The organism is Paenibacillus sanfengchensis (assembly GCF_036864765.1).
GTDB classification, from domain to species: domain Bacteria; phylum Bacillota; class Bacilli; order Paenibacillales; family Paenibacillaceae; genus Fontibacillus; species Fontibacillus sanfengchensis.
In genome coordinates this window covers 173,015-230,685 of the sequence record NZ_JBAGJC010000007.1, presented here as the reverse complement: position 1 = coordinate 230,685, position 57,671 = coordinate 173,015, and the positions used below count along the sequence as shown (strand labels likewise).

The window sequence follows — 57,671 nt, the reverse complement described above, 5'->3', positions numbered from 1 at the left end:
TAGAAAATAATAGGTAAGCTGCCGGAGAAGAAACCGGACAGCAGTTCAATCCCTTGCTGCAATAAGGTTTTAAATAGTGAAAACATCCAATCCCCCCGTAACCTTATAGGTTGAACTATTGATTTGCATATTAGACAGCGGTGTAACTACAGCTGATTGTTTGGTTCGAATTAAAGGGAATTCTTCCCGTTAATTTAGTGCGTATGCGGCGGGAGAGGTGATTTAGCTGGATAACCTCCCGCTAATTCGCCTGAAATTCTGTATATCGGTCATTGGGCCGCGAAATAAATGGAGTTTTTCCAGCTAAATCCGATCTATGAGCCAAAAGAGGTACATTAACGGGAGGTTTTCCCGTTAGCGTATCCGAAACCCTATCACATCCTTGCCTAGCGCCAATTTTTAATTCAATCTATATAATCTGAAAAATTCAGATTTTGAGGTTGGCGGGGGTATTTATCTGCAGTACCCAGTGATTCGGTTACCGGTATATCTTTCCCCACCTCTTCAAAGCTACAAGAACTTAACCAGACCTGTCCATAACCGGATAGAAGAATTCCGATATTAATACGGTTGGCTTCCGGTGGGACATCCAGGACGCAGGCATAATGATTCCATTCCGTTGTACCTTTAATACATCGGGCCTCCATGTTGTCAAAGCCCAGAATATTCTCTGATATATCATCGATACGCATCCACAGACCACTCCAACCGGTGATGTTCTCTGACTTCACAAAACCTGAGAAGCGCATTCTTTTCCCAAGATAATCGGAAGCCTGGAATTGCTGCATGATTGTACTGAAATCATTGTCATGGAAGGTTTCACCTTCATTTGCGCGTATGGTAACGGAGCAGTTACTGTTTATAAAAACTTTCTTGTCCAGTTCGCAAACATATTTCTCTGGTGTGGTACCTGTAAATAACCATCCTTTTACTTTGTTCAATTTCTCATCTCCTTTTTGTTTAACAAATACCCTCATCTGCTCTCTGTATTTTGATGGGGTCAAGCCATATATTTTACTGAATGCTCTGGTAAAAGCTTCATGGCTTTCAAAACCTGTTAATAAAGCAATATCGAGAACTCTTTCGTCGGTGTATAGCAGCAGGTCTACCGCACGGGCCATCTTTCGATAACGGATGTATTCCGAGATATTCTTACCTACATACTTCTTAAATATCCTGTGAAAATGGTATTTGGAAAAACCCGTTTCGTTTGCCAAGTCATCAAGGCTAGGATTCTCATATAAATGCTGCTCAACATAGGAAAGACTACTGTGAATAATTTTCTCGTATATAGAAACCACCTCCTGACAACGATTATCTTACAACATCATAAAATATTCGGCTTGATATATTTTGCTCTGATTGGAAGCAAGGGAGGATTGATTGCAAGGGAAAAGGTGCTGCTCACCTGGGGAGAACCTGCGGGTAAAAGCACGACTGAAGCCAATGGCCAAACCGTAGAAACCTGGGTATACTCCAACTTCGATACCATCGCATTCGTGAACGGCAAAGTTAAGATCATTATTAACTGATAGTTGGAGCGTCTTCGTTATATATAAAAAAAGAAGCGCGGCAGCCAGTTCCCGGTGGCTGCGCTTCTTTGAAGATTATTATTCGCTGTTAGCCAAAGACAAGGGTGTCGGCTGTGGGGAATCAGCGCTTTACCCACGCATGTTTGAGATCCATTTCCTTTATGCATTCATCGGTGTCGTGTCCGTGAATGTCAATCAGTGGCGTCACCGCATACGCAACCATCTCTTCCGCCGAATGAGGGCGCAGAATCGGATCCAAGGCATCCGGATCGTTCGTCTCCTCGTCGAGCCAACGGCTTATGTTCTCCTTCGACAGAATCGCCGGCATCCGGCTCTCAAATTCCCCAATCAGCGGGTTGGCTTCCGTCATGACCAAGGTGCACGTACGTAAAGGCTCTCCGCGCGTATCCCGCCAAATTTCGTAAAGACCGGCCACCCCGAACATCCCGCGGTTTTTCATAACTACCCGAACCGGGTAGGACTTCTTGCCTTCCTGTTTCCAATAGTAAAATCCGTTGCAAGGGATGATGCACCGCTGCTTGTCCACCATTTTACGGTAGGTCGGGTTCTGGTGCACATTCCTGAGATCCGCGTTGATCGCGTCTTTTCCCCAGTAGGGAATGAATCCCCAGCGAAATTCATCCAAAATCCGCTCTCCGTTTTGCTGCAGCACGACCGGCATCGGCTGTGTTGGCCTAATGTTATAGCGATTTCTATAGTAATACATCACACGTTCGATCTGAAAATGCTCTTGAACCTCCGGCAGCCCGGCCGCCATGGAAAAACGTTGACACATGAAGCATCAGCCTCCTCTTGATGACTTATTGTTTGCCAAAGTAAGGAAATTTATCCGTGTTATATTCGTTATGGGTGATTTGGCTAATGAGTACGACACGACTGAACCAGCTACCGACTTCACAATTGAGCGGAATAAAAAAAGAACATTTATAAAAATATATAATTGTTTGAAAAAAAGAATTTTAACAGGGTGAACAGGATGCTCTTACTTAATCAGAAATTAATTTTAATGGTATGGGTCTTTTTAGGCGTGTTTGATTTAACAACTTCTGAACCACCAATTAAAAATGACAAGAGCACGCTTGAAATTGAAATATACCCCATGCGTCATGAGCTGCTTGTTCGAGATCATGGTCGGGTCATAAAGAGCTATTCAATAGCGGTAGGGAATCCAACCACCCCGACTCCTGTTGGAGATTTTAAAGTAGTGTATAAAGGTACGGATTGGGGCCCCTCCTTCGGCCCACGCTGGATAGGTCTAAATGTGCCATGGGGTCATTTTGGAATTCACGGTACGAATAAGCCGTATTCCATCGGACAACACCTGAGCCATGGTTGTATCCGGATGCACAATAAGGATGTAATTGAATTATTCGAATTGATTCCGGTTGGAACCAAAGTAAGAATTTACGGACATGTGCTGGGCGACTTGCACCGCAATCCGAGGGATTTGGCTGAAGGGGACGTTGGCGGAGATGTGCAGCTAATACAATCACGTTTAAAAAGTGCGGGGTATTACCACGGAAATTGTGACGGGAAGTTCAGAGCCAGTACTACCGAGGCGCTTAAGAAATATCAGCGGGACCATCGCCTTGCTCCAAATGGGGTTGTTTCGCGGAAAGTATATGAAGAGTTTGGCCTGTTTGAATGAACGAGAGGGAGCTGTTGCGTTTGCGGCCGCTCTTTTATTTTGATTGGAAACAGAACATATGTTTTGTATAATTATAAATTATAGTATAGATTACTGCACAGCCTGAAATCTAGGCGGGATGGGGGGCCACCAAATGCCTATTGAAATTAAAGAAATGTTATCGAAGAAAATACTGAACGAGGCGAAAGGGTACTTGAATATTGGATTCACTCATTCCTTGAATCCGTATAGCGGATGCGCCTTCTCCTGTAAATACTGTTACGTTCGAGAAATGCCGATTCAACAGTTTAAGGAAATTCCTTGGGGGGCATGGGTGGAAATCAAGACGAACGCGGCTGAAAATTACCGGCGCGAAGTCAGCGGACTTCGACGAAAAAATAAGCCGATCCATCTTTTCATGTCATCCGCAACGGACCCTTACCAACCGATTGAACGAACAGCGGAGATCACAAGGCAGGTCCTTCAGGAAATGATCGAGCATCCGCCCGATTTCCTGCAAATCCAGACAAGAAGCCCGCTCATTACCAGGGACCTTGATTTATTGGTCGCCCTGAAGGATCAATGCGAAATCCTCGTATCCATGACGATCGAAACAGACCGTGAGGATATGAAACGAATCTTTGCTCCAAATGCCCCCGGTATTCAACTACGGCTAAACGCCTTGAAAACAGTCCATGACGCGGGCGTGTCTACCCAAGCTTCCGTTTCTCCGGTACTGCCCTTTACTCCTGATTTTCCGAAATGTCTGGATGGTCTGGTGGACCGCATCTGGATCGACACCCTGAATATCGGCGACGGAATGAAAGGAAAGCGCTCCGAACGGCTGGGAATGCCCGGATTATTTGAAGCGCATGATCTATCGAAGTGGTACCAACAGGATATCCATGTCAACGTGGAAAAGTACTTCAGAAAATTTTACCCCGCTGAAATGATAAACGTATCAAAGAGTGGAGCATTTCCGGTAAGCACGAGGGAGTAAAAACAAATGTAGAGTATCTCATCCTTCGGATTACCTGAACAGATCTTCCTTTAAACTATCAGCAAATCCTCAGTGGCCTTCCACAGCCGACGCTGCATTTTGGGATCTCCTCCGGGCGGCACGGGTTCAATGGATTTGCCGGTTCCGTCATTAAAATATCCGCCGGTTATTTTTTGATATTCCGGCTCTACAATCAATCGGGTAATAATCTCTGCTCCTCTTCGCGGATCTCCGAGACGAAGAACCTTCAACAATCGCTCTAATATGGGGGCGAACCATAATTCTCGTCCGAGTCCGGTCACATTAAATCCCGGATTTAACGCATTTACGCTGATTCCCGTATTCGCCCACCGTCTCGCCAGTTCGGCGGTAAACATAATATTTAACAATTTCGTCTTTCCATAGAAGAGGGAGGAGCCGCGAGCGGTAAAGGAGCTTGTATCGGTTAAATCCTCGGGCAGCTTTAAAGTGCCGTGACGGCGTGAAGCTTCGGAGGCAACATTGACAACTCTGGCTTCACCTGCATTCAGAAGGCTGGATTTTAGCAGATGTGTCAGCAGCCATGGGGCAAAATAGTTGACCGCCATCATTTCGTGAAACCCCTCTGACGTAATGCGGGGCTCAAAAGCATGGATTCCCGCATTGTTCAACAGCACATCAATTTTAGGGTAAGCGGCGGCAATTTCACCCCCAACCCGTCTAACATCATTCAATAGTGATAAATCCCCATGAAAAAAATCAACTTTCGCTTGTGGCGCATTCGCCGCAATCCGCTTTTCCGTAACTCCGGCCCGTTCTTTACTCCTGGCAGTCAACACAAGGTTATAACCGCGTCTCCCCAATTCGATGGCGACAAGCTGTCCAAGACCGCTGGTGGCACCCGTTATAACAACCGTTTTTTTAGGCATCGTCATTTCCCCTTCATGTGATACAATTTTTAAAGTAGTCATTCAAAACAACAGACGAGATATAATTGATATATGTCTACTATATTTATTTTGTTGATATATGTCAATTAAATTCGGGCTGTTTATTGTGTGCAGAAAGGTGACCGGCGATGGAAAAGAATGAATTGGATAAAAAGCCGAGGGGGAAATTGGAACTTGAGCTAGGCGAGCAGATTAACGCGCTCATCAGTGCCTCGCATGCCCTGAATGTCAGAGCTGCAGCGAGATTTGATTCCTCATTACAGCCCGCAGCCTTCCACATTGTTCGTTGGCTTTACTCGTTTGGCCCGACTAACGCCGCCAGTTTAGCGGAGTCGACTGCGATGGATCGAAGCTCGGTAAGTCGCCTTGTCAAACAGCTCCAATCTTTGGGGTATGTGAACAAAGAGGCGTCCCCAAGCGATGGACGGGGAGTTGTATTATCTCTTACCGAACTTGGACAACAGAAAGTGGTTGAAGCGCTTAAGGAGAAAGAGGACGTTTTTTATAAACGAATCTCGGACTGGGAAGATGACGAGCTGCGTGATTTTATCCAAATGCTCAAGCACATTAATGGATTCCAGCAGAATAAAAATGAGAAGAGTGAAAATCATGAGGATAGGATTTTTTGATTCCGGTATAGGCGGATTAACGGTACTCCATCAAGCAATGCGGCTCTTACCCCAAGAGGATTACATCTTTTATGCGGACACTTTACACGTTCCCTATGGCGAAAAATCGAAGGAAGAAGTGCGGGAGTATATACTTCAAGCTGTTGAATTTATCGCTAATCAAAAGGTAAAAGCTTTGGTAATTGCCTGCAATACCGCCACAAGTATTGTGATTGAAGAACTGCGCCAGCGGTATAGCTTTCCTATTTTAGGTATTGAGCCGGCTGTAAAGCCGGCCGTTGAAAAATGGGAGGGGAGACACAAGAAGGTTTTAGTGTTAGCCACCAAACTAACCCTGAGAGAGAAGAAGTACCATGACCTGGTTAGTAAAGTTGATCACGGAGACATCGTTGACAGCTTGCCTTTGCCGGAACTTGTACAATTTGCAGAGCATTTTGAATTCAACGAGGACAAAGTTATCACCTATTTGAAAAATGAATTGTCCGCGTTCGATATAGAACAGTACGGAACGGTTGTATTGGGATGTACGCACTTTCCCTATTTCAAAAGATCCCTTCGAACTCTATTTCCTGGAGATGTTGATTTTATATCCGGAAGTGTGGGGACCGCCAAAAACCTAAAACGCATCCTTGAAGCTAAAAATCAGATTCACGATGGCACGGGTGACATCCAATTTTTTAAATCGGGCATTAAAGTGGAGGACGAAGAAATCTTGTCACAATACAAAGAGCTTTTTGTAATTCTCGATGAATTGGAGAAAGAGCTCACTTGAGCACAACAGTGGGATTAAGCGTAATTTCGAACGCACGCCCCCAGATATACTTCGGATTATTGCATTCCAGGGTAGCGCTGCTGTATTCCGCCAACGACCAGGCAGAACCGCGGATTTGCCGCACGTTATAGGAAGCATCCGTATCACCAATCATAAATGCCGGCTTGGCACGAAGCATAGCCGTATGGGTTTGCATTTGATCCCGAAGCAAAGCGGTTAAATATTGATAATCCGATCGCGAATTGAAAAGAAGCATATTTTGATCGGCTACACTTTGTGGCAGGTTAGCATACTTCATGTGATCTCTTGAATATTTCCGGACTTCGGCTATAGCTGCCGCTTTATAGTAGTAGTCTTTCAGGAAGCGCTTGAAGAGCAGTGATCCATGCGTATTGACAGCAGCACTAAGGGCGGCAGGCCGCGTCTCCGTAACCAGGAAAGCATAGCGTGCCTGTCCCATGCCCAGCGAAATTCCGATTTTATTCCCCGCTGTGTTCCAAGCGCTGTATCCCAAGATCCGCCCGGTGAATGGACTTGCCAGTAACGCCTCCGTCACAGTAGGGTCGGAAGCGCCTCCTCCCACAAAATCAAGAACAACGGTTGCCTTATGATCCGCCCCATTACTATTCACCCGGCAAGCGGCAATAGAAGCCTGGTCGGCGGCGGTGACGGCAATCACTTCCACATCGGGAGAACTTGAAACGAGTTGGCCGCCGATGATGTCCACATGCCGCAGAATATTATCATGTACATTCATATATTCATAAGGATTTATGATCGTGGAGCCGTGAGGACCGTAATATTGAATGCTATACCTGGTTTTGGCGCCGCCCCGGCGCAACTGGTTAGCCATGCGCGCCAAGAGGGAGTGCCCCAAGCCGTCCGCATCCGGCAGTATAATCGCCCGATTTGGATTTTGGCCGCCGCAGCCGCCTAATGAATGATTAATATAACGTTCCACGAAGCGGATTTCATTGATCTGTACGCCCTCGGTTTTCGCGTCGTCTACGCCAACAGCCAGGAAATCAATGAAACCGGGCTTGGCCAGCTGGTCCAATACGTATAAGTTTGTTTTAAACTTGTGTTGCCGAGCGAAGTAGTACTGATTCTTATCGAAGTAGGCGGTGTCTCCATAAGGAACTCCGTCACTCGATAGATTATAACCATGTAAAATATCGTTAAATTCGCTGAAAGTTTGCCGGGGCTGCCCCATAAAACTGCGGGATTCCGTATAGGCGTCAAAATCAAGATCTTCGACAAACGTATTTGTAGCCAACCGCATAATCGTATCTAGCACATAAACCGGCTTGCATGGATATAGCTGTTTAACCTCGCGAATGACATCAAGCAAATTAATCGCAGCGGCATCAAAATCGGGATATGTTCCTCCTCCGTTTGCCCGAAGACGTCTGCTGCCGATCAGCCCGCCATAAACCAGCATATCGATGGAAACAATAAAACCATCAGCCGTTGCGGCATTAGTAAAAATGAACTCACGAATCTTGGCGGTATGGCCGAAGGCAGGTGAAGACGTGCCGATCAGATGATCGCCGCAAGCGTCAGCCACGGAATCAAGCCGATTTCGAATATCGGTCAAGCTAGGCGTAATAAGCTCCAGCCCTGCGGAGTGTCCTTGGCGAATGACATCATCCAAATTAATGGGCCGATCGTCTAAAGGTACATACAAAATTTTCTTCATCATCGTACTCCTTTCAAAATGAAGATGAGCCAAGCTCTCATTTAAATAGGTAATTTTGCAGGCCATTTTACAACTGCTAGAAAGCTAATTTTTTGCTTGAGGCAGAAATTCCGAAAAAATACTGGACTATTCATTCCAGTTGGATTATACTGGTGTTGGAAAGGAGGAGATATCGATGGGACGGACCAAAGAATTTGACCGGGAGCAAGTGCTTCGCAAAGCGATGATCGTATTTTGGGAAAAGGGATACGAAGCAACAAGCATTCCGGATTTGTTGGAATCCATGGAGTTAAGTAGATCCAGTTTGTACGAAACGTTTCAGGATAAACAGACGCTCTATTACGAGGCGGTGCAGGCTTACAAAAAAATGTCGCAAAAAAAACGCGACCTGCTGATCAACGCCCCTTCCGCCATCGACGGGATCCGGCAGTATTTTGAGGTACATATCACTAACGCATTTGCTACGCACGGCGAAGCTTTTCCAAACGGATGTCTGATTACGAACGCATCGATTGGCCTGGATGCCATGGATGAGCCATTGCAGAAAGAGATTCGCCAAAGCTTTACGGAATTGGAGCGGCTCTTTTATGAGAAGTTAAAGAAGGGGCAAGAGACGGGTGAAATAGCCCCCGAGAAAGATATTAAAATGTTCTCGTACCTGCTGCTGAATCTGAACCACAGTATAAACGTGATGGCCAGAATCCAAAGCAGTAACGATAAAGTACGCGCAATGATGTACGCGGTCTTCGAGATGCTATAATTTTTTTTAATCAAATCGGAACGATTGTTCCAAAAAAAGAACCCTCTTTCCAAAGCGTAGAGGGGGAGAAAACCCATTCTTATTTCGGAACAATCGTTCTGATATTGTGAAGTTACATTCTATAATGAGGAGTGTTTTTTGATGAAAGCAATCGCTAAGGAGAAATTGGAGAATTCCGTTTCGTCATGGATCACGCTGATACTTGCTGTAGCGTGCGGTCTAATTGTTGCCAATCTGTACTATACTCAACCTTTAGTGGAATCGATCAGTTCGGCTGTCGGGTTATCTTCGGAAGCTGCCGGTTTGATCGTCACGCTGACCCAAATCGGTTACGGAATCGGCTTGTTATTTATCGTTCCCTTGGGAGATTTGCTGGAGAACCGCAAGCTGGTGATCACGCTGCTGATTTTGACGGCCGTCGTTTTAATCATCGCCGCTGAAGTCCATAGCGCTGCTCTGTTTCTTGCCGCCTCCTTCTTGATAGGGGTTGGGTCCGTCGCGGCCCAGATCCTGGTTCCCTATGCGGCCCATTTATCCCCTGAAGAGACGCGGGGACGCAATGTAGGCAATGTAATGAGCGGTCTGTTATTGGGCATTATGCTGGCTCGTCCGGTTTCGAGTTTAGTGGAAAATTATTTCGGCTGGCACGCCATTTTTATTATTTCCTCCGCCGTGCTGTTGGTGCTCGCCCTTGTTTTGGCCAAAGTGCTTCCGGCAAGACGGCCGCAAACCGCCGTCAGCTATCCGGCGATCATCTCATCCATGCTGCAGTTGTTGAAGACGACGCCGATTTTGCGGCGCCGGGCGCTGTATCACGCTTTTCTGTTCGCGATGTTCAGTCTGTTTTGGACAACGGTCCCGCTCGTTTTAACGAGTCCGCTGTTTCACTTTTCTTCAACAGGAGTTGCGTTGTTCGCTTTGGCCGGGGTATCCGGTGCGGCAGCTGCGCCAGTAGCCGGCCGCTTTGCGGATAAAGGCCTGATACGTCCGGCAACCGCATTATCCATCGCGCTGGTGATTCTTTCGGGACTTTTGCCGATTCTGTTTGCCGGAGGTTCGATTTTCTCCCTGGTGATCCTGGTGCTGGCCGCCATCTTGCTGGATATGGGCGTGTCCGCCAATTTAGTATTGGGACAGCGGGCGATCTTCTCTTTGGGCGCCGAGGTCCGGAGCCGGCTGAACGGCTTGTATATGGCGATCTTTTTTACCGGTGGAGCCATAGGCTCCGCAGCAGGGGGATGGGCTTACGCAATGGGCGGTTGGAAAGCGGCGATGGGTCTTGGCGTTCTTTTTCCGGTCTTGGCGTTGCTGTACTTTTTTACGGAAACAAAGAGAGCAGGGGGCGACAAAAATTGAACTATTGTCGAGTTGGCCTTATTGAGTAGAACAGGAAAGCATCCAATCCGTCTGCGGATTTGGATGCTTTTTTTAGTAACAGATTTAACGATGTAAAGAGCGGTATGCCAGCGGGGTAAGTCCAACTTCCTTTTTAAATAAATGGTAGTAATGGCTTAAATTATTGAAACCGGCTGAAAGAGCGATGTCCGTAATGCTGAGATCGGTGGTTGCCAGCATATATTTGGCATAGTCCAACCTCAGGAGGTTGATGTACTTAACCGGCGTAGTCTGAAGGAATTGCTTGAATACCCGGTTAAGGTGTCCGGGACTGCGCCCGGATAGCTCATACATCCGTTGAACTCCATCGGTAAAGTTATCCTTCCGCTGCATTTGCAGCAGCAGCTCTTCCAGCCAAAGCGGAAAGGCGTCTTCTCTTGTACGCTGATGTCTCCAAAAATACATCATAAGCAGTTCGACCAGGACAGCCCTCAGCAAGCCCGAAACTTGATGCTTGTCCGAGACAAGACGAATCCGGTCAAGACGATCCTTCACGCGCTCCAGTTCGCTTGCCTGCAATACCGTTACCGGGGGCAGAAAAGAGGACAACAAACGGTCGGCATCCACGGCTTTGTCCAGGAACGAAAAAACCTGATGCAAGGACCTGTTTGACCAGGCAAATATTCCCTATCCGTTCCCGGGTTATGCCGATGTGCGGAAGGAAGCCCTTGACCGAAATGTAGGGAAAATTTTCTTGTCACTTTTTTAAAGAAATCTTGGTAAGGTAGGAGCATAGCATTCAAAAAAAGGTGATGAGTTACTATGATGAAGAAACGCTGTTTGTTCTGTGATGAGATTGTTCCCGCTATTTCGGAAAGCGATTATGATAAGTATATGGGCTGTTCCTGTTCACCAGGCGGGTTCTATAACCTGCGGAAAGGCAGCTATGAAGCTATACAATCGTTCCCGCACCAAAAGAAACGCGAATTGTTTCATTTGGTATCCGCTTATATCCGGGAGCAAACGGATGGTAATAAAAAGGTCACTCTATCCGTCAACGATTTGGATTCCATTGCGAAATCTCCCGAAATTCCCGTGACCATTGAAGACAAAGGAAATCGTCTACTCCGGTATTTGTACAGACATTCTAAGGGTCCGGGGGAGACGGTTGTCATTCAACCGCTTTCCAGCAACTATAACCTGACGTATTCCCCCAATCTGCAAGAGTTGGTATATATCATTGATAAGCTGAGAAGCGAGCACTTGCTCATCAGGGAAGGGATCACCTTTCAGCTTACTGAAAAAGGATGGAACGAAGCAGCCGCCAGCGCCGGAGGAAAAAACTTGAAGCCATGCTCTGTTCTTATCCCGGATGAGGGGGATTTGCGTACGGAGTGGCTGGCCGGGCTGTTCCCTATAATCGAGCAGTACGGTTATCTGCCGCGCTTGCTTACACATAAGGAAACGGAGAACCGTGAAGCGCGCTTCATGGAAATGATATCGGACAGTAAACTCGTTATTGCCGATTTAACGGGTCAATCTCCCGAAGTGTATTTTGCGGGGGGATATGCGCTGGGTTTGGACATTCCGGTCATTTGGACCGTGAACAGCAGGGATGCCGATACGCTTCATGTAAAAGTTAATGAGATCCGTCCAATAGCTTGGGATAACGTTGAAGAACTGTCGGTCATTCTCCAGCATAAGTTGTGTCTATAGAGTCGAGCGGGATGGAACCGCTGTCCCTGCTCAGGAATGTCGTGACATAAACTTCGGATACAACATGATGCTTAGGGTCAACCAGCAGCCGCTAATGAAATAGCCTCCGATTACATCAGTCGGGTAATGAACTCCTAAATAGATCCGGCTGATTCCGATGGCGAATATAAACAGAGTACTCAAAAGGATGACTACCGAGCGGCCTAACGAAGTAGACACATGACTCCATATCAGGAATGCTAGGGCACCGTAAAAACTGAACGCAGCCATGGAATGACCGCTCGGAAAGCTGTAGCCTTCAGCTTCGATAATTCGGTGAATGACGGGTCGCGCCCGATGAAACAGCAGCTTTAGTCCCCAATTGATCAGGGTTGAGCCAAACATCACACCGGCCAGAAAAATCAGTTCCTTCCGGTGCCCCAGGACTGTATATAAAACGAACATTACCGTGATTATCAGGAGAAGAACCGGAAGTCCCCCTCCGATAGTTGTAAAAAACTTCATAAGAATCGTCAAAGCTGGTGACTCCCATTGGCGAATCCATGAAATGATAACTGTATCAAAATTGCGTAATGTGTTGTCTTGAACAAACGAGGCTGTCAGTCCAAACCCTAGAGTACATAATATAAGTATAACGAGTGTGATGAAGAGCTTCATTTTGAACATGTCGTACCTGTTTCCTCCGAGACTAGTTGTTATTGATTATTTTAGCATCAAACAAATTGTTTTCATAACAATGGATTTATACTGGACCGAATTTGAAAGAGTGTAATAACATTATGACATGTACTTTTATCACAGTGACATTCCAATCCGCATGAATTATAAGATATACTTGAGTTGCCTGATGTTAGATCCTAAACCTTGTGACATATACATCATTCCTCCGGGCACGTCGAATGTTGGCGTTCGAGGTGGACATTTCGGCAAAAATATAAGAAAGGATGAAACCAGGTGACTTATAACGCGCAAGAGAATCGATACGAGAAAATGGAGTACCGGCGGATCGGACGAAGCGGCGTCAGGCTGCCGGCCATTTCGCTCGGCTTGTGGCAAAACTTCGGCGGGGACAAACCGTTTGAGGATAGTCGGGCAATGATATTACGGGCGTTCGATCTTGGTATCACGCACTTTGATTTAGCGAACAATTACGGTCCGCCTCCCGGATCGGCCGAGGAGAACTTTGGAAGCGTTTTAAAAAAGGACCTTGCACCTTATCGGGATGAACTGTTTATCTCAACCAAAGCCGGCTTTTACATGTGGCCTGGTCCGTACGGTGAGTGGGGATCGAGAAAAAACCTGCTTGCAAGCCTGGACCGCAGCCTTCAGCGAATGGGACTCGACTATGTAGATGTCTTTTACCATCACCGTCCCGATGGTGATACCCCGTTAGAGGAGTCGATAGGAGCGCTTGCCCACGCCGTAAAGTCAGGAAAAGCGCTTTATGTCGGCTTGTCCAATTACGGACCGGAGGAGACGAAACAAGCAGCTGCGATCCTTAAGGATCTTGGTACACCGCTGCTCGTTCACCAGCCTATGTATTCCATGCTGAACCGGTGGATCGAGAACGGACTGCAGGACGTACTGGCTGATGCGGGAGCCGGCACAGTGGCTTTCTGCCCGCTGGGTCGCGGACAGTTGACGGGAAAATATATCGATAAGCTGGAACTGGAGTTTAAAACGGGCCTACGCACGCTGAAACCGGAGGCCGTTTCTCAGGAGCGGATCAACAAATTTCGCGCACTGGAGGCGATCGCGAAGCGCCGCGGCCAAACGCTGCCGCAAATGGCGCTGACATGGGCACTGCGCGAAGGCGGCGTCGATTCAGTGCTGATCGGTGCAAGCCGTGTGAGCCAAATCGAAGAAAACGTCCAGGCGGTACATGCGGATCCGCTATCAACAGCCGATCTTCAGGAGATCGACAAGATTATGCATAATATCGGGGATGTCCCTTGGTAAAAGCAAAAGCAACGGAATAGGATACACCCTCGCTTCGTACGCTGACTAACCCTCTGTATTTAACCTGATAACGCAACCATAATAAAAGAGAATGCTTTATCCAAACGCAGAGGGGAGCAGATGAAGTGAAAAATAAATGGTTGCTGGCGTCGCTGTTAACGTTGGCGCTTGTTATTGGCCAGACGTCGGCAGTAGTATCCGTGCAAGCGAAGGCTGGCGAAAAGAAGGATTCGACTTGTTTAAGTCCCAAAATGGTGCAGTTGAAAGGCGAAATGCAGAAGGCTTGGATCGACCATACAATATGGACGAGAAGCTATATCGTCAGCGCCATATCTAATCGTCCGGACCAGAAGGACGTATTGAACCGGCTTTTGCGGAACCAGCAGGATATAGGCAATGTGATCAAACCTTATTACGGGGAAGCCGCCGGCAACAAGTTGGCTGATCTTCTGAGGGAACATATTCTGATCGCAGGGAAAATTGTCGAGGCGGCCAAAGCGGGCAATCAGGCGGATGTAGCAAAATTAGAGACGGATTGGCATAGAAACGCTGACGATATCGCCGAATTTTTAAGCGCAGCGAATCCAAACTGGCCGTTTAAAACCATGCAAGATATGCTATATACGCACCTTCAGTTGATTACGGAAATAGTCCTGAACTGTATCAAAGGAGATTGGAAAGCGGATATTGCAGCAACCGACAAAAACGAGATCCATATGATTCATTTTGCGGACATCCTGACAGAAGGCATTGTCAAACAGTTTCCTGAAAAGTTCTAAGCGATAGCGATAGACGCTGCAGCGCAGTTTGCTTTGATAATCACTGTCTTAAAAACCAAGAACCAGAATCCATCGGGGATTCTGGTTCTTTTGCTAGTACGCCCAGCATGGGCGTCATCTCTAGGGTGAGAGTCCCGAACGGGGGCTGGCGAGCGCCTACCGTTAGCCAAAAGCAAGGGTGTCCATCGCGAGGTGGAATCTGAAGGAAGCCGGAGGCAAAAGCACGGGCCAAGGTACACGAATTGGATTTGAGGCAGGATTAGTCGGATGAGTTGCCTAGACACAACAAAATCCAAAGCCGCCAAGGGCTAATCTTGTAGACTCCCGTGGTCGCGGGCGGAAAGATGACGCTCTTATCTGGGGAGGCCTGTGGGAAAAGAAAAATGCGAAGTCACTTCGTAACCGCAACCGAGAGGTTGCGCTGAATCCACAGGAGTCAGCAGAGGCCATAGTGCGTAAGTACGGGACGCCGGAAAGCGGAAGGTCGTAAGCCGAAAGGAGAGAGGAAACCGATGCGTTCGAGTGAAGAGCAAAGACAGCCGAATATCCCGGAAGGGAGCTGCCAGCAAAGAGAAACGGTGAAGCCGTCAGGGTATGCTGGAGCGCCGAGCTATCCACCGGCACAAATCGCCCCTTCCTCCCGCCAAGCACAGAACGACTTGCTAGAGCGAATGCTCGAATGCTTACCGAGTATTATTAATTTTTAGTCTCACCAAGCAATAAATCAGCATGACAACCAGCCCTAGTATAAGTCCGATCAGACCTTCTCCGTTAATAAGCAGAAGATTGCCCTGCATGATTCCTTGCGTGTTTTTATAGATGTCTCCAAGAACTGTAGTATTTACAACATTCCATACGGAATGGATGAATAAGACGGGAATCAAATTTTCGGACAGGTAGTAACAATAACAGAAAGGCATGTTAAGCAAAAAGACGACTCCAAACTGAACGACTGTAACCAGTAAAGGATGCTCCATCCCCGTCGCTTTGGCTAAAAGATAAACTACCGGGGCATGATAAAGTGCCCATATGATGCCAATTGTCAAGACAGCCTTAACCTTGCCGTAAACCGTGGTGAGCTTAGGCAGCAAATAACCGCGCCAGCCGTATTCTTCGCCGAGTACGGTAAACAGGTTGAAAAAGATTGTCACCAGCGTCGTAATCACGTGGTCCCAAGAAAACCACTGAGCCGTGCTAGATTGAGCCAAGCCGGTCATCCCGGCAATTCCGGCCGATAAGATGATAAATAGAAGCGGGTATAAAATCCCGAAGGCAAGAGCTTTGATGTTCATGCGTTTGTGAAAGCAGGTCGTCCGGGTGTTGTTGATTTTGTCAAAATAAATGGCGGTAATCGCCGGTACTGCCATTATCACCGCAAAATAGCGTACGCCATTTTCGGGTTGGACAAATAGAATACAGGCAATCGACCAGGTAATGGCAAGGACGGTAAGGGCATAGAGAAACGGGACTTTAGCATTTGTTCGTGCTTGTGTTGAAAAGATCAATGAAATTCCACTCCTGTCTTCATTATTTTGCTTGAATCCCATTCTAACCTCAGTGTCCCTTCACGCATATAGACTTTAGTCATTCCACACTCATTACTTTCGTAATCTATTCCTCCGGAACCCAAGCTTGTATACTACTAAGATAAGAAACCGAAAAAGGATGACGTATCATGAACCTGGTCAAAACCAATTTAACCATCTGGATTCTTCGAATCGTAGTAGTGCTGACCATTGCCATCGATATGCTTTCCAATAAGCATTTTACTTTATCAAAATTTATTTGGCTGCTATTCGGCCTCATGCTGATTCAGTTGAACGATTTGCTGCGGGTATACGTCCTAAAGAATCGAAGAAACAATGGACTCTATCAGCTGTCTTTGGCATTCAGCATTTTATCTATCGCTTTGTATGTGTACTTGTTAGATAGTTTTGCCACGAATATTTATTACATATTTCCCATCTTTGAAATGTTTATGGGCGCCGCTATGGTTAGGCTATGGCTCCTCGCCCTTCATGCCGCCGTTTATCTCGGACTTGTATATTCACTTAATAGCAGCCTTCAGGATACCTTACTTTCCTATCTCGCCACTTTGCTTGTCGTCTTCCTTTTCCGGCAGAACCAATTGGAGAAGAACAAAGTCAAGTCGCTAAATGAAGAACTGCTTACCGCCAATATCAAGCTGCTGGAGAATGCCAGACAACTAAGAGAAATCACGATTGTCAAGGAACGGACAGACATTGCCCAGGAACTTCATGACAATCTTGGTCATTCCCTTGTAGCCCTAAAGATGCACTTGGAGTTCGCTGGGCAAGTACTGGACAATCGACCTTACCGCTCGGCCGAAGCGATAAATAAAGCGCTCGATATTTCGCAGGCTGCTATTTCTTCACTGCGCAAGGCGGTTTCAGTACTGAAAGAGGATGCGCTTAACCGGGGGGTTCAACTGCAAGAATCCATAAATGAATTGATCCGCAGTATGAAAATGGTCAGTAATCTGAAGTTTGATCTGCATTTTGATCCCGCATGTGAAGAAGCACTTCCCGCCCTTAAGGACGTAATATACAGAACCGTACAGGAAGCCGTGACAAATGGGCTGAAACATGGGCAGGCCGAGCGGTTCTGGATTAGTATCGCAGTTGACAAAACCGGTTCAATGATTAAGGTCCTTGTGGAGAATAACGGCGCAAATTGCACGAGTATCGTAAAATCACACGGTCTGCGCGGGATCGAGGAACGAATCCGGCTGCTTCGAGGAACGGTACGATTCAGCTCCGGGCCAAGATCTGGCTTTACCATCGCGGCTGATCTTCCGTATGCTTCGGGAAAAGAGGAGGGTATGAAATGATAGATATTATTATCGCGGATGATCAGGAAATGGTCCGGGACGGTCTGAAAATGATCATGAGTTTATACGAAGACGTCCGTATTATAGGCGAGGCCGCACACGGGGTGGAATTACTGGAACTACTTAAGTCGGTTAGTGCGGATGTGATCCTGATGGATATACGAATGCCGGTCATGGACGGCATCGAGGCGACAATAGCCGTTAAGGAGCGATATCCGGACATTAAGATCATTATCCTGACAACCTTTGATGAAGATGAGTATATTGTTAACGGTCTGAAAGGCGGGGCTTCCGGCTACATTTTGAAAGATTCCAGTTCAAAGGAAATTATGAAGTCTATTCTTGCGGCCCGGGACGGGAATCTGCTGCTTCATCCTCAAGTCTCTTCCAAGATTGTCCATGCGCTCCACAAGGTGACAATAGAAAGTACGCCTCCTCCGCGTATAGATCTCTCCGCTTTGTTAACGCCAAGGGAGCTTGAGGTAGCCAAAGAGATTCAGCAGGGCAAGAGCAATAAAGCAATCGGCGAAGCCTTGTTCTTAACCGAGGGTACCGTGAAGAATTACGTCTCGCATATTTTGGACAAGTTGGAGCTCAGCAGCCGCAGCGAGTTGATCGTATATCTGCAGCATCAGGGGAGTGCCGGATTAGAATAGTCGCGGAAAAGGGGTTCTAAGTTCCCTATTGACTGGGTTCAGGGAAATTTTTCTTGTCTATTTTTTGAAAAAATCTTGGTAAGGTAGGGGGCGGAGCAAACCGTGAAGAGGTGATAAGCTAACATGATGAAAAAACAATGTCTATTTTGCGATGAGATTGTCCCTACTAAATCGGAAAGCAATTATGACAGATATATAGGCTGCTCCTGTTCTCCCGGCGGATACTACAGCCTGCGGTCAGACAGCTACGAAGCTATCCAGTCGTTCACGCACCAAAAGAAGAGAGAGATGTTTCATTTGATATCCGCTTATATTCGGGAGCGGACGGACTCCGATGATAAGGTCACGCTAACCGTCAGCGATTTGGAAACCATCGCAAACTCGCCCGAGATTCCCCTGACTCTTGAGGACAAAGGACGTCGGCTACTTCAGTACTTATACAGACATGCCAGCAATCCGGGGGAATCGGTCGTCATTCATCCGCTCTCCAGCAACTATAACCTGACGTATTCTCCCAATCTGCAAGAACTGGTGTACATTATCGATAAGTTGAGGAACGAGCATCTGCTCATCCGAGAGGGGATCAGTTTTCAGCTTACCGAAAAGGGATGGAGCGAAGCGGCCGCTATCGCCGGAGGAAAAAAACGGACCCCGTGCTCCGTTCTCCTTCCTGTTCAGGAAGAGCTGCGGTCGGAATGGCTCGACGGATTGCTGCCAAATTCGAGCAGTACGGCTATCTGCCTCGCGTTGTTACGCTTTCGGGTGCGAAAAACCGTGAAGAGGAATTCTCTTTGGAAAGGATGTCGGAGAGTAAACGGCTTATCGTTGATTTAACGGGGTATTCTCCCGAAGTTTATTTTGCGGCCGGTTATGCGTTCGGTTTGAATATCCCGATCATTTGGACTGTGCACCACAGCAGTGAGGCCCATGTACAACTTCCCGGAATTGAAGAGATTCGTCCCATTGTTTGGGAGAGCGTAGAAGAACTGGCGTTTATACTCCAACATAAGTTGGGTTAGGTTCTGCCTGAAAATGAAACTTTCATAGCGCCATTGGCGCTTTTTTTTATTTTCTACATCGGAAAATCGCTGTTGGAGAAACCAGGTCAGAGTGGTAAAAAATATGTCGACTTTTGTCGAATGTTTCTATACAATGATTCTCACATACCGTCACGAAAAAACAGAACACTGTGCGGTCTTTGCTCAACATTTTGGGTTTTTGGGGGAGTTTTTTAGATGAAAAAAAAGATCGCCATCCTCGCGGTTTCATCGCTTATCGCTTTGACTCCGCAACATGCTTTCTATGGGCAGGCCCAGGCAAGCCCGATGCAGCCGACATTGCTGCAGGACGGAACTTGGGGAAAGCCGCCCAACGTTATCATGGATATAGAGCAGAACCTTGTGGGAAAATCGGCGGATGCCGTAATGGCGTATTATCGGTCGGCACTCCAATTCCAGCTGCCCGATCTCACCGGGCAGTCGGTTACCTCGGCTAAATTGCGCATTAAAGTCGACGCTATTGAAAAAAGTGATGCTGAACTGATTCCTTTTTTGACGCTCTATGGATCCACGGTCGATAGCTGGGGCGATTCCTTTCCCCTGAATGATACGGACCAAGCGTTGGGAACGAAAACGGGGAGCGATCTTCAGCCAGGCTGGCTTGAATACGATGTCACCGATTTTGTTTCGCGGCAAACGGACGGGATCGTTTCTTTTGCCTTGCTTGCGAATGAGACATTTGGCGGAAACGTGGACTATCTGGAAATATTCTATAATTCCAATGATGCCCCCTTCGATCAACCGGAACTTGTGTTGGTAACGGAAGATGCGGCTCCGCCCGTTACGCCGTCCCAACCGCCAGGCGCGATCTCCGAGACCGTTCAGGAAGATGCTGTGGCTGAAGGGCTCGTCGTTGCCAAGGTTCCGGGAGATACCTCGGATGTGACGCACTTCAAGATCACAAACATTACGGGAGGTAAATTGTACCGCTTTAATGATACGGTCGCCATCCAGGATGGAGAATTCATCACTTCGGCGGAAGGTTCGGCCGGTTTGAAATTCGTCCCGAATCCAAACGCCAACAGCGGCGACGGAGCCTTCTCTTTCCTGATGCAAGCGGCACAGGACGCTACCGGTAAAGGTTTGAGCGGCACGGCTGAGGCGCGCATTACTGTCACCGCGGTGAACGACAGCCCGATCGCGCATGACGACGCGCTTCCGTCGATCGAACAAAATTCGGGGGATTATACGATCCCCGCCTCGCAATTGCTCGGGAATGACGATTCGGGCGCGGTGAACGAGAACGATACGCTGCGGATCGCTTCGGTCTCAACTGACCCGAGTGTCGGCACGGTAAAGATCTCCCAAGACGGAAATAGCGTTATTTTCACGCCCGCGCACAATTACGCAGGACCGGCCTCTTTTACTTATGAGGTACAAGATAACGGATTGACCGGGGGAAATCCCGACCCGAAGACCAGTGAAAATGAAGCTACGGTCACCTTCCAGATCGAAGCTGTCTCCGACATCCCAAGCGTGACCGACGCCACGACGGCTGAAGACCAGCAGACCCAAAACGGTCTGGTCATTACGGCAAACTCGTCGGTCGGGGCGCCAACCAACTACTATAAAATTACCGGAATCACCGGGGGAATCCTGTTTAAAACCAATGGGACCGCTCCTATTGCCGAAGGTTCCTTCATTACGGTTTCCGAAGGACTGGAAGGGTTGAAATTCACGCCGAGTCCTAATGCGTATGGTACTTCCGGATTCGGGTTTTCCGTGCAGGCCGCTCCGGAGACCGATGGCAAAAAATTAAGCGGAAAGGCGCACGCTCAAATTACGGTGACCGAAGTTAACGATCCTCCCGTCGCCCTCAACGATACGTGGGACGATATTGACGAAGACGCCGCTCCCGTGCGTATCCCGATTTCTCATTTGCTGCAAAACGACTCTGCCGGCGCCTTCAACGAGAACGACCAAACCTTGACGGTTAAGCCGGTTAACGATTCGGAGAGCGGAACCGTCAGGTTGGATGGCGGCGATCTGGTCTTTACGCCAAAACCGAACTATAACGGCGCGGCGAGCTTCAAATATAAGTTGACGGATAATGGGACGACCCATGGTGAGCCGTCGCCGGAAGAGACGGAAGCAACCGTTTCGTTCACGATCCGCTCGGTGGCGGACATCCCCGTCGTAACCGATGCCGTCACGGAGGAAGACACACAAACCTCCGAAGGCTTGCAGATCGGACGAAACGCTTTTGACGGAGTGGATGTCCAGTATTTGAAGATCACCGATATTCAGGGAGGCACGTTGTACAAAAACGACGGCACTACCCCGATTCCGGCAAACAGTTATGTAACCATGAGCGAAGGTTCGCTCGGACTGAAGTTCTCACCAAACCTTAACGCCAACAGCCAGGCCGGAGACGCTTTCTCGTTTAAGGTACAGGCTGCGACCGGTCAAGACGGCAGGGGGCTGAGCGACCCCGCGAAAGTGACGATTTCAGTTAATACCGTTAACGACGCTCCGGTGGCGGTCGATGACGATCATCTGGAAGCGGTGCCGGAGAATTCGGGCGAACATACGATTCTTGCGTCCGAGTTGCTCAAAAACGACAGCAAAGGAGCGGATAATGAGTTTGGACAAACGCTGCGGATTACTTCGGTGGAAAAGGTTCGCGGCGGAGATGTGCGTCTTGATGACTTCGGTAATGTGGTGTTCACGCCTGAACCGGGTTTTCGGGATATCGCTTCGTTCCGTTATCGGGTAGAGGATGACGGCGGGGTGGAAAGCCAAGCCCTTGCGTTCATCACCGTAGCTCCGCTCACCGATCGTCCGCAAGTTACCGGGGCGGAGACGGAAGAAGATACCATGAATTCAACGGGTCTCGTGATAATCCCGACGGATGGCGGAGGATCCCCGGCGACGCATTTTAAAATCAGCGGGATCACCGGGGGAAGGCTGTTCCAGCATAACGGTTCAACACCGATCCAGGACGGGGAGTTCATCACCGTTTTGGAAGGTGCCGACGGCTTGAAGTTTATGCCTAATGAGAACGCCCATGGAAGCTCGGGATTCGGCTTCATGGTTCAGGCGGCGGCCGATGGGAATGGAGCATTGCTGAGCGATGCAGCGGAAGCGGTCGTCCATGTGACCGAAGTCAATGACGCGCCAGTGGCGAAAGATGACCGATTAGGCAAGGTCAAGAAAGGGACCGAGCAAGTCAATTTCTCCTTTAACGAACTTACGGCTAACGATGAGGTCGGCCCTCCCGATGAAGCGCTGTGGCAGTCCTTGACGATTACCGACGTTCAAGCGGTGGAAGGAGGGACGGTCGAACTGGCCAACGGCCGCGTCGAGTTCAGGCCGTCGGAGCAGTTCACCGGCCTGGCCAAATTCAATTATACGGTAACCGATAACGGTCGAACCGGTGACAATGACGACCCGAGAACGCATACGGCGGAAGCCAGTTTTTATATATTGGATGAAGATCAGCCGTTTATTACATTGGCCGGCGAACCGTTAATGTATCTGTTGAAGGGTGAGCCATATGTAGAACCCGGCTATTCCGCCGAAGACGAAGTCGACGGTGATTTGACGGAGCGGGTTACCGTAACGGGGGATGTTTACTCCGGCGAAATCGGACCTTATATTCTCCGATACAATGTAGAGGATAATAGTGGAAATGCCGCCCCGGAAACCACCCGGACGGTCCAGGTCGTATCCGGCGAGTTGGTGGATTTGTCGATCGGTTCCGCAACCTTGACCCCTTTGTTCGAACCCGGCGTTACGTCTTATTTCGCCGAAGTTCCCGGTGGCACAAGCTCCGTCACTGTTTCGGCTCAAACGGAAGATCCGGCGGCAACCGTGACGATTAACGGAATGACAGGAACTTCAAGAAGCTTGTCCCTGGCCATCGGGAGCAATCCGGTGACCCTCATTGTCACGGCCCCAGGCGGAGCTATTAAAATATATGACTTGGATATTACGCGAGCGGCCATGCCAAACAACCCGGAGCCGATTCCTGATACGAAACCGGATCCGGTTCCGACGCCGGGACCAAGGCCAGATTCAGGTTCCGGTTCGAATCCGTCCTCGGATTCAGATTCGAACTCAAATTCCAATCCCCCGGGCGCACTTACTCCGACAAGTCCCTCCCCGGCAATCCGTCAGGCCAAGGTAATGGCAGGGGAGAGAGAAGAGAATGTTGCGCGGGTCGAAATTACCCGTACCCTGAAGAACGGGGTTGCCGTAGACTCGGTGACATTCGGAAAATCAAAGGCTGACGAAATCGTGGCGAAAGCCGCAGCCACCGGCGCCGGCATGGCAAGAATCGTCGTCGACGACATCCCCGGCCAGCCTGCCGATGAAGTCAATGTCAGTATTTCCAAGGAAGCTCTTTTGAAGCTTAAAGAGGGGAATTTGGGGCTCGCCATCGAGGCGGGCGGTGCCAAGATCAGTTTGCCTATAGATTCGTTAGGCCAACTGAACGATGATGGAAAAGACCTTTATTTCCGGGTCGTCCCGATTCGTAAACCGTCCGAAACCGAGACGGTTCAAGATCGGGTAGAGTCGGCACAGGAGTTTCGGGAGTACGCCATGGGCCGGAACGCGCGTGCCGTCGGTCAACCGATGACGATCGAAACGAATTACACAAATCGGGCTACGAAAGTCATGTTTCCGTTGACGGGCATTGATCTTCCTGAGGATGCCCAGGATCGCAAGAACTTCTTAAACGGTTTGGCGGTGTTCATCGAACACAGCGACGGAGAGAAAGAGCTCGAGTTCGGACAGCCGGTTTACGATGAAACAGGGCATCCGATCGGCATTGAAATCGACGTCCGGAAATTCAGCACATTCACGATTATTTCTACGGAAGCGGACTACAAAACCTATTTACGGTATATCTCCGGTTATCCGGACGGGAAATTCCACCCTGCCGAATCCGTTACGCGCGCCGAGATGGCCAGGTTGATCGCCATTCAAACAGAATTCAGCGAAGGCGCCGGTGTAAATCCGTACTCCGATCTGGCGGCGTCGCATTGGGCCGCGAAAGCGGTTCTCCAACTGACCGGTGCGGGCATTCTTTCCGGCGATCTGAGCGGGCGGTTCCGCCCGGAGGCTGGAGTGACCCGCGCGGAAATGGCGGTCATTGCGTCCAGACTGCAAGGACTTGAGCTTACCAATACAAGTGAAGCGTTTACCGATACCCAAGGCCATTGGGCGGCCGGCGCCATTAACGCGGTACGTGAGGCGGGATACATGCTCGGATACGAGGATGGTTCATTCCGTCCGAACCAGACGATGTCACGCGCGGAAGCCATCGTTGTACTGAACCGGCTGTTCGATCGCCCGCTGCTGGATCGCCGGGCGATCGGCGAGTCCAGTTGGTCCGATGTCCATCCAGCGAGCTGGGCGGCGCCCGATATCGAATCGGCCTCCCGGAACCTGCGAGTGCATAAGAACGGCAGCGTGGAGATCGCTGCCGGAGATGAGCAGTAAATAGCCAGTTAAGAAGCTAAACAAAAGCCAACCGGTATACCAAATACCGGTTGGCTTTCTTTTGTAAGATAGACGAATACCCAGGGAAGGGATACTATAGAAAAAACGCACCGCCCGCCAATCTGAATCAAGACCATAATGACGATTTGCCCAAAAAGCGAATAGACACTACCGGTATCCACCACGATTAGGCCGTTCACACATATCGCCGAGGTGGCTGTAAATAAAGCATTCAGGAGTCCGACGGATTTCCCAGTGGAGGAAGAATGGGGAAGCGTCAGCAAGGCCGTGCCCATCCAAATTAAAATGAAAAAAACGATCATAATGAGTTGGGGAGGCGTCGTGTTCTTTTTTAGCCTGTTTATAAGGGACTCTGCTTTTAAAAAAGCGGAATGCTGTGGATTATCACTCACATTCTCCAGTTGCTTGTTCACCGGATCCACTCCGTTCTGTTGGGATAAATAAAAAATTTTTATCAAGCATTAGAAAAGCCCGGAGGCAGAGACATTCTGCCACCAGGCTCGGTTTTTCGAAGCATGGACTAGACTAAGTTACAAACATGTTCTCTCCCAAGACGCTGACGAGGTTAGCTGTCGGATTCGGGATTGAGAGTTCCCGTTCTTCCTTTCCCAGAAAGAATTCACCCCTTGAAACGGCCAATGGCCGTGGTTCCCCCGCTCCCCTAAGGGGATTAAGCGATAAGTTTATGAAATTATCGTAATTAATCTTATGTTAAATAGCTCTAAAAGTAGATATGAAGGTTCGATTTAAAGTCGCTCTTAATTCTTATCCATGCCTGTTTCTATCGGTCCTTTAGCTAACCCCAGTCTTTTTACCAAAGGCTTAATACTCAGCCCTTGCGCAAGTAGTGAGAACATCACAACACTGAAGGTCAGCACCAGGATTTCGTCGCGTCCTTCGAAGCTCGGGGGCAGGCTCAGTGCGAGGGCAATCGACAAGCTGCCTTTTAATCCACCCCAATTTAGAATTAACTTCCAGGAAGAGGGGAAGGTTTTCAGAGAGTAGAGACTTGTATAAACGGCCAACGTTCTGCCCACTAGAACAATAAGAATGGCCGCGCCGATTAAGGCCCACTTGTCCGTAAAATCAATATGCTTGATTTCAAGTCCGATCATGAGGAAAATCAGTGAATTGGCCACTAACGTAATCACGTCCCAAAACGAGTTGATATTCGTCTTTGTTGTTTCGGACATGCCAATGCGCGCCCCGTAACTGCCGAAGATCAGCCCGCCTACGACAACGGCGATCACGCCGGACACATGAAAATGCTCGGCAATAAAGAAACTTCCAAAAAAGAGGAGCATGGAAAAGGCGATCTCCAACGGATAATCATCGTAAAAGCGAATGAGCTGGGAAAAAAGATATCCCAAAATGCCGCCAACCGCGATACCGCCTAGGCTGAACTTCAGAAAAAGCAAGACACCGCTGCCAACCCCTCCCCAGCCCATTTCCATATAGGTGAGCAAATATATGGAGGAAATCTGGAATAATACGACGGCAATTCCGTCATTAAAAAGTGATTCTCCTTCAATAATGGTGACAACTTTCTTGGGTACTCCCAAAGACTTGAAGATGGAGATGACGCTGATCGGATCCGTAGCGCTCATGAGCGCCGCGAATGTGAAGGCGACAACGATCGGCAGCCCCGTCAAACCATACATGGCAAAGGCGATTAGGAGAAAGGAAAGCAGAGTGCCTCCGAACGCAAGGGCAATGACCGGTTTGCTCTGTTCCCGCAGATGCGAGAAAGGGAGTTTTAATGTGGCGTCGCCCAGCAGGATAGGAAGGAACAGGGAGATGATAATCGCCTGAAACACATTAGATTGGGTAATGAACGATTCGGCTTGATCCAGGACTGGTATATGTATCAAACCGAGAAGTAAGCCTACTATAACTAACGCTATGGAGTAAGGTTGATTCATTTTTTTGGCGAATGCGATTACCCCCATCGAAATGGCCAGTAAAATCAAGAGTTGAACGAAAACCTCGTTAAAGTGATGCATAGCGGCACCCCTCTTCAAAAATAGAATCTCCATAATATTGTACCCAAAAGATGCAGGAGGTCCAATCCATTGACATTTTGGACTAGAAGCGTTATTTTATGAATATAAAATAAAAATATTCACAGATACACAATGACGAATGTAATGTAGAGGATGTGCGATTTTAGATGCCCAAAAAATTTACCGATCAGGAACGCGAATGGATCCGGCAAAAGCTGTTGACGGAGGCACGCCATCTATTTGAGAAAGCAGGGCTCCGAAAAACGAGCGTTGAAGAATTAACGAGGGCCGCGGGTATCGCTCAAGGTTCGTTCTACATGTTTTTCGGATCGAAAGAGGAACTATATTATGAACTGCTTCAGGAGGAGGAGCAGCGTATCCGCAAGGCCGTTCTGGAATTGTTCCCTCCTAATGATGTATGCACCAGGGCAAGTATTCAGCGCTTTCTGTTATATTCCTTAAGATTGATGGATGAAAGCCCGTTGCTCAGACAAATGATGGATCGGGGAGAAATGGACCTATTACTCAGGAAACTGCCCCAGCACATGCTCGAACGAAACTTTACCCAGGATCAGGATGCACTTCTACCTGTGATCCAGGCATGGAAGAAAGCCGGCATTTTACCTGAGACTGCACCGGAGTCCATCGTAGGCATGGTCCGAGCCTTGGCGCTTCTGGCACTGCACAAGAATGAGATTGGAGAGGCGCAATTTACGGCAACGATCGAACTGTTGGTCGATTTATTGTCGGCCGGCATGCTCGCCGTGTCTAAGCAGCCGAAAGGAGACGGAAAGTCATGATCGAAGTAAGCGGACTTCAGTTTACGTATCCAAACGGGAAGGAGCGAACGCTACGCGGTCTTGACTTTGTCATTCCAAGCGGGGAGATTTTTGGTTTCTTGGGCCCGTCGGGCGCCGGTAAAAGTACGACACAAAAGCTGCTTATTGGCTTGCTGAAGGGATATCAGGGAAGTGCAAAAGTAATGGGCCATGAAATTCGCGATATCGGCCCCGAGTACTACGAGCGAATAGGGGTTGCCTTTGAATTCCCGAACTTTTACAACAAATTTTCGGTGCTTGAAAATTTAAATTTGTTTCGGTCACTTTATAAGGGAAAGACCGAGGAACCCATGAAATTGCTGGAACAGGTCGATCTTGCGGCTGCCGCAAACATGAAGGTTTCCCAGCTTTCAAAGGGCATGAAGATGAGATTAAACTTCTGCCGAGCGATACTGCACGATCCGGACATTCTCTTTCTGGATGAACCGACCTCCGGGTTGGACCCTGTAAACGCCAAACGGATGAAGGATTTGATCATGGCTAAAAGGGCGGCCGGCAAGACCGTCCTTATCACCACGCACCACATGCAGGCGGCAGAGGAACTCTGCGATCGGGTGGCCTTTATCGTCGACGGGGAAATCAAATTGATCGATTCGCCCAGAGAATTGAAACTACGCAAGGGAAAAAAGGCGGTTCGTGTGGAGTACCGAGAGGAGGGGAAAATCGTGGAAGCGGTTTTCCCTATAGATCGACTCGGGGATAATGATCAGTTTCTTCGGCTCATCCGGAAATCTCCGCCCGAAACCATTCATTCGCAAGAGGCAACCCTCGAACAAATATTCATCGAGGTTACAGGGAGGCAGCTTGTATGAAAGGCGTATCCTTATTCTTGTTTGATCTGCGTTTCCAATGGCGTCACGGTTTTTACGGGGTTTATTTGTTCGTTTGTTTCTGCTATTGGATTCTGCTTCGTTTCGTTCCCGAAAATTATCGGGAAATTACGGCCACGGTACTTACCTTCAGTGATCCCGCAGCCTTGGGACTTATTCTTGCAGGCGGTATAGTTTTGCTGGAAAAAGACCAGGGCATCCACGATCCACTGTTCGTAACTCCGGTTTACGTGCGGGACTATTTGCTGTCGAAGGCGACGTCGTTGACGGTATTGTCTCTTACCGCGGGATGGATCATCCATTTGTCGAGCGGCAGCCTCCCGAGTTCTTCATTCGCTTTTTCTGCGGGGGTTGTTCTAACCTCAACTTTTATGACCTTACTATCGATTGGCGTAGCCGCACGCTATAGAACCGTGAATAGCTTCATTTTAATGACACAGGTCTATGCGATGCCGGTTGTCCTTCCGTTGCTCGGCTTTTTTGATCTCTGGCATTCAAACCTGTTTTTGGGGCTTCCCACTGAAGGAACGCTGCGGTTGCTTCAATTTGACCATAACGGATCACCTGGAAATATGTTGTATTCCCTAACAATTTTAACGGTTTGGAATGTTGCGGTTTATTTCTGGGCTCACCGCTCATTTTCCTGTTTTATACTGAGGGAAGCGGGCAAAGGAGGTGGCGTCCGTGGGAATATATAAAACTCTTCTAATTAAGGATTTTCGACACGCGTGGCAAGATCCCGTGTTGATGGCAGCCCTGTTCGGACCGTTGGTGCTCCTGATTTTATCAAGATACGGTTCTCCTCCAGCCATCCATTGGGTCGAAGTGAATTATGCATTCCAAGTCGAACATTACCGTGGCTTTGCCGCATTATTCCTGGCTAGTACTATCCCTATGTTGACAGGTATGCTTACGGGCCTGCTTATGCTTGACGAACGCGACGAAAACATGATTGTTTATTATGCAGTTACTCCTTTGATGCGAAAAGGTTATTTGCTGTATAGAATGTTACTTCCATTTGTGCTATGCGTTGCTTTATCCGCGCTTTATTTGTCTTTTTCCGCTTTGCAGGCGATTGATTGGAACACGCTCACCTTGATTACATTGCTGTTGTTGGCCCTGGAATCGCCGCTGCTCGCGTTATTCCTTGCCACTTTTTCCGCGAATAAGGTGGAGGGGTTGGCCCTATCCAAACTGGGAGGGATATTAGTAGCAGGGCCGGTGGTGGCGTACTTCGTTCCGGGTTACTGGCAGGTATTAGGAGCCTGGCTGCCTAGCTACTGGCCGGCCAAGGTTCTGCAACTGACCAAAGAAAACGCCCCATCCCTAGCTTATGTTTTCTTATTAAGCGGGTTGTTGCTACATGTTATATGTCTATACTTTATGTTTTCTGTATTTAAAAACAAAGCCTCATAAGTTCTCATAAGTAGATGATTTTCATGCAGACTTTTAAACGATCCAACGTAAGGCACGGAATGAATAGCCGATCCTTCCGGTCCCTGGAGTCCCAGGGACCTTTTCAATTTTGTGTGATAAAGCGGACAGCAATATCAAATAATAAATGACGATTAAGACGTATCCGACGCCGGGAGAGAGCAAACGAAAGGAGCACTGCTGATTGGACACATTTTGGCTGCAATATGTATGGGCTTTGCTTATTCTGATTGGGCTGGAAGGTTTGTTGTCGGCGGATAACGCGCTCGTATTGGCCGTTATCGCAAAACACTTATCGGCTGAACAGAGAAAAAGAGCGATAAATTACGGAATCCTTATGGCTTTTGTTTTTAGGTTCGCCGCTCTTTTTGCCATTTCCTTTATAGCCAATGTTTGGCAAGTACAAGCGATTGGCGCAATTTATCTTTTGTATCTCGGATTAAAACACATCATTAAAGCGCGTAAAAGTAAAGATCCGGAGCCGCTGCATGGTGAAACGGCAGAACCACCCGCAGGCAAAGGCTTTTGGCCTACCGTCGGGAAGATCGCCTTTGCGGATCTGGCCTTTGCCATCGATTCCATACTTGCGGCGGTAGCTCTTGCTTTGGGTCTGCCGGATTCCCCGCTGGGGGAGTTTGGAGGGATGGATGGAGGACAGTTTATCGTCATCGTACTTGGTGGCATTGCCGGATTGATTCTGATCAAGTTTGCGGCTACATGGTTTGTGAAATTGCTGGAGCAGCGCCCCTCTCTGGAGACGACGGCCTATGCCATCGTTGCTTGGGTGGGGGTCAAGCTTACAGTAATTACTCTTGCTCATGAAGATATTGGAATATTGGATCCGCATTTCCCGCATAGTACAACGTGGACACTTATTTTTTATGGGGTTTTGATTGTGATTGCACTCCTGGGGTGGTTTGCTCCATATAGTAAAAAGCCGAAAAATGAATAACAGTCGTGGATCACTTTCCATTCAGTACTTTGTTCTTCGTTTTCTTGGGCCGGAGCAACGCGAATAGAAGTAACGGAACGAGAAGTGCGAAGGCTCCGAACAGGATGGGACGGGTCTCCGTTAACTCGCCCAGTTGCACGGCCGAATCGAAGAACCACATGGAACAAACGAGAGCCAATATGCCGACGGGAGCTGCGGCCAGCTTGGCGTTCAAATTCGGTATCATTAAGCATGTGACTTGGCACAAAAAATAAAGGGTGATCCCGATTTTCAGCAGCGCCGTGGGCATCCACGCCGCCGCGATCACCATATCGAGCCGATCCAGGAAATCGGTAACCCGGAGTTGCCGGATCAGTTCATACGGTGGATCCCAAAACATCGTCGTGAGGTCGGGGCCGAACAGCACCAACTCACCTAAAATCATAATGGTCGTGACGGTGATCCCGACGGCGATGCCAGGCAATATTTCAGCAAGGCGGAAGGTCCGTTGTCCGAATAACAAAGGCATCAGCATCAGCTCGGCAAAATGGCCGAAAGCATAAACGGACGCTTCCGCGACGCCGAGCGGACGCTCCAGCACGGGGCTTAAAAAAGCCAAACGGGCTTGTCCTGTCAAAAGTGCCGGAAGGAAAAACACCATAATCACGAATGGCGGCCCCAGAATGACACTCGCTCTAGCCGTTACGACGATGCCGCTTTTGGCGAAAAGCACGGCCGTAAAGACCGCGGTACTGGCAAGGATGAACAAAGGGGTCATCGGAAGCAGGTAAACATTCAGCAAACTGACCAGAAAACGGATGTCGTGTGAAATAGTAAAGATAAAGACGAATCCGTAAAGGAGAAGAACGCCTTTACCGACCCAAGGCCGCCGTGAAATCATGGCGTCAACCAGCGAAACATTCGGGAACCGCCGCTGCACAGCGTCCATTATCCCCAGGGGAAGAAGAACTGCGATTCCCGCTATTATGTATCCCATCCAGGCATCCTGCCGTGCCGCAAGAATCATCGGAACAGGCGGATGTTTGATCCCTATAGACACCATAAACAGCACGGCGATCATATTCGTTTGCAGTTTGGAAACGTTTTGTTGCATCCGGAAACCTCCTAACGAAAGATACCGTCCATCCAATTCCCCGGTCGCGGGAAATCGGGGCGGCTCGTCATCCAAACCCAGATTAGAATGCTTGCTGTATATAGAACCCCGGCAAACCACCGATTCGCCGCGGAGGCGGATTTATATTCTTTCCACTCCGAAATGAGGGAAAAAACAATCAAGACGACGACCGGGGCTAAATCTTTCATGAGGAAGGTTTCAACTCCTTTGATTTTCGGTCGAGCGATCGAATTAACGCTCCGTCATTTTCCATGTTAACGTTTGACTTAACTTTAATCTTGACTTGGGGAAATTCGGACTCCTCCCAGCGATCGCGCAGGCGGGTCCAGTGGTTTCGGTAACGCCGGTGCACCGCGTCTCCGAAGCCTAGAGCATCCGATTTATGCTTTTGCAAGGCGGCGACGGCGTCTTCGACCAACCGGGTGACCTGTTGCTCCGCCGCAGTCTCCAACAGGGCGCGCCGACGGTAGTCCGTTGTATCAGAATCGGACGTATTTTCGGCAAGGTTCGCCGTCATGGTCAACGAAATGTCCATCTCGATCCGGCCGTTCTTGAGCACCGGCCGAATATGCGACTCGGGCTTAGTCATCTGTAGAACAGCTTTTTTCCGTTCCTCTCCTGGAACCAGTACTTCGATCGCCGGATTCCGCGCTTGACCCATCGCCAACAATAAACCGGTAGCTAAGCGGTCCTCCAGTATGATCGCTAATTTATCATGTTTGAATACAGCAATCCCCGCCAACTCAACGGTAGTCTTTTGGTCCTTTTTCAAATTCGCCGCCGCCGGAATTTTACGGATCGCCGGAGCGATCGGGTCAATCCCTTCGGTCAACAGGGAATACACAAAGATTCGCATGTTAATCGGTTCAAGCGTGGCCATTTGAGCAAGTTCACGAATCATTTCCGCAGGGGTTCTCTCGAGCGGAGCTTCCGCGGTGAGCACTTCCTTGGCTTCGCCCATCGCAACGAGCGGGAACGAACTCAACCGGTTTTGGGGAAACCGGAAAATCGAATCGAATAGAGGAATGACGCCTTGCCGAGCAAGCGAATCACTGACGATCAGCACCCGGCGGTGGGAGAAGTGGAGAATCCGCGAAAGATGCTTCTGTTCCGCCTCCCTTGTGGCGGGGATCGTCCGACCAAAGGCGGATTCTACGTGCCATGCTTTCGAACCCGAACTTCCGCCGCCGCCCTGCGGACCTCCCATTTGTCCGACCGCTGCAATCTGCATCGTACTGCGATAGCCTCCATCTTCCATATCGATGGCGGAGCCAACGATAAAGGCAACGTCGTTGATTTCTTTCCGATCCCAACAACCGGCCAGCAGCACCAGACAAACGATCGAGATACCCATTTTTTTCATGGAGACTTTCCACCATCCTTTGAATCACCGCCTTGCGAGAGCCTTCCGTTCTTCATCCGATTACGGTTACGCGACGAAAAGGACGGACGCCGGCTCATTGCCCACCAAGGGGCGCGAATCAGAATATCTTTCTGATCTCCCTTGCGGAATGGCGCGACCCCGGTGAGGTACGGTACACCAAGAGAGGTCAGTCCGCATAGATGGATCACCGTCCAAACCGTCCCCATGACGACGCCATAAACTCCAAACATGCTGGCAAGCAGCATCAACGGAAATCGAAGCATCCGTACAGTAATCGCCAAATTGAACCTAGGAATCGTAAACGAAGCGATACCCGTTAAAGAAACGACGATCACCACCGGGGCGGACACGATTCCCGCTTCCACGGCGGATTGTCCGATCACCAATGCTCCTAATATGCTGACTGCTTGTCCGATGACTTTCGGTAACCGAATGCCCGCTTCCCGCAGCGCTTCGAACGAAATTTCCATAATCAGCGCCTCGATCAGGGCGGGGAAAGGAATCGCTTCCCGTGCCGCTGCGATGCTGAACACTAAGCTGGTAGGCAACATGTCTTGATGGAACGTCGTCACGGCAATATACAGAGCGGGCAAATACAGCGCAACGAATAAGAAACTGTAACGAAGCCATCGCAACAAATTCCCGATAAAATAACGTTCATAGTAATCTTCGCTAGAATGCATCAACTGCCAAAAGGTGATTGGCCCCGACAGGACAAACGGTGTACCGTCGACCAGAACGATCACGCGTCCTTCCAGCAGCATCGCCGCGGCGGTATCCGGCCGTTCCGTGTACTGAAGCTGCGGAAAGGGGGAAAAGGGATGATCTTCGATAAACTCTTCGATATACCCGCTTTCAAGGATGCCGTCGATTTGAATGGCCCGAATGCGCTCCAACACTTTTTGAACGATTTGCTCATCGGCCACACCTTTTAAATAAGCGACATACACCGTCGTTTTGGTTTGCTCCCCAACGAGGGCCGATACCATCTTTAGCTGAGGTGTTTTCATTTTGAAGCGGAGGAGGGCGGTATTTTTTTGAATATCCTCCGTAAACGCTTCTTTCGGACCGCGGATGCTTACTTCCGTCGTCGACTGCTCGACAGATCGTCTTGAGCCACCCTTGACGTGAACGATAACCGCTTCGGCGCATTGATCCATCAACAGAACGGCGCTGCCTTCCGTTAGCTCGCTGACGATATCGGCCAACCGCGTGAAGGTGGTGGAGGACGGAACAGAGAGAAGACTTTCACTCAGAAGCTTCGCCGGAGACGACTCGTCCCCGAGAGCGGTGGAGGCTTCAATGAACGGGCGAAGGGCATTGTCACTCAATTCCTTCGTTTCCACTAATCCGCCGATATAGATAAGGCACGCTTTCGTTCCGTTTACCACGGTTAGTTGCCGAAAGATCACATCGGCACAATCGGTGAATACGTCCTGCAGCGTTTGAACGTTGCGATCCAATTCGAGGACGAGTTTCCCCGTCGGTATGGCGGCTTCTTTATTGGACATCCTGGATCTTCCCCCGTTAACCCGGCTCATAAGCGCTGTTTGAATTCCGCATCATCGACAACCAAAGTTTGCCACAGCAGGAATTTATTTATGCGCTGTTTCTTGGGGGAAAAAGGTAAAATGAAAAAAACAATAACAAAGGCAATCTTCACGGTGACGCACCACCTGAAGATTGCCTTTGTTTTTTCTACAATTTAAGAATTCCGGTGGTGTGCAGCAGCATCAGGAACACGAGTACCGGAGCGATATACCGACCATGAACAGCCACACCCGGAACCAGCCCGCTTTAAGCCCTGCGGCTTCAACAGCGTTCTTCCAGAAATATCCCACAAAGACGGTAGTAATGAGTCCGCCTATCGGCAACAGAATATTCGATGTGATGAAATCAAGCCAGTCAAAGAAACTTTTCCCGCCCATATCCGTTAGAGCCAACGTGATTCCAAAGGAGAAGGCCGAAGGGAGTCCGACCAGCGGCACCAAGACGCTGATCAGTACTACCGACTTCACCCGTCCCTAGCCCCAACGATCCATGGCGAAGGACACCGGTACTTCAAGCAGTGATACCGCGGAAGTTAACGCCGCTATCGCCAACAGTACGAAGAACAGTCCGCCGAAGAAGGCTCCCAGCGGCATCGCCGAGAATGCGGCGGGGAGCGCCATGAAGACGAGGGACGGACCCGCGATGAACGCATATATCAAGACCCCGGCTCCGATCGCAAGCGTAGCCGCTCCAAGGGACTGACGCTTGTCCACATAAGCTCCATAGGTAAGCGTCCAGCCGGCAACGATGGAAAAGGAGGCGGTGAAGAGTTCGCAAGGGGAGGGGAAGGGACTAGTGCCCCTTAAGATATCGTAGTAGAAAAAAAATCGTATTGAACTCACGGAGATCAAGGGGCCGGCCAGGGGCACTTTCCAACCCTTATAACTCCGAAAAGATGCAAATCTGCAGGCATTTTAGGCAGATCACCAGATGGATTCGAAAAAAGATGCAAATCTGCAGGCGTTTCTGGCGATTTTAGAGAACCGAGCCGATTTTGTCGAAAATTCCTGCAGAATTGCAGGAATTTTGAAAATTTTGGCCCCCAACAAGAAAAAACATGCGCATATGCAGGAATTTTATGTTTTCAAGGATGACTGGCGGGGCACTAGAGCTTGCGTTCCTGGCGGCCGTCTTATCGAGACAGTCGAATCGCAGGCATAGTGTCGTCGTCGGTCAAAATCGGCTTCACTTAGAAAAGCTAGGGGAGATCAAATAAAGAGATGGAGGAGTGAAAAATAAAAACCTGATAGTTTATCAGGTTTGTGGATTGCATAAATGTAAGCTCAATGTTATAATCAGAGCGCAAGTCTTTTATTTATTGTTACATGTACCGCATTTTACATCTTAATAGTATCATGGCGGCAAACTCGTGTCAACTGTTTTTTTCTCAAATCGATGGTTAGGAGAGATGTTCAATGAGTTCTATTGTTCTAGGCTTTCAGGAAATGGATAAAACACAGCATTCGCTCGTCGGAGGAAAAGGGTTGAATTTGGGGGAACTATCCAAAATCCAAGGAATACGCGTGCCGGAAGGATTTTGTGTTACAACCGCGGGATATCGACAAGCCATTGAACATAATGAAACGTATCATGCATTATTGAATCGACTAGCCACGCTAAAAGAAGAAGATCGAGAGCAAATTGGTGAAATCAGCAGGAAGATCAGGGAAACGCTGATGGAAGTAGAAATTCCTTCCGATGTTGTGAAAACAGTTACTCACTATCTCTCCCGGTTTGGCGAGGAACATGCTTATGCCGTGCGTTCTAGCGCGACTGCCGAAGATTTGCCGCATGCCTCTTTTGCCGGTCAACAAGACACCTATTTAAATATCGTCGGCGTCGATGCCATCATGCAGCATATCCGCAAATGTTGGGCCTCCCTGTTTACGGAGCGCGCGGTTATCTACCGGATGCAAAACGCATTCGACCACCGTCAAGTTTATTTATCCGTTATCGTTCAAAGGATGGTTTTCCCGCAGGCTTCAGGGATTTTATTTACCGCTGATCCGATGACCGGAAACCGAAAGCTGCTATCGATCGATGCCAGTTTTGGACTTGGCGAAGCGTTGGTCTCCGGCTTGGTATCTGCCGATGGTTATAAAGTACGGGAAGGGGAAATCATCGAGAAGAGGATAGCTACCAAAACATTGGCGATCTATGGACGGAAAGAAGGCGGGACGGAGACCCGGCAGATCGATTCCGATCAGCAGAAGACTCAAACGCTTACTGAAGAACAAATTTTACAACTGGCACGCATCGGAAGACAGATCGAAGCTTATTTCGGCCAGCCGCAAGATATTGAATGGTGTTTGGCTGACGGCACTTTTTATATTGTCCAGAGCCGTCCAATCACGACTTTATACCCGATCCCTGAAGCGAATGATCAAGAAAATCACGTTTATCTATCCGTTGCTCATCAACAAATGATGACAGATCCCATTAAACCATTGGGATTGTCTTTTTATCTGTTAATTACTCCCGCGCCTATGCGTAAAGCCGGTGGAAGGTTATTTGTCGACGTTGCACCTATGCTGGCTTCACCTGCCGGTAGAGAAACTTTAGTAAATACCCTCGGACAATCCGATCCGCTCACAAAAGACGCACTCATGACCATAGTAGAGCGAAATTTTATAAAATTGTTACCAAATAATCAAACAGCACCGGTTCCGGGCAAAAGCAACACAGATATGCTGACCCAACTCGAAAACAATCCGACCATCGTTTCCGAGTTGATTAAGCGTACTCAAACATCTATTGAAGAGTTAAAGCAAAACATCCAAACGAAATCTGGATCTGATTTGTTTGATTTTATCCTGGATGATATCCAGCAGCAATTAAAGAAGATTTTATTTGATCCGCAAAGTACGGCTGTGTTTATGTCTGCTATGGAGGCTTCCTCATGGATCAATGAAAACATGTACAAATGGTTGGGCGAAAAAAACGCGGCAGATACGGTTTCTCAATCCGTGCCAAACAATATTACTTCGGAAATGGGGTTGGCATTATTGGATGTCGCGGATGTGATTCGCCCTTATCCGGAAGTCATAAATTATTTAGAACAAGCAAAAGAGGATGACTTTTGGGGAGAACTGGTTAAGTTTAAGGGCGGACAGGAAACCCGTGATGCGATCTATGATTATCTCGGCAAATACGGAATGCGGTGTACCGGAGAGATCGATATTACGAGAACTCGATGGAGCGAAAAACCAATCACTCTCGTCCCGATGATTCTTGGCAACATCAAAAACTTTGAGCCAAATGCCAGCAGTCGGAAATTTGAACAAGGGCGGAAGGAAGCTTTGGCAAAAGAACAAGAGTTATTGGAACGATTGAAGGCATTGCCTGATGGCGAACAAAAGGCTAAAGAAACCAAACGAATGATCGATCTGATTCGAAATTTCATTGGGTATAGGGAGTATCCCAAATACGGTTATGTTAGCCGCTACTTCGTTTATAAGCAGGCTTTACTGAAAGAAGCCGAGCGACTCGTGCAATTCGGCGTTATTCGTGAACAAGAAGATATCTACTATCTGACTTTTGAGGAACTTCATGAAGTCGTGCGCACCAATCAATTGGATTACCGGATCATCAGCAAACGAAAAGACGAGTACAAATTATATGAAAAACTAACTCCGCCGCGCGTTATTACTTCTGATGGCGAAATCATTACAGGCAGGTACAAACGGGAACATCTCCCCGCCGGAGCCATTGCGGGTCTAGCTGTTTCTTCCGGAGTGATAGAGGGGCGGGCACGTGTCATCTTAAACATGGAAGATGCTGATCTGGAAGATGGAGATATATTGGTCACCGCCTTTACCGATCCCAGCTGGACACCGCTGTTTGTATCCATCAAAGGCCTGGTCACCGAGGTTGGGGGACTGATGACTCATGGCGCGGTTATTGCACGTGAATATGGCTTACCCGCCGTTGTTGGAGTGGAGAATGCCACAAAACTGATCAAGGACGGGCAACGGATTCGCGTGCATGGAACGGAAGGGTATATCGAAATATTGTAATGGGTTGATTGTGCGATGAACCCGACGGCGCATAGGATAGATAAGAAGGATATTTTCAACTTAAGTGCTCAGAATAGTTGCACTAGGCAGGGAGGACCTAAGGATTCGATATACCAACTTTCACTGTTTGTGTTTCTAATTCCTCACATGGGTAATAACTCATAATGAGCACTAACCGATTGCAGATATCTGAAATCATTAAAAATAGAAAGGCGTGATCACGTGTATCAAAAGTATTCTACTTTCATGAAAATCTCGATTTTCGTCATGGTTCTATCGCTTACAGCTTGCTCAGGAGCAACTGAACCTTCCGCCAGCCCTGAAACTTCAACACCGGCTAATGAATCGGCCACGGCTCCTGCGGCTGAGAACGAGAAAGCTCCCCTTCCCGAAGTGACGCGTCCCCAGACCGAAACATTTGATTTGATGACTGGTGAGGGCAACCAATCACACACGGCCACTTTGCATCAAGGTGAGGGCTTTTCTTTATATGTATTCGAAAAGTTTGCATTCGACGCTGCCGAAGGACGTCTGTTTCTTAGCAGCAATCCGGAATACGATGTCAAAATCGGATCGCTACCTGCAAATTATGATCTAAAGCAGCTCGAAACTGCAGGAAAGGCGGAATTGGAAAAGTTCGGCGAAGTATCCGATTTTAGTGGTGAGCTTGTCGAGCATCCCCTGGGTTCCGCCGAGATCTATCTTCAAGCCTCGAGTGGTGAAGGGATTCGCGATTATATCGTGTGGAAGTCGGAAACAGGTGACGCGTTCCTGTTCCGTCTTCGCAATCCAAAAGGTGAGGAAGCTTCGGATTTTGCCGGTCCGGTCCTCGTTTCGTTATCTACGGTTCAAAGGGATTCAAAATGAATGAGGTTCTCGTGCCGATTCAATTTCTCCATCCAGACAACGAGAACTTTGCTAAAGGGACATCCGAGGGTACCCAAAAGCATCCTACTTTATCAAACATAACCGGGCGGGGGACGCCTTAAAGTTGTCAAATGAGAAGAACATATAGATATTGAAAGCCGGAGAAGTTGCGGCTTTTTTGTTTTAGGTCGTTAAGTATACGGAATCCCATGAATAGGATGGGCTCATTAACAAATAATAAGTCAATACATAACAGCCAATCCATTTCCTTTCATAATACTAGCGGTGCTATGTAAAGAACATTAGCGCACAAGGGGGAATTTCATTGTTTCGTTGGATAATTCGCAAAATGACGAATGGTGTAATGGACACCATGGTGGACCATTATATGAAGCGTATGATGCAAGATCCATATACGGAAAATGTGTTTTCCATGTTTACAATTATGCAAAAGCTGACGCCGCAGGTGATCATTGAAGCCGGGATACGGGCGGAAAGCGGAAAAGCAATCAAACGTACTTTGGGAAGTCCGATTGTGTTGTCGGACTGGCAGAAAATTTTGCTTAACCCCGTTCATATGTTCCGCTTGCCCACGCAAGACGACGTACAAATCCAAACAGGCGTCACTATTGGTCCTCAAGCGAAAAAGCCACTACATCTGGAAATTCCTATTCTCATCAGCGGCATGTCTTATGGTGGAGCCCTAAGTTTGAAGGTGAAGGTCGCTTTGGCTCGCGGTGCCAGTAAAGCCGGTACGGCAACCAACTCAGGAGAAGCCCCTTTAATCGAAGAGGAGCGAAGGGAAGCCAAGTTTTTCATCGGCCAGTATCATCGCGGCGGATGGATGAACAACGATGAATCTCTCCGGCAATTGGACGCTATAGAAATCCAGCTCGGTCAAGGAGCTCTTGCGGCCGCCCCGAAATCGATGGGATCGCACCAGATTGAGCAGGATTTGCGGATCGCCAAAAAACTGGAACCCGGCGAAAATGCCGTCATTCATTCCCGTATCTTGGGAGTAAACAAAACGGAGGACATTATTTCACTGGTACAGAACTTGAAAAGCAAATACGGAGTGCCGGTAGGCATTAAAATCTGTGCGACTCATTTTATGGAACGGGAGTTGGAGGTGGCCGTTCAAGCGAAAGTCGATTATTTTGTCGTGGATGGTGCGGAAGCAGGAACGCAGGGAGGTCCGACAACACTTCTGGATGACGTCGGGCTGCCAACGTTATTTGCGTTGGCAAGAACGGTTCAATATTTGGAAGAACGCGGAGTCAAACAAAGCATTTCCGTCATCGCTAGTGGGGGGTTAACGACTCCGGGGCACTTTCTCAAAGCAATGGCATTAGGGGCGGACGCGGTCTACATCGGTTCAATCGCCCTGATAGCCCTACTTCAGACGCAAATGGCGGAGGCGCTGTCGACCGCCCCCCCGCCGCAAATCCCTTTATATTTGGGAAAGTTCAAAGAAGATTTGGACGTTGAAAAGGGTGCTGAACATTTGGCCAATTTCCTCAAGTCGTCCGTCGAAGAAATGAAATTAGTCGCTTACGTCCTTGGCAAAACGGATTTGGCACAAATCAACAAAATGGATCTGGTTACAGTGGACCGGGAATTAGCCCAAGTATTGCAGATCGATTATGCCGGTTTCCCTCCGGGTAAGCAAAAACCCGCCCCAGGAACTAACTTATAATCTGATTATTATATGTTTGTTTTAGATAAAGCAAGCTGATCTTCAGGCAGCGCTTTCGTTGTACCGTCGTGATTAAGAACACTTCGCCATGAATAATGCGGTTCATATCCAAGAATATTCCTGGCCTTATCTATTGCCATCAGCGTCTCATGTCCCTGCACCTCTCTCTTTAAGGACACATTGGGAAAAAATCGTTTGACCAAATCCTGGCTAAGATCCGGCATGATGGTGTCCGGAGCTGTGATATGGAATACCTGATTACCTAAATTGTCCTTCTCTATTGCAAGAAGACAGGCCTTAGCTGCATCTCTAACATCACAATAGGCCCAGGCGTTTTTCTTTTGAATATCCTTTTGTTCATCATTCCAATGCATGATCGGGATTTTTTCATATTCATCAGGTTCATACATATTCGCAAAGCGCAGGGTGACGAGCTGTTGATTCGTAAGTTTGTGATACATGCCAGTTAGGTATTCGGTCAGAAGCTTCGCCATGGCATACGATGACTTTGCTGTAGTTGGATGCTCCTCATCAACAGGAAGGTAATCAAGTTGTTCCGGAACAAAAGGATAGCCCAAAACCGTTTCGCTTGATGCCCATACCAGCTTGGGGATTTTAAAATCTTTACATGCTTCAAGGATATTAAAGTTAACCAGCATATTATTCTCGAATATCGCCTGGGGGGTATTCCTTACATCGGTTGGGATGTTCCCAAGATGGACAACGGCATCTTTTCCCATCAAAAGCTGACAGACTTGACCATAATCACGTAACTCCGCTTGAATAAAATTTTTTGATGCAGATTCCTCCCTTAATAATCGATCTGTGGCTATAACATCATGACCGGCTTCCATTATGGTTCTTACCGCCCATCGGCCGATTTTTCCGGCTGCTCCTGTCACCACTACTTTCATCGTGCTCCACCCCTTATTCATATTTCCGGTCCAGAGTTGACCTGAGATCCTTGTTAGATTTCCCGTTACTTTCCGGTTTTATTACTCTGCAGATCCGCAGCATTTTCTATTCACTTTTGGCGTAAAGCCTGGCACGGTTTTCCGGAATACGATGCCAAAGTTAAACAATGTTGACAATCTCAAAATTCGTGCTATATTTAAACCGTCGGTCGGTTTATTTAATGGAGGTAAAACATGTCAAGATCAAACGATAAATATGAGAATAAAAGAAATGAACTTTCAAAAGAAATATTTGATATTTTTATCAAGTATGGATACGAAAACACAACGCTTTCTTTAATTGTAAAGGAACTTAATATCTCAAAAGGAGCGTTTTATCATTATTTTGCTACCAAGGAAGCATGCGCTGACGCGGCTGTATCATTGTATGCAAAAGATTGTTATCAGAAGGTTACTGGACAGATTAATGGAAAATTACCGGCAGAGGTCAACCTTAAAAATCTAATTATTTCTTGTATTGAATTATTCAAAGAAAATGAGATGAAGTTGGAAAGTATAAATACTACATCTAACGCAATTTTCCATCAAAAATTAATGGTAGCATTGGTTAAAACATTAGCTCCTTTATATGCAAAAATTATCGAACAGGGTATTCAGGAAAAAATATTTGAAACAGAGCATCCACTTGAGACAGCAGAGATGATCCTCACGTTAACGAACTTCTATTTTGATGCGGATTTGTTTGGCTGGGAGCCGAAAGAGATGCCCACCAAATTAAAAGCTTTCGATAACTTCCTTACAAACGCTCTGAAAGCAAAGCCAGGGTTGCTTTCTTTTCTTCACCATTTTGAATAGAGGAGTATTACTATGAACGTATTAATCGTCGGCACCGGCGTGATCGGATCGCTTTATGGATGTGCCTTGTCCCAAAAACACCATGTGTTTCACTATGTCCGTCAGGAGAAGCTGGCACTTTTGAACAAAAATAAAATCACCTTTGATTTTATTGACGAGCGTCAGGATAAAAAACATCAGAATACAACCGGCAGTTATACATATCACTGTGTTGATGATGCGAAGGGCAACTATGATTTAATTATAGTTCCTGTAAAAACCATTCAGCTACCAGAAGTTCTGCGTACACTGGCAGCACAGGTTCCGAATGCAAATTACCTTCTTATGACATTGGATTGGAACATGAGCAGCGAATATGACAAAATACTCGGCAAGAACCATTATGTTGTGGGATACGCAGGCGGAGGCGGGACTTTCCGTGGAAATCAGCTCTGGGCCAATTTAGGAGACGATATGATGCTTGGGGCAGTCTATCCGGAACAGCAGTCGCTTCTAAACAATGTGTCCGAACTGTTTAAAAGCTGTGGTATTATACCTCAAATAGAAGAAAATCCGTTGCATTGGTTATGGGTGCATAATGTTGGATCGGCTCCATTAGGTGCGGCTCTTGCAAAGTATCGCGATATCAATACATTGCTGAGTGATAAGCGGCTTATTAAAACGTCGTTTAAAGCTATGCGGGAATGCTACAAAATTTGTGAAAAACGGGGGGTCAACTTAAAAAAGTATGGGGAGGTAAAAATGATCTCACTTCCACTATTCTTATTGTACCCGATGTTTCGATTAAATTTTACTAAAAATCCTGTAATGCAAAGATATACTGCCCATGCGGTAGATAGCATTGATGAAATGGTGCAGAATTTTAAAGAGATTTTTGAAACCGGCTTAGGATTAGGCATTAATATGCCAAACATGCAATTTCTAATGAATATTGTTTCATCTATGGACAATTCAAAGAATTAAGTTAAGTGCGGCCGCCCCTGATATTTCGAGGGGCCGATCATATGCTTGTCTTAACTCATGCGGAACAACTAGCAAATTGCATCCAACATTTTAACACCGCTGCCTATTTGAGAGTCATTGAAAAGGCGCAGTATACCAACATGGCCGCCATGATTATTTTAAATGGATGTCATAACGTACCAAGAGTTTTTGGAAGAGCGAGCCAAGCAGGTTCCAGCTGAAGGTGCTTATAAACCCTACCGTTCCCAAAAGTAAAGAGAACGAAAGATAATGTAAGTAAGAGGTTGAATAGGGAACAATGAAGGTTGCTGTTACCGTTACTCCCATAAGAACGCCTTTTGGATTTATAAACTGTAAGATGAGGCCTGTAAGGAAAACGTTTCCCATTCCGGTATCGTTTTCCTTATCCCGGGTGGAAATCATATTGTGTTTCAACTCAGTGCGGTTGTGAGTATGGGTGCAAGTTTTGCGCCACCGGTACGATCGGACTGAAAAGAAATTTGACGCCCGACGAAATTACCGATCAATTGCTATATTTTCACTTGAACAGTCACAGCTTGGACAGCGTCTCCTTTATGGGGATGGGGGAGGCGCTCGCTAACCCGCATATTTATGATGCTTTGAACATCTTGACCGACTATAATCTTTTGTGCAATTACCTTATTTCCTTCTGCAACAACATACTTCATTTCGGGGTCCCGCCAACATTTTAACGAAAATATACGCTGAGCCTTCGGAGGTGACCGACTTAGCGTTTTTTCTTACTCTAGGCTAAAGCAATCCTGACCTGACGATCTCAGATGACCACAGTAGTTGGTGGTTAGTACAAACTCCTAAAGATACCGTCGGTACAATTCTTTTCGCCGTTCTCCACGAAGCTGAGCATCAATCTGTGTGGTGGATGCTTTTTCGTGCCCAAGCATTCCCTGGATAAACTCCAGCGGTGCACCGTATAACTGACAGGCGAGGAACACAATGATTCAGCTTTTATCGTATGATACGGTTCAGCTTAACGGTCATATCGGCGAAAGGCGATAGGACCAGCCGCGGCCAGCTCCTTCGTTGATTATAAGAAACATTTTTGATTTTATAAGTAGCTTAATTCATATAATGCTCTGGCTTAGAAGGCTGTCGCTTTGATTAAATCATCGATTTCTATAAATTCATCATTTTGGTGAGAGCTATTTTCCTTACCTGGGAACAGCGCACCATAAGCCACAGCATTTTTTAATAACGATGCATACGTTGCCCCGCCTGATGTTAAAAGCGCGGGTTCATCCCCTGTAATTGATTGATAAGCCGATTGTAGTGCTTTAATCATGGGATGATTGGCGGGGATATAATGCGTACTCATTGTCCGGATATCCTCGTTAGTTCGACTATTTATTTTTCCTTCGTCTTTCAGTACGTTTTTATACTTAAAAAATGGTAATAATAATTTTATGTTACAACATTCCCCTTATTGAAAAGAGTCTTGTTATGAGCCACTTCTGGTCTAATACCATCTGGTATTTGTTATTAGGTGTCACAACCATAATTCAAGTCGTCTATACTTTGTACCTTTCGGAAAACCGCTGCAGAACCTTTGCGTTCTATTTGACTCTTGTCGGCCTTCCTCTATATTTCGAAACATTTATCCTTATTTTCCTAGATGCATATGTATATTACCCAAAGATTATCCGCAGTCCAAACCTTGATCCCTTTAATGATGTGTTAGTGGGCAACCTGTTCTCGCAGACCGCTGTGGCAGCATCTGCGTTGTTATTGGCGGTTCGCCAAAAGCTGTTTTCTTGGTATGTGGTTGTTGCCTTCCTTTACTGTGTAGTGGAAGAATTCTTTAAGGCGTTGGGTATATACAGTCAACATTGGTGGAAAACCTGGATGACATTCATTGGACTGCTCCTGATGTTTGTCATTACGAAATGGATGTACTCCCGCTTAGTCCAGGGGCTTCGAACGATATACTACTATGGCTATATCATATTTGGAATGTTCCCAGTCTGTACTGTACTCTTTTTATGGGGTGTACTCGACTTGTCCGGCCTTATGCGATTTAAGGCAACTTTGCTTTCTAACCCCAAAATAAGCCGGTACGGTCTATATCTAGTCTTTTTTACCATCTCATATCCAATTATGGTATGGGGGTACTTCCGGCAACATTGGATATGGAAAGCAGCAGTCTTTGCCGTTGTAGGTGCTACTATATATTTAGGGTATCTATGTCATTTGTTAATCTTTCGAGAAGGTTGGTTCATACCAATAAGTATCCTCATGATCCTTTGGATATACGTTTCGGTATGGATATTAGATAGCTTATACAGAGGACAATTCTAAAGGGTAAATCAAAGCCAAAGCCTGTCTCAACCGTTCAGATCGGTCATTTGTCTGCGTCGGCCAAAACGGACGAGTTAGCATCTTCCATAAAATGGATGATGCAGAGATAATGAGAAAGTGCAAGTGGCTTTTTCAACCTGTTACAAAGAAATCCCGAAAAGAATTCATCTAACTTACTACTACCCATTTAATAATCCTCTGAATGAAGTATTTGATTCAAAGTTCTTGACTATGACGTTGGGTCATAGTGCATAATTCTCCCTATAAACTACTTGGGGTGGGAGAAATGAATATAAAATCACTGCGTTCAGATCAAATTTATCAAAAAATAGCCCAGGCTTCGCCCGAGGAAAAGCTTGAATTGTTCAGAAACGAAATGATGGCTCCCTTTATGAAACAATGGCAAATTCAACAGATCCGTTTTAGAGCTGAAAAGGCGAATGGTTTTGACGTTATTACGTTTAATAGTATGATGCATCGATCCCCAGATCAGATCAACCAGCAGATTCTACGCGAGGTGGAGTTGATTTCGTCAGATTCTTTTTGGCTAGAATGTGAGGAAACTGTTAAGAAAAGCCTACAACTATTTATTGAACATGAAATAAACCTCCCCGTATCCGACTATTTGTTTACCATTCAACTTGGGAATCCGGAAAACCGTTCCTTAACCATAAACGAGGGATATAGCGGCTTTGGGGGCATTCCCGGGTTTATCTGGGGCACAATCTTGCCAAATGAGTACACGATTCCTCGAATGAAGGCTGCGCTGGCGCACGAATGCAACCATAATGTGAGGTATCAATTTATTCAGTGGGATCACACCGTTAATTTGGGCGAACTAATTGTAAGTGAAGGATTGGCCGAAAACTATGCTACGTTCCTGTTTGGAGAAGAATTGCTCGGCCCTTGGGTAACGAAAACAAACGCAGAAACACTTAACAGGCGCATAAAGCCTGTGCTTAAAGAGCAATTGCAATTAACCGGGTTTGATAAATTTGCTCCGTATCTTTACGGTGACGAGATCGCAAAACTTCGAAACTTTAAACCAGTCAATATGCCTTATAGCGCTGGCTACGCTTGCGGATATTATTTAATCCGATATTATTTAAGAAAAACAGGAAGAACGATCTTTGAGGCCACAGTAACCCCTGCCGCTCAAATACTAGACGAGGTAAAAGGATTTTGGGATGAAGAAACCATTATTAGCTGTTAAAGATATTGTTCAGATTACGGGCATTACAGCTCGGACCCTGCATTATTACGATAGAATTCATTTATTTAAACCGACACATCTGACGGAAAAAGGGTATCGCCTATATGATCGAAGCAGTCTGGGAACGCTTCAGACGATTTTGCTATTCAAGGAATTGGATTTTTCCTTGAAAGAGATTGCGGACATTTTAAAGCTGACCAAACAAGAACAGAAACTAATATTAAAGAAGAAGAGACAAACCCTATTATCGAAAAAACAAAGACTAGAAACCATCATGATAGCCCTCGACGAATACGTTTCGGGGAAGGACATTAGTCAGTTGCAAATCTTTAACAATTCTTCCGTTTTGCCATTGAAAGAACAATACGCAAATGAGGCAAAATTCATTTATGGTGAAACAGAAACGTATAAAGAGTTTAATGAAACGTTGGAAAAATTATCTTCAGAGGATCAAGAGGAACGCTTTCAATCTATGGAGGAAATATTCAAACAAATGGCGGCTTGTATCGATCAGGATCCTGCCTCCGATGAAGTGCAGCGACTCATCGAGGAGTGGAAAGAAAATCTAAGTCAATTCATGACTTGTGATGCAGAGTTACTGGCTTGCATTGCCCATACCTACAAATTCGATGCACGATTTAAAAACTATTTTAATCAGTATGGCAGTGAGGATTTAGCGGATTTTCTTTACAGTGCGATTTTGTATCATATCAATCGGTAAAATTATAACCTCCCGTCTAGGAGCTAATTAAAATATAGCTTCTAGACGGGAGGTTTTGTTATGAAAATGAGCTCTGGATGAGGGAATAGATGAGTATATTTATAGTCGACCTTTCGTCGTTGTCATCTTTTCAAATATGATGTTTATGTATAATTGCGGGTTTAACCTTATTAACAGTGGAATGGAGGGCTTCATAATGAGCGAATTAAAAGCCGCAACACTGACACAGATTTTAAGCAATATGCTCGGTACAAAAATAGTCAGCGCCGATTTTCAAACCAAATCATTGCATGGCGGTACAGTGGGGGATGTACAGGTTGTAACGGGCTATGCCAAAACCACGGATGGCGGGGATTTTCCCTATAAAATCGTTTTAAAGACGCAAAAGAAATGGAAGCGCTACGGTGATCCCGATTCCTGGCGTAGGGAATATGACTTCTATAAATCCAATTTAGGCGTTCTGTTTTCAGAATCATTCCGTTGGCCTGAATGTTATCACGCTGAAATGAACGAAGAACAAAACGAAACGCAGATTTGGATGGAATATATCGATGGCATATCCGGTTTAGACTTGACCGGCGATATGTATGAACGCGCAGCCGAGGAACTAGGGCGGTTCCAAGGCAAGTTATATGCCGAGCAGCCAGTGGTTTTACAGAGCTTGACCAACCTGAGCAACGTGAATTATATGAAGAACTTCTATCTTCATTATGGGTCATGGAATCGAGTGTACGATTATATACGCTCCGACGATTGCGAAATCCCGAAACACTTGTGTAACATGCTCATCGACATTGATGAACAAGCAGATGAAATATTCAACCGTATTGAAAAGCTGCCGATCGTGCTGTGTCACAGGGATTTTTGGGTGGCAAACCTATTCTATTCAGACGGTAAAACCATACTCCTGGACTGGGATACCGCGGGATGGGGTTATTTGGGTGAAGATGTCGCAAGTTTGATCGCGGATGAAGCCGATATTGAACACATGGTTGAATATTACCATAGATGTATCCCGGCGTATTACAAGGGCTTTTCGGAATACGCGGACGTTTCACACCTAACGGATAACTGCGTTTATGAGATGATTCTACTCTTGTTCGGATACAGGCTTGTAGAGTGGTTTATGGACGCAGGATCGGGAAACCACCCCCAAGAACAAAACGATGAAAGAACGCTGCACATCAACACTCTGCAAAAAATCTATGAGATGAGGAATTAGCAGGAAATTCCCTGCTTATCCTCCTAATCAGGAATGGGGGGCCCAATGATGAATTCGAAATTAATCCTGATTGAGGGGTTACCGGGATTCGGGAAAACAACAACCGCTCAATTGGTTCATGAAATACTTACAGAGATGAACATGAAATCGCAGCTATTCTTGGAAGGAAATCCAGAACATCCCGCTGATTACGAGGGAGTCGCCTTTTTTCAGAAATGTGAATTCGATGAGCTATTAAGTACCCATATAAATTTCAAGGACTTGTTAAGTCATCATGTGATAAAACAAAATAACCATTACTTCCTGCAATATCGAAAAATAAAGAATGAGTATGGGGCAGATTTTCCAGATGAATTGCTGCACGCCGTTGCCAAAAACGATGTATATGAATTGCCGTTGGATCAAAACAGGAAGCGGATTGTAGAAAGATGGAAGAAGTTTACGGAAAATGCTTTGAATGGTTCGGAAACGTTTGTTTTTGATTGCTGTTTTATACAAAACCCTGTAACCATGGGGATGATTAAATATGGAGCAAAAAAGGAAGACGTTATAAGTTACGTTACAGAACTCGCAACCATCGTTGAGCGGCTAAATCCATTGTTGATTTACATAGAACAAAACGATCTTGATCTTTCTTTCAGAAGGGCTGTAAAGGAAAGGCCTAAAGAATGGTCAGAGGGATTTATTGAATATTATACAAACCAAGGGTACGGAAAAAAGCATAATTACAAAGGGTTAGGAGGAACTTTGCGGGTTCTTGAAGCTAGGAGGGAATGGGAAGAAGAAATTTTTAACGGCTTAACCATAGCCAAGAAAAAAGTGAATAACTCTTTATATGATTTAAGCGAGTATAAGTATGGTTTGGTGGGGATTTTATCGGAATATATCAACTCATAAAACAGTGAATTTCGAAAAAACCGCATTTCCCCAGTACCTGCACCACTCGGTTGCCATATTATATCTATAGCTCCTCACTGACCAGGAAGGGAGATGAATAGATGACATTTCCTCTTTATATTGTTGCAGGAACTAGCGGTTCAGGGAAATCGACAGCTGTAAAGGTAGTACGTAAAATAATGGGTTCTGGCTTCAATGTTTATGATATGGACACGATCATTGTCGATGGAAATTTCCAGACGGCTTGCCAACTGTGGCTCAGGATTGCATATGCAAACTCATTAAGCGGGAATACGACCATTTTATTTGGAGCCGTTCCTTATCCGTACGATGTAAATATATGTGATCATTTTCATTTCTTTCATCCAGTCCACTATTTACTGCTCCATTGCAATAGCTCCTGCCGAACTGAACGATTGCAGAAACGCGGCAAATGGACGAAACAGGGGATAGAGGGTACGAATATTTACGCGGATCAACTGTATAAAAATTATTTTTACGCAAACTTACCGATCATAGACACTACGAATATACCACCTGCACAAGTGGCGAACCAAATCAAGGAATGGATATTAACGAAGAAGCATAGCTGAGAATACTTTATTGGGCCACGCTGGATGATTACCGCAAATGGACAGGCCGCGTCCCGAACAATCACGCAACGGAAAGTCGCATCCGTTATGCTTGCAAAACCGGCGGGATCGAAAACTCCACTTGGGTGAAACATTCGAAACAAGGTAAGTTATAAGGTTCAATGAGCTATAGAAACGGACTAGCGTTCGACCATACGCTAGTCCGTTTCTGCTTGCATCGAGCCGCAAAATAAACCCAACCGCATGATTATTGTATATTGACAAAAAGGAACAAGACCGATTAGAATCGGAACGGTATGTTCAGTACGGGGCAACTGCGTTAGTGGAAAACGACAGGAACCTATAGAAACCATGGAAAGCCGCATACGTTGCGGTCTTTTTGTTTTAGGTCGGAGATTTTGCCAAAACAAAAACATTGGAAAAAATGTAAAGTAATCATTCAGACATCAGAGAGAGAAGAGGGGATTCATTATGAAAAGTGGTCTGGTCAACGCGATTATCGCGTATATCATGTGGGGGGTTCTCCCGCTTTATTGGAAGTTGTTCGACAATGTGCCGGCAGGCGAAATACTGTCACATCGGGTTGTCTGGTCGTTCGTCTTCATGGGTATTCTCGTCGCAGTCCAGCGTCGCTGGGGTGACATGAAGCGGATTGCCGCCAGCCGCTCGCTCCTGCTGTCGCTCGCCGCCAGCGGCCTGTTGATCGCCGCTAACTGGCTCATCTTCATCTGGGCGGTCAACAGCGGCCATGTTGTCGAGACAAGTCTCGGCTATTACTTGAACCCGCTGCTGAACGTACTGCTGGCGGTCGTCTTCCTTCGTGAGAAGCCAAGCCGCGGCCAATGGCTCGCGATTGCCATCGCTGGCGTTGCGGTGCTCATCATCGCCATCGACTACGGACGGTTCCCGTGGGTCGCGATCTCACTGGCCGTTTCGTTTGGCTTGTACGGCCTCGCGAAAAAGAAGATCGTACAAGACGCTTCTGTAGGCTTATTGTCGGAGACGGCTGTAATCCTGCCCGTCGCGCTCGCCTATTGGATTTATTTGGCCGCCGCGGGAAAGACGACGGCATGGTCGCTACCTGCGTCCACGTTCATCGAACTGCTTCTCTCCGGCGTGGTCACGGCGCTGCCTCTGCTCTTCTTTGCGCGGGCGGCCGCCCGGATGTCGCTGTCCGCGTTAGGCTTCGTACAATACATCGGGCCAACGATAATGCTTGTACTGAGCGTATTCGTGTTCAAGGAATCGGTCTCGCCGGTTCTGCTTATCGGGTTTGCGCTCATCTGGACCGCGCTCTTCGTATACGCTGCGGCATCGGTTCGCAGCTTAAAACTCGCAAAGGCGAGCTGACGGCAAAGGCGCCGTCATAACGGCCATTTCCGTCCAATGGGGCGGAGATGGCCGTTTTCCGTTCGTGGATGTCATCGTCGAACCGATAGCTTGTTATGTTAATAAGGGAAGCATTCAGAGACTTGTTGCGGAGTAAAGGATTTGATTCGATGACCATCAAGGATATCGCACAGAGAGCAACGATGAATTGCACCACCTTTTATGCCCATTATGAATCGAACGCGAGGTTTGCCTAATCCTCCAGGAAAAGGTAATGTTAAGTTGATTCCAATAAAGGTGTGAGGGGCAAAAATGATGCAAAGGGCGGTTTGGTGTTATGTTAAATCGGTTTAGCTGGAAAGAAAACGAGGTATATTTTATACCTGTTACTGAATCTGTTTCAACAGTCATTCAATTGCTGAAGAAGCCATATATTATTCTGTTTAACGCCTTTTCGCAAAATTCTATCACCGCTTGGGACAAGGTCAAATTACAGGATATTCAAGAATTTCGAGTTATCCGAGTGCTGCATTCGGCGGTGAAGCAGACCGCAACGCAAAAATTGAAAGATACCGCGATTGTCCCCACAACAGATGTGGATTTACCGAAACATTTTATCAGTCAAGATTTTGGAAATCACCCGGATTCATTTTCTCCTCGATTCAATTTGGTGTCTATCGATCCCGACACCGGCGATCTGGGAATGGGCAATCCGATTGTGGAAGCGGATATCTATCCCGCGAAATCGCTTGAACGATTAGAGCCTTATGAATTAACGGCATTGCATACGGCCAAAGATTTGATGAATAGGCTTTACTGGTCATACTCCATAAAATTTGGTCTGGATAAATATAAGGAGTGCTACCTGAATCGCATCATCCCCATTCCTGTCGACGAATGGGAGCAAGAGTACCTAAATGCTGGAGGGTATTCAATATGAAAGTAAGCATTCAAGGTTTGGTTTCGTCGGGAACCCCGGAAGCAATCCATCCGTGATCCCGCGCCCAAAGTTCCGGCAGGTTCCCATTCCGTGCATTGAGGGACAAGGTTTGGCTTCAAATTCAGGTCTGCGCGGCACACGTCTTGATCGTAGTAGAAGCCGAAAAACAGCCGATAGACAACCGAGGAACGATTGCTCCCGGTTTGGTTCTCCAATGGTTACGCTTTCTATGATTATTTTGACCAAATCCTGTACAACGTTGACGACGATGTAGTGGTTCCTGTTCAGAACGGGAAACTGTTGTCGCAAGGAAAAATGGCAACGGCGCAAACCGCATCCGAAACCAAGCCGGCAAGTTATGCGAATGATGGCAGCTACCAAACCGAGTGGACCGCCACAAGCAGCTCCTGGCCCCACTGGAGGACAGTAGGGGACAGCCCATTCATACATTTCGACTGATTAAAGCCCTCCTCATTTGGAGGGCTTTAACTTGACGTATTCACTATTGGTTGAGGTCAGTCATCCTTATATAAATTGAATTGCATTTTTTTGAACGATCGGTCGTTAAATTATTGACAATACATTAGGAAAATCCTTATAATGGCCTTAACTCAATGAAGGGGGCCTGAGGGCTATCAAGAAAAGAGATATTACATCTAGTCATATCATCCAAGCAGCATATGAACTTTTTGCAGAGTATGGGATAGAGAGAACGAGTTTGGGCATGATTTCCAAAAGAGTGGGAATTACTAAATCCTCCATATACTACCACTTTGACTCGAAAGAAGAGTTGATTAGCCGAACATTTGAGTATATTTTCAGAGATCATTATTTTGCTGCTTACTTTGATACTGGATCCGTTAATAAAGACAATTTTGTAGAGACGATAATTAGAGGCGGTTTAAAAATGCTGCCAAGCGATGACGAAGAGTACCGATCAACATTAAGAGTACTTAGTGAGTTTTCGATGCTGGCCGAGCGCGATGAGCAATTTAGAGCTCCCTTATTGAAAGTTCAACAAGATTTTGTAAACGGTTTTTTTAATTTATTGTCAAAGGGTTCTGAATTGGGTCTTGTCGAACCATCAAAAATCGAAGTTAGCTCTAAAATTCTTACCCTGCTTATTGATAATTTATCTAGATGTAAAATGATGAAGATGGATATGGAATATCAGATGATTTGGGAAGAGACTATTAATAGAATTATTATGCGAGAAAATACATAGTAGCTTATGAGGAGCGATACGTTTGAAACATATTATTATTACAGGTACATCAAGAGGAATCGGTGAACGTTTGGCTAATCAATTAATCGATAAGAACCACCACCTTATATGCATCTCTAGAACTACTAACCAACGGATTATCGATCAAGCCAAGGAAAAGGGCTGCAGAATTGATTATTTTAATTATGATTTAACAAATATTGGTGATATTGATCAACTTTTCGAAGACATCTTCAATCATATTGAGCTTTATTCCAACGATGAATCGATTTATCTTATCAATAATGCCGCCATGTTGACTCCTGTGAGCCCAATTGAACGGATAGGAACTGCAAAAATAATAAGTAAGGACCTTTTCCCATATGTTAATGAATTCATTCAACTTTCTGAGGAAGGGAAATTACAAACGCCTGAATACACTGCGCACAAATTAATTGAGATTCTATTAAGTGAAGATTTTGGAAAGGCTGTCGTTATAGAAACTATTGATCAATAAGGAATACCTTAAATTCAAAATAACCCTTGAAATATTCTTATCGTGGTATACTCAGAGCATGAGCTAAGCACTATCAAATGGGAGGGGAAATCAGAATGAATCAGGAAGTTAAAGCCTACATCGAAAATCTGCCGAAATGGCAAGGGGAGATTAGTTCAACTCTGCGAGAGATGGTTCATGAGACAATTTCGGAAGTAGAAGAACGGATTCAGTACAAGAAACCTCACTTTTTGAAAAATGGACATTATGCAGCGGTGATCTCACCTTCAAAGGATGCCATTGCGTTCATGATCATGAACGCAGACAGTATCGATTTTCCAAAAGAATTCGAAGGGCCTGCTGAACGAAAGTGGATCAAATTGCGGGAAGGCGACACTCCGGATCTCGCCCTGTTGTCAAGTCTTTTAAAGCAAGCCTCCAGCACGTTGTAACGTACATTATTTCCCCATGCCGCTTCTGAATTTCCATGGTATCTGTCTTTTTAAAACTTCGCGCACATTCGGAGATGCTCAGATGCGTGGCATCGGCAATTTCCTGCAGCGTGATGGTTTCCGTTTCTTTGATCATCATCAAATCTTCGGATACGCCAACCGCAATAGCAGGTATGTATAGGCTTTATATTTCGGCTGTCATCACGCTTCCGTTCATTCCTTGGAAAACGTTCCGCTCCTTAAGCATGAACGCAAATCGGATAATAAAGACGAAACCCACCGTTCAAGGCTGACCGCCTTCGGTGGGTTTTATTTTCTTAAATAACCTGATTCTGTGGCAGAGCAAACCCTATTGACAAACCAGCTACTACGTGTTACTTTATAGCAGTAGTAAGTAATACTTCATACCAGTCATACAGAATAGCAAAGGGTGATTGTATTGGAAAACCTAACGGAAATGCTCAAAGGGGTGCTTGAGGGCTGCGTCCTTGAAATTATAAGCCGCAATGAAACCTACGGTTACGAAATCACGCGGCAACTGAACGCCCTCGGCTTCACGGATGTTGTGGAGGGAACGGTGTACACCATCCTGATCCGGCTTGAAAAAAACAAGCTGGTAGAGGTTACCAAAAAACCCTCCGACATGGGGCCGCCGCGAAAGTTCTTCGCGCTCAATGAAGCGGGGGGCGAGGAGCTGCGGAGGTTCTGGGAAAAATGGGAGTTCGTATCATCAAAACTTAACGAGTTAAAGGAGAAAAAACAATGAATTTTTGGGAGAAAATCACTGGCAGTGACATGAATAAAGAATTCAAAACTTTTGAATTGCGAGCCAAAAAGCTGCCGGTTGATTATCAAGCGGCATGGGAAAAAATTAATGCCTATCTTTGGCCACACTCCGATTTCACCGGTCGCAACCTCATGCCAATTCTTGACGGTGTGCTTGGCCTGCTCGAAGAATCGGCGGCGGACGGTCAGAGTGTCCGAGAGGTTTTGGGTGACGATATCAAAGGCTTCTGTTCAGCGCTGGCCGGCGAAGAAGGGGCAAAGACTTTTCGCGACAAGTGGCGCGAGCAACTCAACCAAAATATTGCAAAAAAATTAGGCAAATAGGAGGTGGATATGATGAGAATACGAGATATCATCGAAGGCAAAAAAGAGTGGCGAGCCCACGTGGCGCGTGTTAAAGCGCTCCCGCAGGACTACCAGATTGTTTATAAAGAGATCCAAAAATATCTCTTTAAGATCGGCCCAGTTGAGCTAACCGACGGGACGGGATTGCTCTCGGGGATTGTCGATCTTTTTGAAGAGGGCGCGGCCTCGGGGAAAGGCGTGCTTGAAGTGACGGGCAGGGACGTAGCGGCTTTCTGTGACGATCTAATCAAAGATTCAAAAACTTACACTGACATTTATCAAGAATCTGTTGGGGGGGATCGGGATGGAAAAAGCAATTAAAGTGAAAGGTCTGCTAAAGTCTTTCAAGGACACAGAAGTCCTAAAGGGCGTCGATTTTGAAGTGAAGCGAGGTGAGATTTTCGCCCTGCTTGGCTCCAACGGCGCGGGCAAGACAACGACTGTCAGAATCCTCGCCACGCTGCTCAAGCAAGACGGCGGAACGGCGACCATTAATGGATTCGATGTTCCAACGCAGCCCGACCATGTGCGGCAGGCGATTAGTCTGACCGGACAATTCGCCGCTGTGGATGAAATGTTGACCGGACGGGAAAATCTGATCATGCTTGCCAAGCTGCGTCACCTCAAAAATCCGCGTTGCCGGTATCCTGCTGATGGCTATTGCAAGCGGTATATCCTATACGGCTTACCGCTTGTTTTTGGATAAACAACGGGGCATCATCGAGCGGTTCCACTCTATGCCGATAGCGCGTTCCGCCGTACTGTGGGGGCATGTGCTGACCTCGCTGGTATCCAATGCGATTTCGGTTGTCGTCATCATTCTGGTTGCTTTGCTTATGGGCTTCCGCTCGTCGGCGGGGTTACTGCCATGGCTTGCCGTAGCCGGTATTCTCATGCTGTTCACGCTTGCCTTGACTTGGGTCGCGACG

56 protein-coding genes, 5 pseudogenes and 1 riboswitch (2 of these 62 running past the window's edge) are annotated in these 57,671 nt (G+C 46.9%); of the genes and pseudogenes, 43 read left to right on the top strand and 18 right to left on the bottom strand.

All coding sequences use genetic code 11. The features are described 5' to 3' along the window. Positions 1 to 86: the 5' end (the start) of a DUF5823 family protein gene (locus tag V4U84_RS16915; RefSeq protein ID WP_334074570.1), read on the bottom strand. 475 nt of this gene lie to the left of the window's left edge; 86 of the gene's 561 nt are visible here — the first part of the coding sequence; the start codon lies at positions 84 to 86; its stop codon lies off the left edge, out of view. Positions 87 to 404: 318 nt separating this feature from the next. Next, positions 405 to 1,301 carry a helix-turn-helix domain-containing protein gene (locus V4U84_RS16910; protein WP_334074569.1) on the bottom strand — a complete coding sequence of 299 codons (897 nt, stop codon included), beginning with the start codon at positions 1,299 to 1,301 and terminating at the stop codon, positions 405 to 407. A gap of 78 nt (positions 1,302 to 1,379) precedes the next feature. Here V4U84_RS16910 and V4U84_RS16905 point away from each other — a divergent pair, with 78 nt between their 5' ends. Next, positions 1,380 to 1,532 (top strand): hypothetical protein, encoded by a 153-nt coding sequence (locus V4U84_RS16905; protein WP_334074568.1) that lies wholly within the window; start codon positions 1,380 to 1,382, stop codon positions 1,530 to 1,532. 121 nt (positions 1,533 to 1,653) lie between these two features. Here the strand turns inward: V4U84_RS16905 and V4U84_RS16900 are convergent, their stop codons facing one another. Next, positions 1,654 to 2,328, bottom strand: a complete 675-nt coding sequence (locus V4U84_RS16900; RefSeq protein ID WP_334077577.1) for an SOS response-associated peptidase — start codon at positions 2,326 to 2,328, stop codon at positions 1,654 to 1,656. A 201-nt stretch (positions 2,329 to 2,529) separates the two neighbouring features. Here V4U84_RS16900 and V4U84_RS16895 point away from each other — a divergent pair, with 201 nt between their 5' ends. Together V4U84_RS16895 and V4U84_RS16890 are read left to right on the top strand one after the other, a co-directional pair. Next, positions 2,530 to 3,201: a L,D-transpeptidase family protein gene (locus V4U84_RS16895; protein WP_334074672.1), complete on the top strand. Its 672-nt coding sequence runs from the start codon at positions 2,530 to 2,532 to the stop codon at positions 3,199 to 3,201. A gap of 133 nt (positions 3,202 to 3,334) precedes the next feature. Next, positions 3,335 to 4,180 carry an SPL family radical SAM protein gene (locus tag V4U84_RS16890; RefSeq protein ID WP_334074566.1) on the top strand — a complete coding sequence of 282 codons (846 nt, stop codon included), beginning with the start codon at positions 3,335 to 3,337 and terminating at the stop codon, positions 4,178 to 4,180. A gap of 50 nt (positions 4,181 to 4,230) precedes the next feature. Here the strand turns inward: V4U84_RS16890 and V4U84_RS16885 are convergent, their stop codons facing one another. Further along, a complete protein-coding gene (locus tag V4U84_RS16885; RefSeq protein WP_334074671.1) occupies positions 4,231 to 5,088 on the bottom strand; it encodes an SDR family NAD(P)-dependent oxidoreductase in 858 nt (285 codons plus the stop codon). A 149-nt stretch (positions 5,089 to 5,237) separates the two neighbouring features. Here V4U84_RS16885 and V4U84_RS16880 point away from each other — a divergent pair, with 149 nt between their 5' ends. After that, positions 5,238 to 5,738, top strand: coding sequence for a MarR family winged helix-turn-helix transcriptional regulator (locus V4U84_RS16880; protein ID WP_334074565.1), 501 nt, complete (start codon positions 5,238 to 5,240; stop codon positions 5,736 to 5,738). Then, positions 5,719 to 6,510 (top strand): glutamate racemase, encoded by a 792-nt coding sequence (gene murI, locus V4U84_RS16875; protein ID WP_334074670.1) that lies wholly within the window; start codon positions 5,719 to 5,721, stop codon positions 6,508 to 6,510. The genes V4U84_RS16880 and murI overlap by 20 nt, the downstream gene beginning before the upstream one ends. Here the strand turns inward: murI and V4U84_RS16870 are convergent. Next, complete coding sequence (locus V4U84_RS16870) at positions 6,503 to 8,209, bottom strand: DUF4127 family protein (RefSeq protein WP_334077576.1); 1,707 nt, start codon at positions 8,207 to 8,209, stop codon at positions 6,503 to 6,505. The two genes, murI and V4U84_RS16870, sit on opposite strands and share 8 nt — an antisense overlap. 175 nt (positions 8,210 to 8,384) lie before the next feature. On the opposite strand from V4U84_RS16870, the gene V4U84_RS16865 reads away from it, so the two are divergent. Then, positions 8,385 to 8,969: a TetR/AcrR family transcriptional regulator gene (locus tag V4U84_RS16865; protein WP_334074563.1), complete on the top strand. Its 585-nt coding sequence runs from the start codon at positions 8,385 to 8,387 to the stop codon at positions 8,967 to 8,969. Positions 8,970 to 9,110: 141 nt separating this feature from the next. Next, positions 9,111 to 10,325: an MFS transporter gene (locus V4U84_RS16860; protein WP_334074562.1), complete on the top strand. Its 1,215-nt coding sequence runs from the start codon at positions 9,111 to 9,113 to the stop codon at positions 10,323 to 10,325. A gap of 84 nt (positions 10,326 to 10,409) precedes the next feature. Here V4U84_RS16860 and V4U84_RS16855 read toward each other — a convergent pair whose 3' ends face one another. After that, complete coding sequence (locus V4U84_RS16855) at positions 10,410 to 10,964, bottom strand: helix-turn-helix transcriptional regulator (RefSeq protein WP_334074561.1); 555 nt, start codon at positions 10,962 to 10,964, stop codon at positions 10,410 to 10,412. Positions 10,965 to 11,126: 162 nt separating this feature from the next. Between V4U84_RS16855 and V4U84_RS16850 the strand changes: the two genes are divergently transcribed. Next, positions 11,127 to 12,020 (top strand): hypothetical protein, encoded by an 894-nt coding sequence (locus V4U84_RS16850; protein ID WP_334074560.1) that lies wholly within the window; start codon positions 11,127 to 11,129, stop codon positions 12,018 to 12,020. 30 nt (positions 12,021 to 12,050) lie between these two features. On the opposite strand, the gene V4U84_RS16845 is transcribed toward V4U84_RS16850, so the two are convergent. Further along, complete coding sequence (locus tag V4U84_RS16845) at positions 12,051 to 12,686, bottom strand: phosphatase PAP2 family protein (RefSeq protein WP_334074559.1); 636 nt, start codon at positions 12,684 to 12,686, stop codon at positions 12,051 to 12,053. Positions 12,687 to 12,974: 288 nt separating this feature from the next. On the opposite strand from V4U84_RS16845, the gene V4U84_RS16840 reads away from it, so the two are divergent. Beyond that, on the top strand, positions 12,975 to 13,979 hold the full coding sequence (locus V4U84_RS16840; protein WP_334074558.1) for an aldo/keto reductase: 1,005 nt from the start codon (positions 12,975 to 12,977) through the stop codon (positions 13,977 to 13,979). A gap of 125 nt (positions 13,980 to 14,104) precedes the next feature. Beyond that, positions 14,105 to 14,758, top strand: coding sequence for a glycosyltransferase (locus tag V4U84_RS16835; protein ID WP_334074557.1), 654 nt, complete (start codon positions 14,105 to 14,107; stop codon positions 14,756 to 14,758). Between the two features lie 683 nt (positions 14,759 to 15,441). Here the strand turns inward: V4U84_RS16835 and V4U84_RS16830 are convergent. Continuing rightward, complete coding sequence (locus tag V4U84_RS16830; RefSeq protein WP_334077575.1) at positions 15,442 to 16,263, bottom strand: CPBP family intramembrane glutamic endopeptidase; 822 nt, start codon at positions 16,261 to 16,263, stop codon at positions 15,442 to 15,444. 170 nt (positions 16,264 to 16,433) lie between these two features. Between V4U84_RS16830 and V4U84_RS16825 the strand changes: the two genes are divergently transcribed. The 4 genes from V4U84_RS16825 (at position 16,434) to V4U84_RS16810 (ending at position 24,771) form a co-directional block, all read left to right on the top strand. After that, entirely contained in the window at positions 16,434 to 17,609 is a 1,176-nt protein-coding gene (locus V4U84_RS16825; RefSeq protein WP_334074555.1) for a sensor histidine kinase, read from the top strand. Further along, on the top strand, positions 17,609 to 18,265 hold the full coding sequence (locus tag V4U84_RS16820) for a response regulator transcription factor (RefSeq protein WP_334074669.1): 657 nt from the start codon (positions 17,609 to 17,611) through the stop codon (positions 18,263 to 18,265). Before V4U84_RS16825 ends, V4U84_RS16820 begins: the two co-directional genes overlap by 1 nt. A gap of 123 nt (positions 18,266 to 18,388) precedes the next feature. Beyond that, positions 18,389 to 19,099 (top strand): hypothetical protein, encoded by a 711-nt coding sequence (locus tag V4U84_RS16815; RefSeq protein WP_334074554.1) that lies wholly within the window; start codon positions 18,389 to 18,391, stop codon positions 19,097 to 19,099. A gap of 401 nt (positions 19,100 to 19,500) precedes the next feature. Next, on the top strand, positions 19,501 to 24,771 hold the full coding sequence (locus V4U84_RS16810; RefSeq protein ID WP_334074552.1) for a tandem-95 repeat protein: 5,271 nt from the start codon (positions 19,501 to 19,503) through the stop codon (positions 24,769 to 24,771). An 8-nt stretch (positions 24,772 to 24,779) separates the two neighbouring features. Here the strand turns inward: V4U84_RS16810 and V4U84_RS16805 are convergent, their stop codons facing one another. After that, a complete protein-coding gene (locus V4U84_RS16805; protein WP_334074551.1) occupies positions 24,780 to 25,205 on the bottom strand; it encodes a potassium transporter TrkG in 426 nt (141 codons plus the stop codon). A 125-nt stretch (positions 25,206 to 25,330) separates the two neighbouring features. Then, positions 25,331 to 25,479, bottom strand: a riboswitch (cyclic di-AMP (ydaO/yuaA leader). A 71-nt stretch (positions 25,480 to 25,550) separates the two neighbouring features. Then, complete coding sequence (locus V4U84_RS16800) at positions 25,551 to 26,795, bottom strand: cation:proton antiporter (protein ID WP_334074550.1); 1,245 nt, start codon at positions 26,793 to 26,795, stop codon at positions 25,551 to 25,553. 167 nt (positions 26,796 to 26,962) lie between these two features. Here V4U84_RS16800 and V4U84_RS16795 point away from each other — a divergent pair, with 167 nt between their 5' ends. The 5 genes from V4U84_RS16795 (at position 26,963) to V4U84_RS16775 (ending at position 30,850) form a co-directional block, all read left to right on the top strand. Continuing rightward, positions 26,963 to 27,595, top strand: a complete 633-nt coding sequence (locus V4U84_RS16795) for a TetR/AcrR family transcriptional regulator (protein WP_334074549.1) — start codon at positions 26,963 to 26,965, stop codon at positions 27,593 to 27,595. Beyond that, the gene (locus V4U84_RS16790) at positions 27,592 to 28,446 is read left to right on the top strand and encodes an ABC transporter ATP-binding protein (protein ID WP_334074548.1); all 855 of its coding nucleotides are present in this window, start codon (positions 27,592 to 27,594) and stop codon (positions 28,444 to 28,446) included. Before V4U84_RS16795 ends, V4U84_RS16790 begins: the two co-directional genes overlap by 4 nt. After that, positions 28,443 to 29,162, top strand: coding sequence for a fluoroquinolone export ABC transporter permease subunit (locus V4U84_RS16785; RefSeq protein WP_334074547.1), 720 nt, complete (start codon positions 28,443 to 28,445; stop codon positions 29,160 to 29,162). The genes V4U84_RS16790 and V4U84_RS16785 overlap by 4 nt, the downstream gene beginning before the upstream one ends. Then, positions 29,149 to 29,880 (top strand): hypothetical protein, encoded by a 732-nt coding sequence (locus tag V4U84_RS16780; RefSeq protein WP_334074546.1) that lies wholly within the window; start codon positions 29,149 to 29,151, stop codon positions 29,878 to 29,880. The genes V4U84_RS16785 and V4U84_RS16780 overlap by 14 nt, the downstream gene beginning before the upstream one ends. A gap of 202 nt (positions 29,881 to 30,082) precedes the next feature. Beyond that, on the top strand, positions 30,083 to 30,850 hold the full coding sequence (locus tag V4U84_RS16775; protein WP_334074545.1) for a TerC family protein: 768 nt from the start codon (positions 30,083 to 30,085) through the stop codon (positions 30,848 to 30,850). Positions 30,851 to 30,860: 10 nt separating this feature from the next. Here V4U84_RS16775 and V4U84_RS16770 read toward each other — a convergent pair whose 3' ends face one another. The 6 genes and pseudogenes from V4U84_RS16770 to V4U84_RS16745 all read right to left on the bottom strand — a co-directional run. After that, the gene (locus V4U84_RS16770) at positions 30,861 to 31,943 is read right to left on the bottom strand and encodes a GerAB/ArcD/ProY family transporter (RefSeq protein WP_334077574.1); all 1,083 of its coding nucleotides are present in this window, start codon (positions 31,941 to 31,943) and stop codon (positions 30,861 to 30,863) included. 11 nt (positions 31,944 to 31,954) lie between these two features. Beyond that, the gene (locus tag V4U84_RS16765) at positions 31,955 to 32,152 is read right to left on the bottom strand and encodes a hypothetical protein (protein ID WP_334074543.1); all 198 of its coding nucleotides are present in this window, start codon (positions 32,150 to 32,152) and stop codon (positions 31,955 to 31,957) included. Continuing rightward, positions 32,149 to 33,327 (bottom strand): Ger(x)C family spore germination protein, encoded by a 1,179-nt coding sequence (locus V4U84_RS16760; RefSeq protein WP_334074542.1) that lies wholly within the window; start codon positions 33,325 to 33,327, stop codon positions 32,149 to 32,151. Before V4U84_RS16760 ends, V4U84_RS16765 begins: the two co-directional genes overlap by 4 nt. Beyond that, on the bottom strand, positions 33,324 to 34,859 hold the full coding sequence (locus V4U84_RS16755) for a spore germination protein (RefSeq protein ID WP_334074541.1): 1,536 nt from the start codon (positions 34,857 to 34,859) through the stop codon (positions 33,324 to 33,326). The genes V4U84_RS16760 and V4U84_RS16755 overlap by 4 nt, the downstream gene beginning before the upstream one ends. A 26-nt stretch (positions 34,860 to 34,885) precedes the next feature. Further along, positions 34,886 to 35,011, bottom strand: coding sequence for a hypothetical protein (locus V4U84_RS16750; RefSeq protein ID WP_334074540.1), 126 nt, complete (start codon positions 35,009 to 35,011; stop codon positions 34,886 to 34,888). A 35-nt stretch (positions 35,012 to 35,046) separates the two neighbouring features. Beyond that, positions 35,047 to 35,657: pseudogene (locus V4U84_RS16745) on the bottom strand (SLC5/6 family protein); the annotation flags it as partial. Positions 35,658 to 35,829: 172 nt separating this feature from the next. On the opposite strand from V4U84_RS16745, the gene V4U84_RS16740 reads away from it, so the two are divergent. From V4U84_RS16740 to V4U84_RS16725, 4 genes are all read left to right on the top strand, one after another. After that, the gene (locus tag V4U84_RS16740; protein WP_334074539.1) at positions 35,830 to 36,060 is read left to right on the top strand and encodes a hypothetical protein; all 231 of its coding nucleotides are present in this window, start codon (positions 35,830 to 35,832) and stop codon (positions 36,058 to 36,060) included. 254 nt (positions 36,061 to 36,314) lie between these two features. Beyond that, positions 36,315 to 38,915, top strand: coding sequence for a phosphoenolpyruvate synthase (gene ppsA, locus V4U84_RS16735; protein ID WP_334074538.1), 2,601 nt, complete (start codon positions 36,315 to 36,317; stop codon positions 38,913 to 38,915). Between the two features lie 222 nt (positions 38,916 to 39,137). After that, complete coding sequence (locus V4U84_RS16730; protein ID WP_334077573.1) at positions 39,138 to 39,782, top strand: hypothetical protein; 645 nt, start codon at positions 39,138 to 39,140, stop codon at positions 39,780 to 39,782. Positions 39,783 to 40,107: 325 nt separating this feature from the next. Then, positions 40,108 to 41,478 (top strand): FMN-binding glutamate synthase family protein, encoded by a 1,371-nt coding sequence (locus V4U84_RS16725; RefSeq protein WP_334074536.1) that lies wholly within the window; start codon positions 40,108 to 40,110, stop codon positions 41,476 to 41,478. Positions 41,479 to 41,486: 8 nt separating this feature from the next. On the opposite strand, the gene V4U84_RS16720 is transcribed toward V4U84_RS16725, so the two are convergent. Beyond that, positions 41,487 to 42,392, bottom strand: coding sequence for an NAD-dependent epimerase/dehydratase family protein (locus V4U84_RS16720; RefSeq protein WP_334074535.1), 906 nt, complete (start codon positions 42,390 to 42,392; stop codon positions 41,487 to 41,489). Positions 42,393 to 42,626: 234 nt separating this feature from the next. Between V4U84_RS16720 and V4U84_RS16715 the strand changes: the two genes are divergently transcribed. The 3 genes and pseudogenes from V4U84_RS16715 to V4U84_RS16705 all read left to right on the top strand — a co-directional run. After that, positions 42,627 to 43,247 (top strand): TetR/AcrR family transcriptional regulator, encoded by a 621-nt coding sequence (locus tag V4U84_RS16715; RefSeq protein ID WP_334074534.1) that lies wholly within the window; start codon positions 42,627 to 42,629, stop codon positions 43,245 to 43,247. A 12-nt stretch (positions 43,248 to 43,259) separates the two neighbouring features. Further along, positions 43,260 to 44,210, top strand: coding sequence for a ketopantoate reductase family protein (locus tag V4U84_RS16710; protein WP_334074533.1), 951 nt, complete (start codon positions 43,260 to 43,262; stop codon positions 44,208 to 44,210). Positions 44,211 to 44,620: 410 nt separating this feature from the next. Then, a pseudogene (locus tag V4U84_RS16705) lies at positions 44,621 to 44,857 on the top strand (radical SAM protein); the annotation flags it as partial. A gap of 473 nt (positions 44,858 to 45,330) precedes the next feature. Here the strand turns inward: V4U84_RS16705 and V4U84_RS16700 are convergent. Continuing rightward, a pseudogene (locus V4U84_RS16700) lies at positions 45,331 to 45,561 on the bottom strand (M20/M25/M40 family metallo-hydrolase); the annotation flags it as partial. A gap of 1,269 nt (positions 45,562 to 46,830) precedes the next feature. Between V4U84_RS16700 and V4U84_RS16695 the strand changes: the two are divergent. The 17 genes and pseudogenes from V4U84_RS16695 to V4U84_RS16615 all read left to right on the top strand — a co-directional run. Then, positions 46,831 to 47,757: a DUF2268 domain-containing putative Zn-dependent protease gene (locus V4U84_RS16695; protein WP_334074530.1), complete on the top strand. Its 927-nt coding sequence runs from the start codon at positions 46,831 to 46,833 to the stop codon at positions 47,755 to 47,757. Beyond that, positions 47,732 to 48,478, top strand: a complete 747-nt coding sequence (locus tag V4U84_RS16690; RefSeq protein ID WP_334074529.1) for a MerR family transcriptional regulator — start codon at positions 47,732 to 47,734, stop codon at positions 48,476 to 48,478. The genes V4U84_RS16695 and V4U84_RS16690 overlap by 26 nt, the downstream gene beginning before the upstream one ends. 196 nt (positions 48,479 to 48,674) lie before the next feature. After that, a complete protein-coding gene (locus tag V4U84_RS16685; RefSeq protein ID WP_334074528.1) occupies positions 48,675 to 49,700 on the top strand; it encodes an aminoglycoside phosphotransferase family protein in 1,026 nt (341 codons plus the stop codon). Between the two features lie 48 nt (positions 49,701 to 49,748). Beyond that, positions 49,749 to 50,597 (top strand): P-loop NTPase family protein, encoded by an 849-nt coding sequence (locus tag V4U84_RS16680; RefSeq protein WP_334074668.1) that lies wholly within the window; start codon positions 49,749 to 49,751, stop codon positions 50,595 to 50,597. Positions 50,598 to 50,698: 101 nt separating this feature from the next. Then, positions 50,699 to 51,190: an AAA family ATPase gene (locus V4U84_RS16675; protein ID WP_334074527.1), complete on the top strand. Its 492-nt coding sequence runs from the start codon at positions 50,699 to 50,701 to the stop codon at positions 51,188 to 51,190. 471 nt (positions 51,191 to 51,661) lie between these two features. Beyond that, positions 51,662 to 52,540, top strand: a complete 879-nt coding sequence (gene rarD / locus V4U84_RS16670; RefSeq protein WP_334074526.1) for an EamA family transporter RarD — start codon at positions 51,662 to 51,664, stop codon at positions 52,538 to 52,540. Between the two features lie 95 nt (positions 52,541 to 52,635). Further along, a complete protein-coding gene (locus tag V4U84_RS16665) occupies positions 52,636 to 52,776 on the top strand; it encodes a TetR family transcriptional regulator (protein WP_334074525.1) in 141 nt (46 codons plus the stop codon). Positions 52,777 to 52,856: 80 nt separating this feature from the next. Further along, on the top strand, positions 52,857 to 53,459 hold the full coding sequence (locus tag V4U84_RS16660; RefSeq protein ID WP_334074524.1) for a hypothetical protein: 603 nt from the start codon (positions 52,857 to 52,859) through the stop codon (positions 53,457 to 53,459). 192 nt (positions 53,460 to 53,651) lie between these two features. Further along, the gene (locus tag V4U84_RS16655) at positions 53,652 to 53,918 is read left to right on the top strand and encodes a hypothetical protein (RefSeq protein WP_334074523.1); all 267 of its coding nucleotides are present in this window, start codon (positions 53,652 to 53,654) and stop codon (positions 53,916 to 53,918) included. Positions 53,919 to 54,183: 265 nt separating this feature from the next. Further along, positions 54,184 to 54,684, top strand: a complete 501-nt coding sequence (locus V4U84_RS16650; RefSeq protein ID WP_334074522.1) for a TetR/AcrR family transcriptional regulator — start codon at positions 54,184 to 54,186, stop codon at positions 54,682 to 54,684. Between the two features lie 22 nt (positions 54,685 to 54,706). Continuing rightward, complete coding sequence (locus tag V4U84_RS16645; protein WP_334074521.1) at positions 54,707 to 55,180, top strand: SDR family NAD(P)-dependent oxidoreductase; 474 nt, start codon at positions 54,707 to 54,709, stop codon at positions 55,178 to 55,180. A gap of 95 nt (positions 55,181 to 55,275) precedes the next feature. Beyond that, a complete protein-coding gene (locus V4U84_RS16640) occupies positions 55,276 to 55,611 on the top strand; it encodes a DUF1801 domain-containing protein (protein ID WP_334074520.1) in 336 nt (111 codons plus the stop codon). 457 nt (positions 55,612 to 56,068) lie between these two features. After that, positions 56,069 to 56,377, top strand: a complete 309-nt coding sequence (locus tag V4U84_RS16635; RefSeq protein ID WP_334074667.1) for a PadR family transcriptional regulator — start codon at positions 56,069 to 56,071, stop codon at positions 56,375 to 56,377. Further along, positions 56,374 to 56,721, top strand: coding sequence for a DUF1048 domain-containing protein (locus V4U84_RS16630; RefSeq protein WP_334074519.1), 348 nt, complete (start codon positions 56,374 to 56,376; stop codon positions 56,719 to 56,721). The genes V4U84_RS16635 and V4U84_RS16630 overlap by 4 nt, the downstream gene beginning before the upstream one ends. Positions 56,722 to 56,733: 12 nt before the next feature. Further along, entirely contained in the window at positions 56,734 to 57,063 is a 330-nt protein-coding gene (locus tag V4U84_RS16625; protein WP_334074666.1) for a DUF1048 domain-containing protein, read from the top strand. Then, positions 57,047 to 57,415, top strand: a pseudogene (locus tag V4U84_RS16620) (ATP-binding cassette domain-containing protein); the annotation flags it as partial. The gene V4U84_RS16625 and the pseudogene V4U84_RS16620, both read left to right, overlap by 17 nt. Then, positions 57,384 to 57,671, top strand: a pseudogene (locus V4U84_RS16615) (ABC transporter permease) (its annotated part continues 288 nt past the right edge of the window); the annotation flags it as partial. The pseudogenes V4U84_RS16620 and V4U84_RS16615, both read left to right, overlap by 32 nt.

Excerpts from the sequence above, each read along its gene's own strand:
- V4U84_RS16695 (WP_334074530.1), top strand. The coding sequence starts at position 46,831 with ATGAATATAAAATCACTGCGTTCAGATCAAATTTATCAAAAAATAGCC.
- V4U84_RS16660 (WP_334074524.1), top strand. The coding sequence starts at position 52,857 with ATGTTAAATCGGTTTAGCTGGAAAGAAAACGAGGTATATTTTATACCT.
- V4U84_RS16755 (WP_334074541.1), bottom strand. The coding sequence starts at position 34,859 with ATGTCCAATAAAGAAGCCGCCATACCGACGGGGAAACTCGTCCTCGAA.
- V4U84_RS16900 (WP_334077577.1), bottom strand. The coding sequence starts at position 2,328 with ATGTGTCAACGTTTTTCCATGGCGGCCGGGCTGCCGGAGGTTCAAGAG.
- V4U84_RS16640 (WP_334074520.1), top strand. The coding sequence starts at position 55,276 with ATGAATCAGGAAGTTAAAGCCTACATCGAAAATCTGCCGAAATGGCAA.
- V4U84_RS16885 (WP_334074671.1), bottom strand. The coding sequence starts at position 5,088 with ATGCCTAAAAAAACGGTTGTTATAACGGGTGCCACCAGCGGTCTTGGA.
- V4U84_RS16680 (WP_334074668.1), top strand. The coding sequence starts at position 49,749 with ATGAATTCGAAATTAATCCTGATTGAGGGGTTACCGGGATTCGGGAAA.
- V4U84_RS16675 (WP_334074527.1), top strand. The coding sequence starts at position 50,699 with ATGACATTTCCTCTTTATATTGTTGCAGGAACTAGCGGTTCAGGGAAA.
- V4U84_RS16685 (WP_334074528.1), top strand. The coding sequence starts at position 48,675 with ATGAGCGAATTAAAAGCCGCAACACTGACACAGATTTTAAGCAATATG.
- V4U84_RS16720 (WP_334074535.1), bottom strand. The coding sequence starts at position 42,392 with ATGAAAGTAGTGGTGACAGGAGCAGCCGGAAAAATCGGCCGATGGGCG.
- V4U84_RS16890 (WP_334074566.1), top strand. The coding sequence starts at position 3,335 with ATGCCTATTGAAATTAAAGAAATGTTATCGAAGAAAATACTGAACGAG.
- V4U84_RS16665 (WP_334074525.1), top strand. The coding sequence starts at position 52,636 with ATGTTAATAAGGGAAGCATTCAGAGACTTGTTGCGGAGTAAAGGATTT.
- V4U84_RS16795 (WP_334074549.1), top strand. The coding sequence starts at position 26,963 with ATGCCCAAAAAATTTACCGATCAGGAACGCGAATGGATCCGGCAAAAG.
- V4U84_RS16690 (WP_334074529.1), top strand. The coding sequence starts at position 47,732 with ATGAAGAAACCATTATTAGCTGTTAAAGATATTGTTCAGATTACGGGC.
- V4U84_RS16860 (WP_334074562.1), top strand. The coding sequence starts at position 9,111 with ATGAAAGCAATCGCTAAGGAGAAATTGGAGAATTCCGTTTCGTCATGG.
- V4U84_RS16630 (WP_334074519.1), top strand. The coding sequence starts at position 56,374 with ATGAATTTTTGGGAGAAAATCACTGGCAGTGACATGAATAAAGAATTC.
- rarD (WP_334074526.1), top strand. The coding sequence starts at position 51,662 with ATGAAAAGTGGTCTGGTCAACGCGATTATCGCGTATATCATGTGGGGG.
- V4U84_RS16825 (WP_334074555.1), top strand. The coding sequence starts at position 16,434 with ATGAACCTGGTCAAAACCAATTTAACCATCTGGATTCTTCGAATCGTA.
- V4U84_RS16785 (WP_334074547.1), top strand. The coding sequence starts at position 28,443 with ATGAAAGGCGTATCCTTATTCTTGTTTGATCTGCGTTTCCAATGGCGT.
- ppsA (WP_334074538.1), top strand. The coding sequence starts at position 36,315 with ATGAGTTCTATTGTTCTAGGCTTTCAGGAAATGGATAAAACACAGCAT.
- V4U84_RS16845 (WP_334074559.1), bottom strand. The coding sequence starts at position 12,686 with ATGTTCAAAATGAAGCTCTTCATCACACTCGTTATACTTATATTATGT.
- V4U84_RS16815 (WP_334074554.1), top strand. The coding sequence starts at position 18,389 with ATGATGAAAAAACAATGTCTATTTTGCGATGAGATTGTCCCTACTAAA.
- V4U84_RS16740 (WP_334074539.1), top strand. The coding sequence starts at position 35,830 with ATGGATTCGAAAAAAGATGCAAATCTGCAGGCGTTTCTGGCGATTTTA.
- V4U84_RS16800 (WP_334074550.1), bottom strand. The coding sequence starts at position 26,795 with ATGCATCACTTTAACGAGGTTTTCGTTCAACTCTTGATTTTACTGGCC.
- V4U84_RS16865 (WP_334074563.1), top strand. The coding sequence starts at position 8,385 with ATGGGACGGACCAAAGAATTTGACCGGGAGCAAGTGCTTCGCAAAGCG.
- V4U84_RS16870 (WP_334077576.1), bottom strand. The coding sequence starts at position 8,209 with ATGAAGAAAATTTTGTATGTACCTTTAGACGATCGGCCCATTAATTTG.
- V4U84_RS16880 (WP_334074565.1), top strand. The coding sequence starts at position 5,238 with ATGGAAAAGAATGAATTGGATAAAAAGCCGAGGGGGAAATTGGAACTT.
- V4U84_RS16770 (WP_334077574.1), bottom strand. The coding sequence starts at position 31,943 with ATGCAACAAAACGTTTCCAAACTGCAAACGAATATGATCGCCGTGCTG.
- V4U84_RS16710 (WP_334074533.1), top strand. The coding sequence starts at position 43,260 with ATGAACGTATTAATCGTCGGCACCGGCGTGATCGGATCGCTTTATGGA.
- V4U84_RS16625 (WP_334074666.1), top strand. The coding sequence starts at position 56,734 with ATGAGAATACGAGATATCATCGAAGGCAAAAAAGAGTGGCGAGCCCAC.
- murI (WP_334074670.1), top strand. The coding sequence starts at position 5,719 with ATGAGGATAGGATTTTTTGATTCCGGTATAGGCGGATTAACGGTACTC.
- V4U84_RS16895 (WP_334074672.1), top strand. The coding sequence starts at position 2,530 with ATGCTCTTACTTAATCAGAAATTAATTTTAATGGTATGGGTCTTTTTA.
- V4U84_RS16790 (WP_334074548.1), top strand. The coding sequence starts at position 27,592 with ATGATCGAAGTAAGCGGACTTCAGTTTACGTATCCAAACGGGAAGGAG.
- V4U84_RS16765 (WP_334074543.1), bottom strand. The coding sequence starts at position 32,152 with ATGAAAGATTTAGCCCCGGTCGTCGTCTTGATTGTTTTTTCCCTCATT.
- V4U84_RS16715 (WP_334074534.1), top strand. The coding sequence starts at position 42,627 with ATGTCAAGATCAAACGATAAATATGAGAATAAAAGAAATGAACTTTCA.
- V4U84_RS16650 (WP_334074522.1), top strand. The coding sequence starts at position 54,184 with ATGATTTCCAAAAGAGTGGGAATTACTAAATCCTCCATATACTACCAC.
- V4U84_RS16635 (WP_334074667.1), top strand. The coding sequence starts at position 56,069 with ATGCTCAAAGGGGTGCTTGAGGGCTGCGTCCTTGAAATTATAAGCCGC.
- V4U84_RS16760 (WP_334074542.1), bottom strand. The coding sequence starts at position 33,327 with ATGAAAAAAATGGGTATCTCGATCGTTTGTCTGGTGCTGCTGGCCGGT.
- V4U84_RS16850 (WP_334074560.1), top strand. The coding sequence starts at position 11,127 with ATGATGAAGAAACGCTGTTTGTTCTGTGATGAGATTGTTCCCGCTATT.
- V4U84_RS16810 (WP_334074552.1), top strand. The coding sequence starts at position 19,501 with ATGAAAAAAAAGATCGCCATCCTCGCGGTTTCATCGCTTATCGCTTTG.